The organism is Agrobacterium genomosp. 2 str. CFBP 5494, assembly GCF_900013495.1.
Taxonomy (GTDB): domain Bacteria; phylum Pseudomonadota; class Alphaproteobacteria; order Rhizobiales; family Rhizobiaceae; genus Agrobacterium; species Agrobacterium pusense.
This window is the reverse complement of sequence record NZ_LT009719.1, coordinates 513345-571015: the sequence shown is the minus strand read 5'-3', so window position 1 is coordinate 571015 and position 57671 is coordinate 513345. Positions and strand designations below refer to the sequence as shown.

48 protein-coding genes, 3 pseudogenes and 1 riboswitch (1 of these 52 only partly in view) are annotated in these 57671 nt (G+C 60.5%); of the genes and pseudogenes, 41 read left to right on the top strand and 10 right to left on the bottom strand.

Features of this window, described 5'->3' with window-relative positions; genetic code table 11:
* Window positions 1-11 precede the first annotated feature (11 nt).
* The 7 genes and pseudogenes from AGR2A_RS17455 to AGR2A_RS17425 all read left to right on the top strand — a co-directional run bounded on the left by AGR2A_RS17455 (window position 12) and on the right by AGR2A_RS17425 (window position 8141).
* Window positions 12-1865 (top strand): ABC transporter permease, encoded by a 1854-nt coding sequence (locus tag AGR2A_RS17455; RefSeq protein WP_072493626.1) that lies wholly within the window; start codon window positions 12-14, stop codon window positions 1863-1865.
* Window positions 1865-2999: pseudogene (locus AGR2A_RS17450) on the top strand (ABC transporter ATP-binding protein). Before AGR2A_RS17455 ends, AGR2A_RS17450 begins: the two are co-directional and overlap by 1 nt.
* Before the next feature lie 33 nt (window positions 3000-3032).
* Window positions 3033-4156: pseudogene (locus AGR2A_RS17445) on the top strand (ABC transporter substrate-binding protein).
* A 23-nt stretch (window positions 4157-4179) separates the two neighbouring features.
* A complete protein-coding gene (locus tag AGR2A_RS17440; protein WP_072493684.1) occupies window positions 4180-5319 on the top strand; it encodes an ABC transporter substrate-binding protein in 1140 nt (379 codons plus the stop codon).
* A gap of 83 nt (window positions 5320-5402) precedes the next feature.
* Complete coding sequence (locus tag AGR2A_RS17435; protein ID WP_162696201.1) at window positions 5403-6491, top strand: ABC transporter substrate-binding protein; 1089 nt, start codon at window positions 5403-5405, stop codon at window positions 6489-6491.
* A 61-nt stretch (window positions 6492-6552) separates the two neighbouring features.
* Complete coding sequence (locus tag AGR2A_RS17430; protein WP_162708873.1) at window positions 6553-7482, top strand: inositol monophosphatase family protein; 930 nt, start codon at window positions 6553-6555, stop codon at window positions 7480-7482.
* Window positions 7483-7514: 32 nt separating this feature from the next.
* Window positions 7515-8141, top strand: a complete 627-nt coding sequence (locus AGR2A_RS17425) for a dual specificity protein phosphatase family protein (protein WP_022563563.1) — start codon at window positions 7515-7517, stop codon at window positions 8139-8141.
* 115 nt (window positions 8142-8256) lie between these two features.
* Here the strand turns inward: AGR2A_RS17425 and AGR2A_RS17420 are convergent, their stop codons facing one another.
* The 6 genes from AGR2A_RS17420 to argE form a co-directional block, all read right to left on the bottom strand.
* The gene (locus tag AGR2A_RS17420; RefSeq protein WP_072493682.1) at window positions 8257-9714 is read right to left on the bottom strand and encodes an NAD-dependent succinate-semialdehyde dehydrogenase; all 1458 of its coding nucleotides are present in this window, start codon (window positions 9712-9714) and stop codon (window positions 8257-8259) included.
* 15 nt (window positions 9715-9729) lie between these two features.
* Complete coding sequence (locus AGR2A_RS17415) at window positions 9730-10773, bottom strand: tartrate dehydrogenase (RefSeq protein WP_072493623.1); 1044 nt, start codon at window positions 10771-10773, stop codon at window positions 9730-9732.
* 13 nt (window positions 10774-10786) lie between these two features.
* Window positions 10787-12250, bottom strand: coding sequence for an aldehyde dehydrogenase family protein (locus AGR2A_RS17410; protein WP_072493622.1), 1464 nt, complete (start codon window positions 12248-12250; stop codon window positions 10787-10789).
* A 192-nt stretch (window positions 12251-12442) separates the two neighbouring features.
* Window positions 12443-12799, bottom strand: a complete 357-nt coding sequence (locus AGR2A_RS17405) for a cupin domain-containing protein (protein ID WP_022563567.1) — start codon at window positions 12797-12799, stop codon at window positions 12443-12445.
* 30 nt (window positions 12800-12829) lie between these two features.
* Window positions 12830-13753: a 2-hydroxyacid dehydrogenase gene (locus tag AGR2A_RS17400; protein WP_037091023.1), complete on the bottom strand. Its 924-nt coding sequence runs from the start codon at window positions 13751-13753 to the stop codon at window positions 12830-12832.
* Window positions 13754-13774: 21 nt separating this feature from the next.
* On the bottom strand, window positions 13775-14899 hold the full coding sequence (argE, locus tag AGR2A_RS17395; protein ID WP_035208573.1) for an acetylornithine deacetylase: 1125 nt from the start codon (window positions 14897-14899) through the stop codon (window positions 13775-13777).
* A 224-nt stretch (window positions 14900-15123) separates the two neighbouring features.
* Between argE and AGR2A_RS17390 the strand changes: the two genes are divergently transcribed.
* The 5 genes from AGR2A_RS17390 to AGR2A_RS17370 all read left to right on the top strand — a co-directional run bounded on the left by AGR2A_RS17390 (window position 15124) and on the right by AGR2A_RS17370 (window position 19820).
* Complete coding sequence (locus AGR2A_RS17390; RefSeq protein WP_072493621.1) at window positions 15124-16002, top strand: GNAT family N-acetyltransferase; 879 nt, start codon at window positions 15124-15126, stop codon at window positions 16000-16002.
* A gap of 125 nt (window positions 16003-16127) precedes the next feature.
* Window positions 16128-16361: riboswitch (cobalamin riboswitch) on the top strand.
* Between the two features lie 159 nt (window positions 16362-16520).
* On the top strand, window positions 16521-17552 hold the full coding sequence (locus AGR2A_RS17385) for an ABC transporter substrate-binding protein (RefSeq protein ID WP_037091027.1): 1032 nt from the start codon (window positions 16521-16523) through the stop codon (window positions 17550-17552).
* Window positions 17549-18577, top strand: a complete 1029-nt coding sequence (locus AGR2A_RS17380) for a FecCD family ABC transporter permease (RefSeq protein WP_037091029.1) — start codon at window positions 17549-17551, stop codon at window positions 18575-18577. The genes AGR2A_RS17385 and AGR2A_RS17380 overlap by 4 nt, the downstream gene beginning before the upstream one ends.
* A complete protein-coding gene (locus AGR2A_RS17375; protein ID WP_072493620.1) occupies window positions 18574-19371 on the top strand; it encodes an ABC transporter ATP-binding protein in 798 nt (265 codons plus the stop codon). The genes AGR2A_RS17380 and AGR2A_RS17375 overlap by 4 nt, the downstream gene beginning before the upstream one ends.
* The gene (locus tag AGR2A_RS17370; protein ID WP_006698648.1) at window positions 19368-19820 is read left to right on the top strand and encodes a pseudoazurin; all 453 of its coding nucleotides are present in this window, start codon (window positions 19368-19370) and stop codon (window positions 19818-19820) included. The genes AGR2A_RS17375 and AGR2A_RS17370 overlap by 4 nt, the downstream gene beginning before the upstream one ends.
* A 146-nt stretch (window positions 19821-19966) precedes the next feature.
* Here the strand turns inward: AGR2A_RS17370 and AGR2A_RS17365 are convergent, their stop codons facing one another.
* Entirely contained in the window at window positions 19967-20791 is an 825-nt protein-coding gene (locus tag AGR2A_RS17365) for a class I SAM-dependent methyltransferase (RefSeq protein WP_072493619.1), read from the bottom strand.
* A gap of 113 nt (window positions 20792-20904) precedes the next feature.
* On the opposite strand from AGR2A_RS17365, the gene AGR2A_RS17360 reads away from it, so the two are divergent.
* The 7 genes and pseudogenes from AGR2A_RS17360 to AGR2A_RS17330 all read left to right on the top strand — a co-directional run bounded on the left by AGR2A_RS17360 (window position 20905) and on the right by AGR2A_RS17330 (window position 28534).
* Complete coding sequence (locus AGR2A_RS17360) at window positions 20905-22038, top strand: ABC transporter substrate-binding protein (RefSeq protein ID WP_072493618.1); 1134 nt, start codon at window positions 20905-20907, stop codon at window positions 22036-22038.
* Between the two features lie 99 nt (window positions 22039-22137).
* Entirely contained in the window at window positions 22138-23277 is a 1140-nt protein-coding gene (locus tag AGR2A_RS17355; protein WP_072493681.1) for an ABC transporter substrate-binding protein, read from the top strand.
* Window positions 23274-24341 (top strand): FecCD family ABC transporter permease, encoded by a 1068-nt coding sequence (locus AGR2A_RS17350; RefSeq protein WP_034498339.1) that lies wholly within the window; start codon window positions 23274-23276, stop codon window positions 24339-24341. The genes AGR2A_RS17355 and AGR2A_RS17350 overlap by 4 nt, the downstream gene beginning before the upstream one ends.
* Window positions 24335-25087, top strand: coding sequence for an ABC transporter ATP-binding protein (locus AGR2A_RS17345; protein ID WP_004438328.1), 753 nt, complete (start codon window positions 24335-24337; stop codon window positions 25085-25087). The genes AGR2A_RS17350 and AGR2A_RS17345 overlap by 7 nt, the downstream gene beginning before the upstream one ends.
* 86 nt (window positions 25088-25173) lie before the next feature.
* A pseudogene (locus AGR2A_RS17340) lies at window positions 25174-25372 on the top strand (hypothetical protein); the annotation flags it as partial.
* A 14-nt stretch (window positions 25373-25386) separates the two neighbouring features.
* Window positions 25387-27234 carry a type I secretion system permease/ATPase gene (locus AGR2A_RS17335; protein ID WP_072493617.1) on the top strand — a complete coding sequence of 616 codons (1848 nt, stop codon included), beginning with the start codon at window positions 25387-25389 and terminating at the stop codon, window positions 27232-27234.
* Entirely contained in the window at window positions 27221-28534 is a 1314-nt protein-coding gene (locus AGR2A_RS17330) for an HlyD family type I secretion periplasmic adaptor subunit (protein ID WP_072493616.1), read from the top strand. The genes AGR2A_RS17335 and AGR2A_RS17330 overlap by 14 nt, the downstream gene beginning before the upstream one ends.
* Before the next feature lie 24 nt (window positions 28535-28558).
* On the opposite strand, the gene AGR2A_RS17325 is transcribed toward AGR2A_RS17330, so the two are convergent.
* The gene (locus AGR2A_RS17325) at window positions 28559-29479 is read right to left on the bottom strand and encodes an SMP-30/gluconolactonase/LRE family protein (protein ID WP_072493615.1); all 921 of its coding nucleotides are present in this window, start codon (window positions 29477-29479) and stop codon (window positions 28559-28561) included.
* 33 nt (window positions 29480-29512) lie between these two features.
* A complete protein-coding gene (locus tag AGR2A_RS17320; RefSeq protein WP_034498325.1) occupies window positions 29513-30226 on the bottom strand; it encodes a GntR family transcriptional regulator in 714 nt (237 codons plus the stop codon).
* Window positions 30227-30329: 103 nt separating this feature from the next.
* On the opposite strand from AGR2A_RS17320, the gene AGR2A_RS17315 reads away from it, so the two are divergent.
* From AGR2A_RS17315 to AGR2A_RS17270, 10 genes are read left to right on the top strand one after another with little or no spacing between them, the layout of a single operon-like run.
* Window positions 30330-31382: a Gfo/Idh/MocA family protein gene (locus AGR2A_RS17315; protein ID WP_072493614.1), complete on the top strand. Its 1053-nt coding sequence runs from the start codon at window positions 30330-30332 to the stop codon at window positions 31380-31382.
* Window positions 31375-32391, top strand: a complete 1017-nt coding sequence (locus tag AGR2A_RS17310) for a Gfo/Idh/MocA family protein (RefSeq protein ID WP_034498321.1) — start codon at window positions 31375-31377, stop codon at window positions 32389-32391. The genes AGR2A_RS17315 and AGR2A_RS17310 overlap by 8 nt, the downstream gene beginning before the upstream one ends.
* Entirely contained in the window at window positions 32388-33461 is a 1074-nt protein-coding gene (locus AGR2A_RS17305; RefSeq protein ID WP_072493613.1) for a Gfo/Idh/MocA family protein, read from the top strand. The genes AGR2A_RS17310 and AGR2A_RS17305 overlap by 4 nt, the downstream gene beginning before the upstream one ends.
* 22 nt (window positions 33462-33483) lie before the next feature.
* Window positions 33484-34755 (top strand): ABC transporter substrate-binding protein, encoded by a 1272-nt coding sequence (locus tag AGR2A_RS17300; protein WP_004438356.1) that lies wholly within the window; start codon window positions 33484-33486, stop codon window positions 34753-34755.
* 57 nt (window positions 34756-34812) lie between these two features.
* Window positions 34813-35781 (top strand): carbohydrate ABC transporter permease, encoded by a 969-nt coding sequence (locus AGR2A_RS17295; RefSeq protein ID WP_004438359.1) that lies wholly within the window; start codon window positions 34813-34815, stop codon window positions 35779-35781.
* Window positions 35774-36817, top strand: coding sequence for a carbohydrate ABC transporter permease (locus AGR2A_RS17290; RefSeq protein WP_037091040.1), 1044 nt, complete (start codon window positions 35774-35776; stop codon window positions 36815-36817). The genes AGR2A_RS17295 and AGR2A_RS17290 overlap by 8 nt, the downstream gene beginning before the upstream one ends.
* A gap of 22 nt (window positions 36818-36839) precedes the next feature.
* Window positions 36840-37919, top strand: coding sequence for an ABC transporter ATP-binding protein (locus AGR2A_RS17285; RefSeq protein ID WP_072493612.1), 1080 nt, complete (start codon window positions 36840-36842; stop codon window positions 37917-37919).
* A 37-nt stretch (window positions 37920-37956) separates the two neighbouring features.
* The gene (gene araD / locus AGR2A_RS17280) at window positions 37957-39681 is read left to right on the top strand and encodes an L-arabinonate dehydratase (RefSeq protein ID WP_034498313.1); all 1725 of its coding nucleotides are present in this window, start codon (window positions 37957-37959) and stop codon (window positions 39679-39681) included.
* A 10-nt stretch (window positions 39682-39691) separates the two neighbouring features.
* The gene (locus AGR2A_RS17275; RefSeq protein ID WP_072493611.1) at window positions 39692-40489 is read left to right on the top strand and encodes an NAD-dependent epimerase/dehydratase family protein; all 798 of its coding nucleotides are present in this window, start codon (window positions 39692-39694) and stop codon (window positions 40487-40489) included.
* 34 nt (window positions 40490-40523) lie between these two features.
* Window positions 40524-41234: a ribonuclease activity regulator RraA gene (locus AGR2A_RS17270; protein WP_003506768.1), complete on the top strand. Its 711-nt coding sequence runs from the start codon at window positions 40524-40526 to the stop codon at window positions 41232-41234.
* Between the two features lie 3 nt (window positions 41235-41237).
* Here the strand turns inward: AGR2A_RS17270 and AGR2A_RS17265 are convergent, their stop codons facing one another.
* Complete coding sequence (locus tag AGR2A_RS17265; protein WP_072493610.1) at window positions 41238-43589, bottom strand: helix-turn-helix transcriptional regulator; 2352 nt, start codon at window positions 43587-43589, stop codon at window positions 41238-41240.
* A 135-nt stretch (window positions 43590-43724) separates the two neighbouring features.
* On the opposite strand from AGR2A_RS17265, the gene AGR2A_RS17260 reads away from it, so the two are divergent.
* The 12 genes from AGR2A_RS17260 to AGR2A_RS17205 all read left to right on the top strand — a co-directional run.
* Window positions 43725-44753 (top strand): ABC transporter permease, encoded by a 1029-nt coding sequence (locus AGR2A_RS17260; RefSeq protein WP_072493609.1) that lies wholly within the window; start codon window positions 43725-43727, stop codon window positions 44751-44753.
* Window positions 44753-45634 (top strand): ABC transporter permease, encoded by an 882-nt coding sequence (locus AGR2A_RS17255; protein WP_072493608.1) that lies wholly within the window; start codon window positions 44753-44755, stop codon window positions 45632-45634. Before AGR2A_RS17260 ends, AGR2A_RS17255 begins: the two co-directional genes overlap by 1 nt.
* A gap of 4 nt (window positions 45635-45638) precedes the next feature.
* Window positions 45639-47285 carry a nickel ABC transporter ATP-binding protein NikE gene (gene nikE, locus AGR2A_RS17250; protein ID WP_072493607.1) on the top strand — a complete coding sequence of 549 codons (1647 nt, stop codon included), beginning with the start codon at window positions 45639-45641 and terminating at the stop codon, window positions 47283-47285.
* A gap of 17 nt (window positions 47286-47302) precedes the next feature.
* Window positions 47303-48859: a hydantoinase/oxoprolinase N-terminal domain-containing protein gene (locus tag AGR2A_RS17245; protein WP_072493680.1), complete on the top strand. Its 1557-nt coding sequence runs from the start codon at window positions 47303-47305 to the stop codon at window positions 48857-48859.
* A complete protein-coding gene (locus tag AGR2A_RS17240; protein WP_004438394.1) occupies window positions 48852-49985 on the top strand; it encodes a DUF917 domain-containing protein in 1134 nt (377 codons plus the stop codon). The genes AGR2A_RS17245 and AGR2A_RS17240 overlap by 8 nt, the downstream gene beginning before the upstream one ends.
* Before the next feature lie 43 nt (window positions 49986-50028).
* On the top strand, window positions 50029-51624 hold the full coding sequence (locus tag AGR2A_RS17235; RefSeq protein ID WP_072493606.1) for an ABC transporter substrate-binding protein: 1596 nt from the start codon (window positions 50029-50031) through the stop codon (window positions 51622-51624).
* 116 nt (window positions 51625-51740) lie between these two features.
* Window positions 51741-52817 (top strand): DUF917 domain-containing protein, encoded by a 1077-nt coding sequence (locus AGR2A_RS17230; RefSeq protein ID WP_006698622.1) that lies wholly within the window; start codon window positions 51741-51743, stop codon window positions 52815-52817.
* Complete coding sequence (locus AGR2A_RS17225; RefSeq protein WP_072493605.1) at window positions 52814-54352, top strand: hydantoinase/oxoprolinase N-terminal domain-containing protein; 1539 nt, start codon at window positions 52814-52816, stop codon at window positions 54350-54352. Before AGR2A_RS17230 ends, AGR2A_RS17225 begins: the two co-directional genes overlap by 4 nt.
* Before the next feature lie 44 nt (window positions 54353-54396).
* The gene (locus AGR2A_RS17220; protein ID WP_037091053.1) at window positions 54397-55341 is read left to right on the top strand and encodes an isoaspartyl peptidase/L-asparaginase family protein; all 945 of its coding nucleotides are present in this window, start codon (window positions 54397-54399) and stop codon (window positions 55339-55341) included.
* 104 nt (window positions 55342-55445) lie between these two features.
* The gene (locus AGR2A_RS17215; RefSeq protein WP_004438405.1) at window positions 55446-56351 is read left to right on the top strand and encodes a LysR family transcriptional regulator; all 906 of its coding nucleotides are present in this window, start codon (window positions 55446-55448) and stop codon (window positions 56349-56351) included.
* Window positions 56352-56529: 178 nt separating this feature from the next.
* A complete protein-coding gene (locus AGR2A_RS17210) occupies window positions 56530-57474 on the top strand; it encodes an ABC transporter permease (RefSeq protein WP_004438407.1) in 945 nt (314 codons plus the stop codon).
* Window positions 57471-57671, top strand: partial view of an ABC transporter permease gene (locus AGR2A_RS17205; RefSeq protein ID WP_072493604.1) — the 5' portion only. Its footprint extends 618 nt past the window's final position; 201 of the gene's 819 nt are visible here — the first part of the coding sequence; the start codon lies at window positions 57471-57473; the stop codon falls past the right edge of the window. The genes AGR2A_RS17210 and AGR2A_RS17205 overlap by 4 nt, the downstream gene beginning before the upstream one ends.

Genomic DNA, 57671 nt, shown 5'->3' with positions numbered 1-57671 from the left:
GGGGAGAGAGAATGGCTCTTTTAAGCGAATCGACGAAGGCGGAGGCGCTGGGAAGTCCCCCGACGAACGCGCCTTCGGCATGGCAGGCCTGGCGGTATCGTCTCAAGGTCGCACTCAGGGAGCCTACGACGCTGATCGGCGTTCTGACGGCTCTGCTTTTCACCTATCTGATCGTCGTTCCGATCATTTCGATCATTCTCGATGCCGTCCGCGTCCAGTTCGGCCACGAACGGCGCCTCGGCAAGGATGTCGGCGATCTCACGCTTTATTATCTCGACAGGGCGTTTTTTTCGCCCGTCGCATCGGATCTTTTCTGGCGTCCGCTCTTCAATACGTTGACCGTCGCATTCGGGGCGATTGCGCTTTCGCTCGTCATCGGCACCGTTCTTGCCTGGCTTATCAGCAGAACGGACATGTTCGGCCGCCGCTGGTTCGCCACGGCCTTGATCGTGCCCTATATGCTGCCGGCCTGGACCTTCGCGCTCGCCTGGACGACGTTGTTTAAAAATCGCACCGTTGGCGGCCAGCCCGGCTGGTTCGAGGCGATAGGCCTCACGCCGCCGGACTGGGTGGCTTACGGGCGTTTCCCGATCACCATCATCCTTGCCCTGCATTACACGCCTTTCGTCATCCTGCTGTTCGGCTCGGCGCTTCGCCGCTTCGACTCGCAGCTCGAAGATTCCGCCCGCATTCTCGGTGCCCATCGTTATCAGGTCGCCCTGCAGGTCATCCTGCCGCTGATGCGCCCGGCGCTATTGTCCTCGATGGTGCTGATCTTTGCGAAATGCCTTGGCGAGTTCGGCGTGCCCTATGTTCTCGGGCTGCCCGTGAAGTTCGAGGTTCTCTCCACATCGCTGTTCCGCAGCATTGCGTCGCGCCAGACGGGCGTTGCCGGTGTCGTCGCGGCCTCGATCATGCTCATCGGCATCATCACGCTCATGATCGACGCCCGCCTCGTTCGCGAAGCCCGCCGTTTCGTGACCATTGGTTCGAAAGGCTCGATGAACAGGCAGAGCCGTCTCGGCAAGATGCGGCTTCCGGCGACGGGCTTCGCGGCTGCCATCTTCGTCCTCAGTGTCGGCCTGCCGCTTCTGACCCTGGCGCTCTCGACGGTCATGAAAATGCCGGCCCGCTTCACGTTCGACAACTTCACCCTCGATTACTGGATTGGCAGCAACCTCAACACCGTCGCCTTGCAGACCGGCGTGCTCCTGAGCCCCGACCTATGGGCTGCCGCAAAAAACACGATGATGATCGTCGGGCTTGCCTCGCTCACATCGGGCATTCTTGGCCTGCTCGTTGGTTATGTCGTCATCCGCACGCCGGTGCGTGCCCTGTCCGTCTACCTGCGACAGGTGACGTTCCTGCCCTATCTCGTGCCCGGCATTGCCTTTGCCGCCGCCTATCTGTCGCTCTTTGCCGTTCCGCGCGGGCCGATGCCGGCGCTCTATGGTACGGTGACGATCCTCATCCTGGCGCTGATCGCTGACCAGATGCCCTATGCTTCGCGAGCCGGCATTTCCGCCATGACGCAGCTTGGAAAGGACCCGGAAGAGGCTGCCCAGATCGCCGGTGCAGGCTGGTTCCGCCGCATGATCTCGATCGTCATCCCGATCCAGAAAGGATCGCTGGTGACCGGGGTTCTCCTGCCCTTCATTTCGGGCATCAAGGGTCTCAGCCTCTTCGTGATCCTCGCCGTGCCGAGCACGGATGTTCTGACCACCTATTCGCTGCGGCTGGTCGACTACCACTACACGCAGGCTGCCAACGCCGTGGTGCTGATCATCGCCGCCATTGCCTATTTCGGCACGCTGTTGGCCCAGAAGCTGACCCGTACAAATCTTGCAGAAGGACTTGGAAGCTGATGCCTACCATCAACCTGCGCGGTGCGCAGAAAAACTACGGCGTGAATTCCGCGAATGCGGTTTCCGATCTCGATCTCGAAATCCGCGACGGCGAGTTCATGTGCCTGCTCGGGCCTTCCGGCTGCGGCAAGACCACCACGCTTCGCATGATAGCTGGCCTCGAAAACCTCTCGGGCGGAGAGATCCGCGTCGGCGACCGGGTGATCGATTCCGTGACCGAAGGCATTTTCGTGCCGCCGGAAAAAATGTGAAATGGGCCTTGTTTTCCAGAGCTACGCGCTATGGCCGCATCTGACCATCGAGCGCAATACCGATTTCGGCCTGCGCCTGCGCAAGCTGCCGAAAGCCGAGCGTGAAGCCCGTGTCGAGCGCGTCATGCAGGCGCTCGACATCGCCAAATATCGCGACCGCTATCCGTCGCAGCTTTCCGGTGGTCAGCAGCAGCGTGTGGCGCTTGCCCGCATGCTCGCCGTCAATCCGGGCGTTCTGCTTCTCGATGAGCCGCTCTCCAATCTGGATGCCCGGCTGCGGCTTGAAATGCGCGCCGAGCTGAAGCGGCTGCACAAGGAATTCAAGACGACCATCGTCTTCGTGACGCATGACCAGTGGGAAGCCATGACGCTTGCCACCACCATTGCCGTCATGAACGAAGGCACGCTGCAGCAGATGGGCATGCCGAACGATATCTACGACCGTCCTGCCAATCGTTTCGTCGCCGAATTCGTCGGCAGCCCGCCGATCAACATACTGACTTTCGGCCAGCCCGGGGTGTCGGACATAGCGGACAGGGCGGAAGCCTATTTCGCAACCCGTTATCCGCAACTGCGCGGCATTGCCTCGATCGGCATGCGGCCGGAAGCCATGGGCTATGTGATGAAGTCCGAGGATGTGCCGCAAGGCAGCTTCGCCGGCGAGATGACGGTGACCGGCGTGCTGCCGACCGGCGGCAGCTGGATTCTCGAACTCAGAAGCGAGAACCACACGCTTTTCCTGACCACCCACTCCCTGCCGCGTATCGACAGCGGCGACCGCGTGTTCTTTCACGTGCCGCCTGAAGCCCTTCACGCCTTCGATGCCAGGGGGCAGAGGATCACCGAGGCGGACGCCGTTCTGCGCCACAGCACCTACAACTGAAAACGCCGCCGAGACGGCTGAAGGAGAAGCAGGATGAAGCGGACAATAGCGGGCCTGAGCCGGCTCTTATGCGCAACGGCGATTGCCGCAACGCTTGGCGGCGTGGCGAAAGCGGGAGAGCCTTTCGACCTCAATGCCCTGATCGAGGCGGCGAAAAAGGAAAAACCGATCACCGTCTATGACAGCACGGGAAAGATCGTTGAAATGGCGAAGAACTTCGCCGCGAAATACGGTGTCGGCGCTGAGGGCGCGAAGGTGAAGGCCTCCGCCCAGCTGGAGATGATCATCCGCGAGGCGCGCGCCAACAATATTCAGGGCGACGTCTCGATCATCAGCGATGCGCCGGCCGCGATGGCGCAGCTTATTCCGCTCGGTTTTGTCGAAAGCTGGCTGCCGCCGGATATGGCCGGCAATATTCCGCCGGAGTATCAGGACCCGCTGACCGTCGTCACCAGCGCCAATGTCTGGGCTTATAATAGCGAACTCTTCGACAAATGCCCGTTTCCAATATCTGGGAACTGACCGACCCGAAGTGGAAGGGGAAGGTGGCGATGCAGGATCCGCTCGGCAAGGCATCCTATGTCGACTGGTTCAACCAGATGGCCAGCCACGGCGACGGTGAAGTGAAAGCGGCCTATAAGGCGCTTTACGGCAAGGACCTCGAAACCGGGGAAAAGAGCGCGACGGCAGCCTGGGTGAAGGCGCTTGCCGCCAATGCTCCGCTTCTGACCGACGCCGATGCGGCTGCTGCCGAAGCCGTTGGTGCTCCCGGTCAGAAAGAACCCTTCATGGGCCTCATCAGCTCGGCCAAGTTCCGCGACAATGCCGAGAAGGGCACGAAACTCGGCCTCTGCAAGGAGCTGAAACCCTGGGTCGGCTGGCTCTATCCGGGCGTTGGGCTGATCACCAAGGGCACGAACAGCCCGAATGCGGCGAAGCTTTTCATTCACTACATCATGACTGCCGAAGGCATCGCGCCGCAGGCGATCGACGGCAAGATGTCGACCAACAGGGAGGTAAGTCTGCCCGCCGACGAGCCATCGGGTATTGGCGCCGTCCTCGATAACATCCTGCCCTACAGCATGGCGACCAGTCTTGAAGACTGGGATGCGCGTGAAACCTGGCAGGACTTCTGGCGTGTGAACTACAAAAAATAATGGGGGGTCAACTCGTGACGATCATGGCTAGGAATAATAATGGCAACGAGCGCAGGCGGCGGGGGACCGCCTCCGCACTTTGCCTCGGCGTCTCGCTGGCACTTGGCGGGGCCGCGCATGCGCAGGAAGCCTTCAATCTCGATGAGCTCATCGCTGCCGCGAAGAAGGAAAAGCCGATTACGGTTTATGCGGTTACCGGTAAGATCGTGGATACCGCGCAGGCGTTTACGGCCAAGTATGGCGTGCAGGTCAGCGGCAAGAAGGTGAACGAGGCGACGCAGGTCGAGTTGATGATCCGCGAACATCGGGCTGGCAATGTCGTCGGCGATGTGAGCGTGGCCACGGATGTTGCCTCCGCCATGGGCGAGCTTCTGCCGGCAGGTATCGCTACCAGCTGGACGCCGCCTGATATCGAAGGCGATATTCCGCAGAAGCTGCGGGATCCGCTCGTGGTCGTCTCAGACCCGCATGTCTGGACCTACAATACCGAGAAATACGACACATGCCCGGTCACCAACATCTGGCAGCTAACGGAGTCGCGTTGGAAGGGCAAGCTTGCCATGCTCGATCTATTCGACAAACCGCTTTATGCCGACTGGTTCAACCAAATCGAAACCCACCACGATGCCGATGTCGCCAAAGCCTACGAGGACCTCTACGGCAAGAAGCTGGAAACGGGCGAAAAAAGCGCAACGGCTGCCTGGGTGAAAGCCTTTGCCGAAAATGCGCCGCTCTTGACGGATTCCAGTTCGGTGGCGGACGCTGCCGGTGCTCCGGGACAGACCGATCCCTTCTTCGTCATCACCTCGGTCGCGAAGTATCGTGACAATGAAGCCAAGGGGCTGAAGCTCGGTCTTTGCAGCGGTGTAAAGCCATTTTCCGGATTCCTCTATCCCGGTTTCGGCCTGATTGCCGGGCAAACGAAAAGCCCGAATGCCGCGAAACTCTTCCTGCATTATCTGATGACGGAAGAAGGCATCGCGCCTCAGACCGCTGACGGCAAGCTTTCCGGCAATATGAAAATCGCCCTGCCGGCGGATGAGCCTTCGAGGGTCGCCGATCATCTCGATGAGCTGATGGCTTTCGACGCCGCAACGGCGGCCGACGATCTCGACAAGCGCGAAGGCTGGCAGGATTTCTGGCGTGTGAATTACAAAAAATAAACGGAAGGCGGGGTGCAAACCCGCCTGTCTTTTCCTTGGGAGGGGAAACGATGCGAAAAATGAAATTGAGGGCTGCCTCGGCCATGGCCGCAGGTGCAATGATTATAGGCGCTTCCGCTCTGCCCGCCGCGGCTGAAGAGCCATTCGATCTCGATGCCGTCCTTGCGGCGGCAAAGCAGGAGAAGCCGATCAACATCTATGACAGCACCGGCAAGATCGTTGAGATGGCGGATAAATTCAGCGCCAAATACGGGCTGAAGGCGACGGGCGTAAAGGTCTCCGCCAATAGCCAGCTGGAGATGATCATCCGCGAAAGCCAGTCGAACAATGTGCAGGGGGATGTGGTGTTGATTACCGATGCGCCCTCTGCACTTGCCCAGCTTCTGCCGGCGGGTTTTGTGGAAAATTACCTGCCGGGCGACATGACCTCGAAAATTCCGGCGCAGTTTCAAAACCCACTGGCCATTTCCACCAACGCCAACGTCTGGGCGTATAATACCGAAGCCTATGACAAATGCCCCGTGACGAATATCTGGGAACTGACCGAGCCGAAATGGAAAGGCAAGGTCGCCATGGTCGATCCGCTCAGCAAGAGCACCTATACCGACTGGTTCAACCAGCTTGAAGCCCACGGTAATGAAAAGATAGCGGCGGCCTATAAGGCTCATTTCGGCAGGGAGACGGAGGAAAAGAGTGCGGCAGCTGCGTGGATAAAGGCGCTGGCTGCGAATGGCCCGCTCGCCACCGATGGCGACGACCCTGTTGCGGAAGCGGTTGGCGCGCCCGGCCAGAACCAGCCCTTCTTCGGCCTACTAAGTTCAGCCAAATTTCGCGACAATGCTGACAAGGGCTACAAGCTCGGCCTCTGCACCGACCTCGATCCCTGGGCCGGCTGGACCTATATCAAGCTCGGCCTGATGGCCTCCAAGACCAAAAGCCCGAACACGGCCAAGCTCTTTATCCACTATATCCTGACGGAAGAGGGCATCGCCCCGCAGATGAAGGACGGTAAGCTGCCGACCAATACCGACATCAAGATGCCGGATGATGAGCCTTCTGGGCTGATGAAGGTTGCCGATCGGCTGATGGGATACAATTCTGCTACGGGTCTCGATGATTTCGATCGGCGCGAGGAGTGGCAGGATTTCTGGCGCGTCAACTACACGAAGTAATCCCGGCTGGCGCGGTCCTGGCCGCGCCGCCTCCTCCTTTTTGCGAATGAACGGAATGGACATGCCGATGCAGACCTCATTGAGCGAACGAAATCCTGGAGATGAGGGCGCTTTTTCCCGCTCCGGGCGGTTGATGAAAATCGCCGAAACAGCGGCGCGTGCCGTGCGCGATCCTCTGCTTGCGGCATTCCGATCGGATATGACGGTGGACTACAAGGTCGATCTCCACGATATCGTGACTATCCACGACAAGCGCGCCGAGGCCGCCATTCGCACCATCATTCTCGAACGGGAACCCAACTCGGCCATCATGGGTGAGGAGGGCGGCCAGATCGGTAGCGGTGAGGTGCAATGGTATGTCGACCCCATCGACGGCACGGCAAATTTCGCCCGCGGCCTTGCCTTCTGGTGCGTGTCCATTGCCGCCGTTATCGACGGGAAGGTTGTTGCCGGCGTGGTTTATGACCCTGTCGCGGAGCAGATGTTTTCGGCCGATGTCCAGGCGTCTTATCTGAACGGCGAAAGGCTGCGCTCGCGTAGCGTCTCGGACGAGACACGGGCGACGCTCATCACCGGCTATCCCGTCTCGCGCGATTTCCGGCTGGATGGGCGGGAAGCGGCGCTGGCCAATTTCGGTACTCTTACTGAGACCTTTTCTACATTGCGCCGGCCCGGCAGCGCTGCGCTCAGCATTGCTCACGTCGCGGCGGGCTGGACGGATGCGGCCGCTGGTTTCGGCGTCAACGCCTGGGATGTGGCAGCCGCCATCCTCATTCTCAAAAATGCCGGCGGCGCCTATGAACCTCTCACTCTTGGAAAGGTGGCGGAAGGCGCCGCCGAATTCCTTTGTCCGGGTTATATAGCCACGGGTGAGGGGGCCAACTACCCGACATTGCAGCGGGTGGCACGAGCCATATCCGCAAGCCGCAGCGCCAAGACGTCGGTGCAACACGGGCCAACCGCCGCAGAAACTGAAAAAGCAAAGATATGACGGCTGCCGTACCGGTGCCGGGGAGACATGACATGCCGCAACCGCAACAGACCATAGCCCGAGAGCAGGAGAGCGGCGAACTGCCGAAGCTCAGCCGCATCTATGAACGGCATCCGCTTTATGGTGTCGATCTCTTCATTTCGGGCAAAGAGGGTGCGAGCGACCTCAATCTTCTGCGTCAGAACGGCATTACCACCGTCGTCAATTGCGCCGTCAATCTGGACTTCAATTTCGTGGAACAGTCCGATGTGGTTTCAGATCATGAAGGCAGCGTCTATGGGCCGGGCGAAATCCGATATTACAAGATCGGTCTGATCGACGGGGCCGGAAATCCTGATACCCAAATGGTGGCAGCCCATTATATTCTGCGGGCGGCGCTGGAGCAGATTCTGCCGGAAAAACCATCTTACCCCCGCCGGGAGCGCGGCAATGTGCTCATCAATTGCCGGGGCGGTCGTTCCCGCTCTGTCGCCGTCGTCGCGCTCTTCCTCCATCTTACACTGCCAGCGGAGTTTCCGGCCCTGGGCGACGCGATAAGCTTCGTTCGTCTGAAACGAGAACTGCCGGAAAATGAGTGGTATAAGGCTCCGAAACCCGTCCTGGCCGAAGCCGCCCGCCGGGCTGCCGGCTGGATCGCGATGATCGACGCGGCCCACTGAAGAAGGCGCTCATTCGGGCCGCGCTTCCCATTCCGCACAGGCATCTCGTTTTTTGTCGATCTGCAAAAAAGAAGGGTCGCTGGGCGACCCTTTAGTCGGGGATGGGAAAGAAGTATCAGGCAAGTCCGCCGATATGGAACGTCTTTATTTCCAGATATTCTTCGATGCCGACCTGCGCGCCTTCGCGGCCAAGGCCGGATTGCTTGACGCCGCCAAAAGGGGCGACCTCGGTGGAAATCGCGCCGGTGTTGAGGCCCACCATTCCGAATTCCAGCGCTTCACCCACGCGCCAGGCGCGTCTGAGGCTTTCAGTGTAGAAGTAGGCCGCAAGCCCAAACGGGGTGCCGTTGGCGATGGCGATCGCCTCTTCTTCCGTCTCAAAACGGAAGAGGGGAGCGACCGGGCCGAAGGTCTCTTCGCTTGCCAGACGCATGCCGGTCGTTGCGCCGATCAGCACAATGGGGGCGGTGTATTGCGGACCTTCCGGTAGAGGGCGGGGTCTGGTGATGATCTTCGCACCTTTGGCCACGGCATCTTCCACATGGGCGCGGATCTTCGCTATGGCCGGCTCATTGATCATTGGGCCGACGGACACACCGGCCTCCGTGCCGGGACCGACCCGCATGGCATCAACGCGATCCGCCAGTTTTTTTGCAAAGGCGTCATAAACGCCTGCCTGAACGAGAATGCGGTTGGCGCAGACGCAGGTCTGCCCACCATTGCGGAACTTCGAAACGAGCGCGCCTTCCACGGCCAGATCGAGATCGGCATCGTCGAAAACGATAAAGGGCGCGTTGCCGCCCAGTTCCAGCGAGAGCCGCTTTACACTGTCGGCAGCGCCTCGCATCAGGATTGAGCCAACGCGGGTTGAGCCCGTGAAGGAAATTTTCCGCACCGTCTCATTCGCCATGATTTCGTTGCCGATATCGGTCGGCATGCCGGTCACGATGTTGATGACACCACCGGGAATACCGGCCCGTTCGGCGAGAACACCGAGCGCCAGTGCCGAATAGGGCGTGAATTCGGAAGGCTTGATGACGACGGTGCAGCCGGCGGCAAGTGCGGGTGCAACCTTGCGCGTGATCATCGCGTTCGGAAAGTTCCACGGGGTGACGATGCCGCAGACGCCGACCGGTTCTTTCAGCACCACAATGCGCCGGTCCGGTGTCGGTGAAGGGATGGTGCTGCCGCCAATACGGCGAGCTTCTTCCGCGAACCATTTGACGAAGGATGCGCCATAGCGGATTTCTCCCTTCGCCTCCTCAAGCGGCTTGCCCTGTTCCGTGGTCAGGATCAGCGCAAGATCGTCCATATGCTCGATCATCAGGGCGAACCATTTTTCGAGAAGGGCCGCCCGCTCGGCATGGGTCTTTTTTCTCCAGGGGCCGAAGGCCGCATCGGCGGCCTCCACCGCCGCCCGGGTTTCCCCTCCGCCCATATCCGGCACGCTGCCGATGACTGCCTGCGTTGCCGGGTCGATCACGTCGACCGCCTTGCCCGATGCCGCTGCCTTCCATGCGCCGCCGATCAGGCCGGCCTGGCGAAAGAGATCCCTATCCTTCAAACCTTGCATCATCTGTCTCCGAAATCAGTCGAGCGCTGCGAGAACTGCAGCCGTTATGGCGTCCGTCTCATCCCTGCCCGGCACGGTGCCGATACCCCGGCCGGTCGTCGTTTCCAGTGCGGCCATAATCCGAGCCGCGGCATTCTTTTCCCCGAGATGCTCGAGCATCATCGCTCCCGACCAGATGGCGGCTATTGGGTTCGCGATGCCGAGATGGGCGATGTCAGGCGCTGAACCGTGCACCGGCTCGAACATGGAGGGCGCGCTGCGGTCGGGATTGATATTGGCGGAGGCGGCAAATCCGAGACCGCCCTGAATGGCCGCGCCCAGATCGGTCAGAATATCGCCGAAGAGATTGGAGGCGACGACGACATCGAGGCTTTCCGGCGCCATCACCATGCGCGCCGCCATGGCGTCGATGTGGTAGCTGGAAACCTCGACACCGGGATATTCGGCGGCGAGCCTGTGCGTTACCTCATCCCAGAACACCATCGAATATTTCTGGGCATTCGACTTGGTGATGGAGGCCAGCTTGCCGCGACGTTTCTGCGCCTGTTCAAAGCCGAAACGCAGGATGCGCTCCACGCCCGTCCGGGTGAAGATCGAGGTTTCCACGGCCACCTCATCGTCCGTGCCCTGATGCACCCGGCCACCGGCGCCGGAATATTCGCCCTCGGTATTTTCGCGAATGCAGAGGATATCGAATCGATCCGCCTTCAACGGACCTTCGACACCGGGAAGCAATCGGTGCGGTCGGATATTGGCATATTGCACGAAGGCCTTGCGGATCGGCAGCAGCAGGCCGTGCAGAGATACCGAATCCGGAACTTCGGCCGGCCAGCCTACGGCCCCGAGGAGTATGGCGTCGAAACCGCGCAGGGTCTCAATACCGTCCTTGGGCATCATCGCGCCGGTTTCCCGATAGAAGGCGCAGGACCAGGGGAACTCCGTTCCTTCAAGCGCAAAACCGGAGGTTCTGGCGGCGGCGTTGAGTACCTGCCATGCGGCATGAGTGACGCTCTTGCCGATGCCGTCGCCGGGAATGAGTGCGATGCGATGCGTTTTCAAGAAATTTCCCCTGTCACAGTCCAATTAGGACGCTCTTGCTCTTGCGGTTGGCGAGATAGGCTTCCCGTCCGAGATCCTTGCCGATGCCGGAACGTTTGTAGCCGCCGGTAGGCAGAATGTGGTCGCGCGAGCGGCCGTAACGGTTGACCCAGATCGTACCCGCCTGGATGGCGCGGGACAGGCGCATGACGCGTGAGACGTCACGGCTGAAAAGACCCGCCGCCAGACCGTAGGTCGGATGATCGGAAAGCGAAAGAGCCTCTTCTTCCGTGCGGAAGGTCTGCAGCGTCAGCACCGGCCCGAAGATTTCCTCGGTCACGGCGGGGGAGGTCTGGTCGACATTGGCGATCAGTGTTGGCTGGTAGAAATAGCCGGGGCCGTCCATGATCGCGCCGCCGGTGAGGCATTGGCCGCCATGGGAGACCGCCGCCTGCACGATACCGTCGATGCGCTTGCGCTGCACCTCGGAGATAATAGGCGAATATTGCGTTGCCTCGTCCCAGGTGGGCCCGGGCTTCACCGCCTTCATGCGGGCGATGATCGCGGCGGAGAGGGCATCTGCCGCACTGTCCTCCACGAGGATGCGCGAGCCGGCCACACAGGCCTGCCCGGCATTGGAGAGAATATTGGCGGCGATGGCCGTCGCCGCCTTTTCGATATCCGCATCGGCGAAGACAATCTGTGGGCTCTTGCCACCAAGTTCCAGCGTCATGGGCTTGATCCCTGTACGGGCGATATTGGCCATGATGGCGGCTCCCGCGGCGGTGGAGCCGGTGAAGCTCACCTTGGAAATCTCGGGATGGCCGGTGATGGCGTTGCCCGTGACGGGACCGTCGCCCAGCACGATGTTAATGAGGCCGGCGGGTAACCCGGCCTTGATCGCCAGCTGCGCCATGAAAATACTGGAGAAGGGTGTCATCTCCGAAGGTTTCAGCACCACGGCATTGCCTGCCGCAAGCGCCGGGCCAAGCTTCCAGCCAGCCATGGAGACCGGAAAATTCCACGGTGTAATCGCACCCACCACGCCATAGGGCTCCGTCATGATCATGCCGAGGCTCGTGTCGTCGGTCGGCACCAGATCGCCGCCTTCCTTGTCGGCGAATTCGGCGAAGAAGCGGATTTGCTCGGCGGTCACGGCGATATCGCCGGCGATCAGTTGGCCGACCGGCCGGGTCGAGGACAGCGCCTCGATCTTTGCCAGCGTCTCGGCTTCCTGCTCTATCAGGTCAGCCCAGCGTTGCAGGACCCGGGTGCGCTCGCGCGGGCGCACCCCGCCCCAGTTGCTGCTTTTCAGTGCGGCCTTGGCCGTTTGCACCGCTTCATCCACCAGGGCTGCATCCGCCTTCGGGCACCCGGCATATGGGGCCCCGTCCGATGGGCGGTGCATGTCGATACCGTTTTCAGCGGTGACGAGCCTGCTGCCGATGAAGTGGCCGATTGGCAGGGACAGGCTGTCTGGATCGAAGCTGAGCGTCATGGGAAATCCCCTTTGAATATGCCCTCAAAGCTAATTCCTGTCGGCAAGCGAAATCGACCGACTGCAGCCGTGGCAGTGAACGAAAATCCCGTTTTACCGTTGCCAGACAGCGCAATCTTTGGTGCGTGCTGCCTGTGGTCTCTCGCCGGTTCCCGTTGTCGCGGGCAACCTGGAAAACCCGCGAGATACGCCTCATCCGTTCACTGTGACGTAGATTTTGCGCACCGTCTCAATGGTCCTCCAGACGCCGACGAAACCGGGTTTCATTACGAAACTGTCGCCCGCCGTATAACGCTGCGGTTCGCCGCCATCAGGGGTGATTTCGATGACGCCGGCCAGAATATGGCAGAACTCGAAGGTCTCACCTTTGATGGAACGGCTTTCCCCCGGTGTCGCTTCCCAAATGCCTGTCTTCACGGTTCCGTCGCGAGCTTCGTCAAGCGCCCAGGTCTTGAACGACGGGTCGCCTGCAATGAGGCGTTCTGGCAGCGCCTTGGAGGCCTTGGGCTCGAAATCGGGGTTGGTATCGATGGGCTTGAGAAGCGGCATGGATTTTCCTTTCTGAAACAGGCGTGATGATCAATATCCGCGGCGGCGGTCGACAAGGCCGAGCGGTTGAAGACCGGACTCGTGGCGTTTGATGTTTTCGACAACGGTGCGTGCCGCGGAATGGGGTTGAGTGACGCTGGCGATATGCGGCGTCAGGAGAATTTTGGAGTGGGTCCAGAAAGAATGGTCTTCGGGCAACGGTTCGGGATCCGTAACGTCGACCACCGCACCCGAGAGCCGGCCTTTATCGAGCGCATCGAGGAGTGCGCCGTGATCGAGCTGTCTGCCACGTCCGGCGTGAACAAGTCCCGCGCCATCGGGTAAAAGGCTCAGGCGCTGGGCGTTGAGAAGTCCGGTGGTCTCGTCCGTCAGCGGCAGCAGGCAGATGAGGATGTCGCTGGTGGAGAGTATGGCTTTCAGCCCGTCATCGCCATGGTGACAGGTGACGCCATCGATCTCGCGCGGCGACCGGCTCCAGCCGGCGAGCGGAAAGCCGAAAGTTCTTAACCGCTCCAGCGCTGCGACGCCCAGCATGCCGAGGCCAAGGACGCCAATCCGGCAGTCTTCTGCCTGTCGTTGCGGCAGCGCCTTCCACAACTGCTGCCGCTGCTGTTTCAGATAGGCGGGGAGATTGCGGTGAAGGGCGAGCACGCCGAGGCAGATATATTCCTGCATCATGCGGATGATCCCCTCATCCACCATGCGTACGACTTTCACCGTCTGCGGGACCGTATCGATGTGAAACTGGTCCACACCGGCCCCGATCGAAAAGAGGATTTCGAGGTTACGATAACGCGCTATATCCTCCGGCACCGTCCAGGTGATGAGGTAACGGACTGCATCGGGATCGACCTTGGAGGCATCCATTGCGAAGGGGAGATCCGGCAATTCGTCAGCCAGGGCCTGCCGGAAGATTTCGCCGCGTCTGGCGTCGGAGTTAAAGAGAAATGTCATCTGATCCGTGGTCTCGAGGGTTCATGCCGTGCAGCGCCGGCCGAGCATTTCCAGCATCGACTGGCAGGCGGAAAGTTCGCCCGCTGTTATGAATTCGTCCGGTTTATGGGCGCGGCCGATATCGCCGGGGCCGCAGATGATGGCGTCGATGCCCGCAGCCTGAAAGAGCCCGGCCTCCGTGCCATAGCTGACGGCCGCGAGACCGGGAGTGCCGGTCAGTTCCTCCAAAAGCGAGGCAAGCGGGGCCTCGGCGAGAAGCGACAGCGCCGGATAGGCGCTCATCGGCAGCCATTCGATATCGACACCTGTCGCGGTGAGCGCCTCCACGCTACGTCGTACCGGCTCCAGCAGGTCGATTGGCGAGACACCTGAAATAGCCCTTGCCTCCAGTTCGATGGCGCAATGATCGGGAATGATGTTGATCGCCTGTCCGCCGTTGACGGTACCGATCTGCAGGGAAGAGTAGGGCGGCTCGAAGGTCTTCTCTAAAGGACCCCGGGTCAACGCGTCTGCCGCCTCCACCGCCGTCGCGATGATGCCTGCCATCAGATGAATGGCGTTCACTCCCTGATCGGGCCGTGAAGAATGGCCTGACCTGCCACGGATGCTGACCCGCGCCGCGGCTTTTCCCTTGTGGGCACGCACGGAACGCAAATTGCTGGGCTCGCCGATAATGGCGCCCGCCGGTGGCGCGCACAGTTCCGGCAGGCGCGCGATGAGATGGGGAACACCGCGGCAACCTGCCTCCTCGTCGTAGGAAAAGGCGATATGCACGGGGCGCTGAAGCGTCATGCGCGAATAGGCAGGGGCTGCGGCGAGGACGGTTGCCAGAAAACCTTTCATGTCGGTCGTCCCGCGTCCGTAAAGCCTGTCGTTTTCCGTTCTCAGCCGGAAAGGATCGGAAGACCATTCCGGTTCTCCGGCGGGTACCACATCCATGTGCCCGGACAGAATGTAACCGGCCCGATCGGCTGGTCCGAAGGTGGCGAAGAGATTGGCGCGGTCTCCCTCCGGCCCCGGAATCACGGATACTCTTGCGCCATGGCTTTCCAAATATTCGGCAATCCATCCGGCAATGTCGCCATTGGCCGTTCCCACCACTGACGGAAAGGCGACGAGACGCTCAAGGATTTCGATTGCGTTCATGGTCGTCCCCGTTGGCCCGTTATGATGGCCGCATTGCTCATTGCAAAAGCTTAGAACGGCCGAAGGCGTTTATCTGCTGAAAAGCGAGGTATTTCGGTAGATTGTTGTGTCCTTCCAGTGCTTTCAGAAAATTCGTGCTGGCATGGCTCGTTATCCTCGGACGTCATGGCTTGGACGCCGGGAACGCTGGTTCCCCGCGCTGGAGGGAGTGAGAGCCGTTTGCGATGGAGCTGCTCAAAGTCGATAGTTTCGAGTTGCGGACCGTGGATATTGCCGATGTGGAGGCAGATCGTCTGCACGCCCTCTCCATGGCGGTCGGATGGCGCTATCACGCCAATGAATGGTGTTTCCTGAGGCAATGCGGTGTCGGTCTCGCTGCGCTGGACGAGATCGACCGTGTTGTCGCGACAGCGATGCTCTTTCCCTATGATCAGGGTTTCGCGACACTCGGCATGGTCATCGTATCGCCACGTCTGCAGGGGCGTGGCGTGGCGCCCTGGCTGGTGCGGCAGCTTCTGGGGAAATACCCGGCAACCGTCTTGCGGCTGAACGCCACCGACGTTTCACGTCGTCTTTTTGCAGGGCTAGGCTTTTCCGGAGATGCGGAAAAGGTGCAGCTGTTTCGGGGCAGGGCGCGCTCCCCCGTGCAGACACCGGGGCTTGGCAGAAAGCAACGGATCGAGCCCCTCTCGGAAGATCATTTGTCGGCGGTCGTGACGATTGACCGGGTGGCTTTGGGCGTATCGAGGCGGGGCGTGCTGCAACGTCTTCTGCGCGACAATACTGGCTATGGCCTTTTCGAGGTCGATCGTCTGGTGGCTTTCGCGCTGCGCCGGGCGGCCGGGCGAGGTCACATCGTCGGTCCGGTCGTCGCAGTTGAGGAGAAAGATGCGGTCGCGCTGGTGAGCCGGCATTTTGCCGATCTGGACGATCAGCTCGTCCGTCTGGATGCCGTGCAAGACCAGCGCGTATTGACCGATTTTCTGACGCAATCCGGCCTGGTCGTGATCGAAACTCTTACCACCATGTCGAAACAGACGCCGCAGCCTGCGGGTTCGGGTCCGGCGAGGATTTTCGCCCTTGCGGGTCCATCGCTGTGCTGAAGCGCAGTTTTGAACCGCCTCAATTCGACTGATTATGTGGTGGTCCTTTTTCGGGCGTCGCCCGACGCGATGCGTTCCGCTGCGCTAGAAACATGCTTTGATGATTGACGCACTGCCCCTTGACCCTTATGTGAGAAAGCGACGGTTCCTGCAGCCGAAAGGCGAAGGGATTAATAGGGAACACGGTGCGGGTGATGATTATCGCCCAATGCCGTGGCTGCCCCCGCAACTGTAAGCGGATTGCCGCTCATCCTCGTGACGCCGATGGCGTCATGCCACTGCATTCTCCGGAATGCGGGAAGGCAGATGAAAGGCGCAAATCCGTGAGTCAGGAGACCTGCCGTCAAAATATAAACCATCGTTACGGGCGGGGAAGCCCGGAAGAGGAGATTGTAATGTTATTTCATAACATTTGGTTTGCGTCCTGTTACCGTTCTCCGTACAAGACGTTCCGTGGTTGCTGCGCGTTCTGACGCCGCTGCTCTGGAACAAGCGATTTCATTTCGATTGGAGAACACATGTTTCATTCTGGACGCCTGCCGGTCCGCGCCGGCTTTCTCGCTGCTGCGCTTGCAGTTCTGCCCGCCGCCACCGCCAATGCTGCGGAAACGGTATATCCTTTGACAATCAAAAGCTGCGGTCACGACATCACCTTCAAGCAGCCGCCCGCCCGCGCCGTCTCCGTCGGCCAGAGCACGACTGAGGTTCTTTATCTGCTCGGGCTGGCCGACAAGGTCGTTGGCACGGCCCTGTGGATCGGCCCGGTCCTTGCGGGCTATGAGCAGGCCAATTCCAGGGTGGAGCGTCTGGCCGACAATGATCCAAGCTTCGAGGCCGTCGTCGGAAAGAGGCCGGACCTCGTCACAACGCAGTTCCAGTGGCAGATCGGCCCCGAGGGCGTTGTCGGTACGCCAGCGCAATTCGCCGAACTCGGCATTCCTGTTTACACCTCGCCGGCAGATTGCGTGGGCAAGGACAATTCCGGGGGCGGCGACGGCGTGCGCAAGACCGGCTTCACAATGGATTTGATCTATCAGGAAATCCGCGACCTCGCGCAGATTTTCAACGTCCAGGATCGCGGCGAAGAAGTGGTCAATGATCTCAAAAAACGGGAAGATGCTGCCCGCGCGAAGATTGCTTCCGCAAACGGCAAGCTTTCCGCCGTGTTCTGGTTCTCCAGCGCGGAACTGGATATCGATCCCTATGTGGCGGGCCGCAATGGCGCGCCCGGCTACATCATGTCGGCGCTCGGCCTGAAGAATGTGATCGAGAGCGACGAAGAATGGCCAACGGTCGGTTGGGAAACCATCGCCAAGACCAATCCTTCGGTGATTGTGGCCGGAAAGATGGACCGCCGCCGTTTCCCGGCTGACGACATCGCCGTCAAGCAGAAATTCCTCGCCACCGATCCCGTGGCCAGCATCATGCCAGCTGTGAAGGAAGGTCACGTCTTCGAGATGGATGCTCAGGCGATGAACCCGACCATCCGGACGATCGAAGGCATTGAAACGCTGGCTGAGGCAATTTCGGCTGCCGGTCTCGCCAAGTGAGCGGGTTTTCAATCCATCTCGGCAGAGGAGGGCTGGTTTTTGCCGCGCTCGCCCTGCTGCTAGGCGCGCTGATGGCCGGGGCGGCCATCGGCGAAACCGCCATTCCATTCGATGTGGTGGCGAAAACCATCGCCAACCGGGTGTTTGACGCCGGTTATCCGCTGGAACCGCTGGATGAGGGAATTGTGTGGAGCTATCGTCTCAGCCGCGCCGTCGTGGCCGCCTGCTGCGGGGCTTCACTGGCGCTTGCCGGCGCGGTTCTGCAATCGCTGCTGCGCAACCCGCTTGCCGACCCCTATATCCTCGGTATTTCCGCGGGCGCCTCCACCGGAGCGGTGGGCGTGGCCCTTCTCGGCTTTGGGGCGGGCTTTCTGACAATGCCGGCGGGGGCACTGATCGGTGCCTTCGTCGCATTCTCGCTTGTCAGTCTTCTGGCGGTGCGTGCAGGGCACGGCAACAGTGCCATCATCCTGGCCGGGGTGGCTGGTTCGCAACTGTTCAATGCCATGACGTCCTTTATCGTCACCAAATCCGCCAATGCCGAACAGGCGCGCGGTATCATGTTCTGGCTGCTGGGGAACCTCTCGGGTGTGCGCTGGCCGGATGTGTGGCTGGCCCTGCCGGTCAGTGTTGCCGGTCTTGCGGTTTGCCTCTGGCACGCCCGGGCGCTTGATGCTTTCGCCTTCGGCGGGCAGGCGGCTGCCTCGCTCGGCATTCCGGTGCGGCGGACCTATGCAGTACTGATCTCGGTTTCGGCGATCATGACGGCGGTGATGGTCTCGCTGGTCGGGTCCATCGGCTTTGTCGGCCTCGTCATTCCCCACGCGGCACGCATCTTCGTCGGCGTCCGCCATGGGCTGCTGCTGCCGGTGACAGCATTGACCGGTGCAGTATTCATGATCATCGCCGATATTCTCTCCCGCATTGTCATTCCCGGGCAGGTGCTGCCCATCGGCGTTATCACCGCGCTCGTCGGCGCGCCCGCCTTCGCCTTCATCCTCGGACAGAAGAGGGGACGTTCGTGAAGCTATCCGCTCATGACCTGAAATTTCGCGCAGGCAATATCGACATCGTACGCGGTGTCTCGCTCGATGTCGGCTCCGGAGAGTTTCTCGGCATAATCGGCCCGAATGGGTCCGGTAAAAGCACGCTGCTCTCCATGCTGGCCGGCATCCGCAAGCCGCGCCACGGTCACGTCATGCTCGGCGGCGATCCGCTCGCCTCCCTCGGACGGCGTGAACTCGCTCGCCGGCTGGCTTTTGTGGAGCAGCAGGCCGAAACCACCGAGCGCATCACGGCACGACAGGCGGTGGAATTGGGGCGCACGCCCTATCTCGGTCCACTTTCGGCGTGGTCTGCGCATGACGACGCGATCGTCGAGGCCGCGCTCGATAATGTCGACATGGCCGACAAGGCGGAGCGCAGCTGGCACCACCTTTCCGGTGGTGAGCGCCAGCGACTGCATATCGCCCGCGCATTGGCGCAGGAGCCCGATATTCTGCTGCTGGACGAGCCTACCAATCACCTCGACATCGGCCACCAGATCGGCTTGCTCGATCTGGTGCGCCGGCAGGGATTGACCGTTGTGGCGGCCCTTCATGATCTCAATCACGCCGCCATGTTCTGCGACCGCATCGCCATTATGCATCGCGGTGAGATGATCGCCATCGGCGCGCCGCGCGAAGTCCTGACGCCGGCAACGATAGCGTCCGTCTTCGGAGTGGAATGCGTTGTGACGGTTGATGGAAGCGGCCTTTCGCACATTCGTTTTCTGCCGGCCCACGGACGGGCCGATCATGCAAGAAAGGTCATGGCATGATGAAATTGCTTAGGCTTGCAAGAGTTGCAGGCGTTGCCGTGCTCATGGGGTCGGGTTTATCCGCACATGCCTCGGCAGAAACCTTCGAGGTGAAAATGCTGAACAGGGGCGAGAAGGGCCCAATGGTGTTCGAGCCCGATTTTCTGGAGATCACCGCCGGTGATCGCGTGCGCTTCGTGCCGACCCACAAGAGTCACAATGCCGCGACCGTTGAGGGGATGGTTCCTGAAGGTGTGGAAGGTTTCAAAAGCCGGATCAATGATGAATTCGAGACCGGTTTCGACAAGCCGGGTTTCTACGGTATCAAATGTTCACCGCATTATGGCATGGGCATGGTCATGCTGATCAAGGTCGGCGATGCGACCCTGCCGCAGAGCTACCGGACGGTCGATATGCCAGCTCGGGCAAAACCGCGCTTCGAGGAACTTTTCGAGCGCGCGGAAAAATGAGGTGCCGGTCAATCCGTGCAACAGGGTCGGGAATGATCCGCCCCCCCCAGTCACCGTTGCGGATTGGTCATCAGAAGACCGTCTTCTACGGTCAGGGACTTGACGCTCTGGATCTCACAATCTGGCCTGAGGACACAGACGGAGCCTCAGGTTTTGCCTGTGATGCCCGGCTTCACCGCGCAGACTGCATAACGATGCTGCAGTCCCCGGAGTATACCTTTCAGCAGGCTGAAATTTTTCGCCTGGGCGCGGTGAATGGCCTGGAGTTCCTGATCGATTGCAACAGGTTGGAAACCCGTCTGTCGCAGAAGCGCTGCAACTTCGCCGGCTCTCGCACCGTTTGAAAAATAGACACGCGACAGGATGCTGGTGAAGGTGTTTTCCGGATCCGCTGGCTTGTGCGGCTGATCCTGTTTGACCAATCCCAAGCCTTCGAGACCTGCCGCAAGTTTCTTTACCAGTTTTTCGCGCCAGCTGGTATTCACGAAATCGCCATCCACGATCAGCAGGCGTCCACCCGGTTTCAGCACTCGGAACCACTCCGCGAAACTTGCCCGTGGATCGACCAGCGTCCAGACCAGATGGCGGGTGATGATGACATCGGCGCTCTCATCCGGCTCCATCGTGTTTTCGGCATCGCCGACGAAGAAACGGATACTACGCCCACGGCTTTTTGCTTTTTCACGGGCAAGCGCCAGCATTGTTTCGGACCAGTCCATGCCGGTAACCTGAAATCCCAGATCGTCCATGAGGTGAGAGATGACGCCGGTGCCGCTGGCAAGATCGAGCGCGCTGCGCCCCTCACCCGGACCAAGATGTTTCAAGATCAGCGCGTGCCACGCCTCTCGCTCCTCTTCGGAGAAAATTTCATGGCCGGGGGACAGGTCGAAAGTCGCGGCGCGGCCGGACCAGTAGGCTTTGATTTCGTCTCTCAGGCTGTCGTTTTTGCCATATTCTATGGTGTCGATCATTGGTCTTCAGCTCATGTACCGGTCAGTTAAGAATGGCTCTAAAACATAAATGTTGACTAGTACAGTCAGAAAATAATACAGCCGCGCCAGTTAATACTGGAGAGCAATATCCGATGCGCATCTCAGCCAAATCTGCGGCATTTGCCCTTGGCCTTCTCGTATCTGCGGCATGGCCGGCATTGGCCGAAAAGGTCACCGTCAAGGATGTGACCGGCCGGGATGTCGAAGTCAACGTTCCCGTTTCGCACGTCATTCTCGGCGAAGGCCGGCAAATTTACTTCCTGGCGGCGCTCGACAAGGAAAACCCTTTCCAGCACGTGGTTGGCTGGCGTGACGATCTGTCGAAAGCCGATCCGGAAACCTACGACGCCTATCTCGCCAAATATCCCGATATCGCCAAGCTGCCGACTTTCGGCGGCATGAAGGACGGCACCTTCGATGTCGAGCAGGCCGTTGCCCTGAAGCCCGACGTCATTCTGATGAACATCGACGCGAAGACGGCGACCGAAGAGGCAGGTTACATCGAAAAGCTCGCAAAGGTCGGCATTCCGCTGGTCTATGTCGACTTCCGCGAAAAGCCGATGGAAAACACCGAGCCGAGCATGCGTCTGATGGGCAAGCTGATCGGCAAGGAAAAAATCGCGGAAGACTTCATCACGTTCCGGGCGGAATCCATCGCGAAGGTAACGGACACGCTTGAAAAGGCAAATCCGAAGAAACCTGTTGTGTTCATGGAGCGTGCCGGCGGTTACTCCGACGATTGCTGCATGTCTTTCGGCAACGAGAATTTTGGCAAGATGGTGGAGCTGGCGGGCGGCATCAACATGGCCAAGGCTATTATTCCGGGCACCTTCGGCACCGTCAATCCTGAGCAGATCATCGCTTCCAACCCGGAGCAGATCATCATCACCGGCGGCAACTGGAACGGTTATGTTCCCGGTGGCAACTGGGTCGGCGTCGGTTACGGCGCGGATGTGAAGGAGGCCCGTCGCAAGCTGGAAAACCTGACCAAACGCCCGGCTTTCACAGGCGTCCAGGCCGTGAAGGATGGCAATGTCCACGCCATCTGGCACCAGTTCTATAACAATCCCTATCAGTTCGTGGCTATTCAGGAAATCGCCAAGTGGCTGCACCCTGATCTCTTCAAGGATCTCGATCCCGAAGCCACGTTCAAGGAACTTCACGCCCGCTTCCTGCCGCTTGACTACAAGCCCGGCTACTTCGTTTCGCTGAAGGATGCGAAATAAGACAGGGACGGTGAAGGAGGAGCGCCGGTCCACTCGATGGATGAAGCCGCAGCCACGCGGCTTCATCGTTTTTGTTTTGAACTTGATGAGGACCTTCTCATGCGGCTCAACGCCCTCAGGCATCTTGCGATGCTGGCCTTCTCCCTTCTAGCCGTCGCGGCTCATGCGGGGGAGATCACCGATGTCACCGGACGCAAGATCGAGCTGGACCTGCCGGCCAAGCGTGTCATCGTTGGCGAGGCGCGCCAGGTTCACGTCATCGCGGCGCTGAAGGGCGACCAGACTTTCGATACTATTGTTGGCTGGCGTGACGACCTGCTCAAGAAGGACCCGGACAGCTACGCCGCCTACGTCGAGCGTTTCCCCGAGATCGAGAAACTGCCGCGCTTCGGTTACGTGCCACAGGGGGATTTCAGCCTCGAGTCGGCCATCACGCTTTCGCCTGATGTCATCACACTCAATCTCGAAGCGGAGAAATCAGCCAAGGAAAGCGGTTTCGAAGAAAAAGCCGAAGCTGCCGGTATCAAGGTCGTCTATCTCGATTTTCGCATCGATCCCGAAAAGAACAGTGAGGCCTCGGTCGAAATCCTCGGCAAACTCTTCGGTGCTGAAGAGCGCGCGAAGGACTTCATCGCCTATCGCCGTGCCGAAATCGCCCGTGTGACCGACCGGCTCGCCAGCGTCAGGGACTTGAAGCGCCCTAACGTCTTCATTGAGCGTTCGCCCGGCATTTCTGGTGAAAACAACTGCTGCCGCACTTTTGGCCCGGCCAATTTCGGTGCCATGGTCGATCTCGCCGGTGGTCGCAATATTGCGGATGGCATCATCAAGACGACCTTTGGCGACCTCAATCCCGAACAACTCGTCGTTGCCGATCCCGAGCACGTGATTGTCACAGGTTCGAACTGGGCGGCTGAATCCGACATCAATCAGTTCGTTCCCGTAGGACGCGGTGCGGATATGGCTCTTTCCCGTGAGCGACTGGCCAACCTGATGAAGCGCACGCCGTTTCCGGAACTGACGGCCGTCAAGCAAGGCAACGTGCACGCCGTCTGGCACCAGTTCTATGGCGCGCCTTACGAGTTTTTCCCGATCCAGCAATTCGCCAAGTGGTTTCACCCGGACCTCTTCGCCGATCTCGATCCGGAAAAGAATTTCGAGGAGTTTCACCGGAAATTCCTTCCCGTCACCTACAAGCCCGGCTATTTCGCCTCGCTCGAAAAAGGTTTGAACCAATGAGTTCGCTGAATGAAAGCGCCGTTGGCGTCAGCGGGCGCGATCAATATCGCGCCCTTGCCGCGCGCAGGATCGTCATCCTCTTCGGGCTTTTCATCGCCCTGTGTTTCAGCATGGCCGCAGACATGGCGCTCGGTCCGGCTCGCTACACCCTCTCCGAAGTGCTTGCGACCATCGCCGATCCGGCCGCGGTGGGAAACCAGCTGCGTGTGGTCATCTGGGACATCCGCATGCCGATCGCGCTGATGGCGGTCACCGTCGGCGCGTCGCTTTCGGTGGCGGGCGCTCAGATGCAGACCATCCTGTCGAACCCGCTCGCCAGTCCGTTCACGCTCGGTATCTCGGCCGCCGCAAGCTTCGGTGCGGCGCTGGCGCTCGTCGGCGGGGTGGCGATCTTTCCGGGCGCCGTGCACTACATGGTGCCGATCAATGCCTTCATCATGGCAATGGTTGCGGCCCTTTTCATCCATTTCGCGTCGACCCTTCGCGGTGTGACGGTTGAAACGATCGTGCTGCTTGGCATCGCACTGGTCTTTACCTTCAATGCGGCGCTGTCGCTGCTCGAATACCTCGCTTCCGAACAGGCGCTTGCCGCCGTCGTCTTCTGGACCATGGGCAGCCTGACGAAGGCGACCTGGGACAAGGTCTATGTCACCGCCGCCATTCTTCTCGTTACCGTGCCGATGTTCATGCGCAACGCCTGGGCGCTGACGGCGCTCAGGCTTGGCGATGACAAGGCGGCCAGCATGGGCATCAATGTGCGCCGTCTGCGGCTGCAGACGATGCTGACGGTCAGCCTGCTGGCCGCCATTCCGGTTTCTTTCGTCGGCACAATCGGTTTTGTCGGGCTGGTGGGGCCGCACATCGCCCGCATGCTGGTGGGTGAAGATCAGCGCTTCTTCCTGCCGGGTTCGGTGATCTGCGGAGCATTGCTGTTGTCTGCAACCTCGGTCATCAGCAAGATACTCATTCCCGGCGCTGTTCTGCCGATCGGCGTCATCACGGCGCTGGTGGGCGTACCTTTCTTTTTCGCGCTTATTTTCGGTAACAGGAGACGCGCATGGTAGCCCTCGCATTGAAGGATGTTGGCGCCGCCTATGGGCGCACCACGGTTCTCTCCAAGGTGGGCATAGATACGCTCGAAAGCGGTAGCGTGACGGCGGTGATCGGCCCGAATGCCGCCGGCAAGTCGACGCTTTTCAAGCGCATCGCCAGCCTGATCTCCGGTCCGGGGCTGGTGGAACTTTCCGATACCGCCCGTGGAGACCGCGCCATCTGCTACATGCCGCAGGACACCGGCGCAAACGCGGTGCTGACGGTCTATGAATCCGTTCTGCTTTCCGCCAAGCAGGGCGGCGGCTGGCGCGTTCAGGATCATGAGCTGTTCGAGATCGACGCCATTCTCAAGGCGCTGAAAATCCATGACCTTGCCTTCCGCGGGCTTGGCGAATTGTCAGGCGGCCAGCGCCAGCTGGTCTCGCTGGCACAGGCGCTTGCCCGCAAGCCGGAGGTGCTGCTGATGGATGAGCCGACTTCCGCACTCGATCTCCACCGGCAGATCGAGGTTCTGGGCTTCGTCACCGAACTCGCGCAGAAGACAGGCATGATCGTTCTTATTGCTCTGCATGATCTCAACCACGCGCTGCGCTATTGCGAGAAGACGATGGTGATCGCACAGGGCGAAATGGTGGTGAGCGGCAGCACGGAAGCGGTGATAACATCCGACATGCTGCGCGAAATCTATCGCATCGATGCACGTATCGAACCCTGCTCGCAGGGCAGGCCGATGGTCATCGTCGACGGGGCAATCTGACGATGGAAGAACCCGGCTGCAAAAATTGCCGGGTTCCCTGGTAACTCGGGCCATGGGCCCGCGTCGGCGCACTAATTCTCGATGATGAGGATGGTACGGACAAGCTCGATGTATCCGCCTGGGGCGCAACATCGGTGGACGATTTGTTGTGGTATGATGATAATGGAAATGCCGTTATCCTCTCGGCCAGACACGTCCGTCTCCGTCACGCTGAACGGGGTCGATGTCAATGTACTCGACGCATCGGACTTCATTTTCGCCAGCGCATCGGCGCTTGCCGCGTAAAGGAAAAACCGGCTGTGGGCTTTCAAAACCAGCAGCAGACACCGCCGCAGTCCCTCACTGCGGCGGTCGTTTCGCCCCTCAAAACTACGTTTTTCGGCCTCACGCTCGTCAGCGGTGTCGTCAACGTATTGGCGCTGACGTCGCCGCTTTTCATGTTGCAGATCTATGACCGGGTACTGGCAAGCGGCAGTCTGCCGACCCTGGTCGGGCTCGGGCTTCTTGCTCTCGGGCTTTATGGTTTCCAGTGCCTGCTCGATATCATCCGTGCCCGTGTCCTGATCCGTATCGGCGAAGACTTCGACTTGCGCTACTGCCGCAGAGTGCATGACGCCGTGGTGCGCCTGCCGCTCGTCAACCGCATGCCGGGTGACGGCCTTCAGCCGCTGCGTGATCTCGACAATGTACGCGGCTTTTTATCCGGCACGGGTCCGACTGCCTTTTTCGACCTGCCGTGGATGCCGCTTTATCTCGGCATATGTTTCCTGTTCCATTTCTGGATCGGTGTAACGGCGCTTGGCGGCGCTGTGCTGCTGGTCTCGCTCACAATTTTCACCAATATCTTTTCTCAAAAACCAATCCGCGACACCATGGTGGAAAACATGGTCCGCAACCGGCAGCTGGAGGCCTCCCGCCGCAACGCAGAGGTGGTGCAGGCCATGGGGCTTGGTGGCCGGCTCGGTAAACGCTGGCAAAATTCCAACGAGGCCTATCTCGCCGCCAATCGCAGGGCGGGCGATGTAGCAGGCGGCCTCGGCAATATCGCAAAATCGCTTCGGGCCGTTCTACAATCGGCAATTCTTGCTGTCGGCGCTTGGCTCGTCATCGAGCAGGAAGCCTCCGGCGGCGTGATGATCGCCAGTTCGATCATGATGGGCCGGGCACTGGCGCCTGTCGATCTCGCCATTTCCAACTGGAGGTCCTTCGTGGCCGCCCGGCAGAGCTGGGCACGGCTGAGAGAGCTTTTTTCGCAAATGCCGGCCGATGCCGCTGCCATGGCCCTGCCGAAGCCAGAGAAGGAATTACGGGTCGAGAATGTCACCATCGTTCCGCCGGGCGGAAAAAAGCCCATCGTTGCTGGGCTCGGTTTCGTCGTGACAGCGGGAGACGCGCTCGGCGTCATCGGTCCGTCAGGTTCGGGCAAATCGACGCTATCGCGCATTCTCACCGGCGCGTGGATGCCTGCCGCCGGCAAGGTGCGGCTCGATGGCGCAAGCTTCGATCAGTGGGACCGGGAAGCGCTTGGCCGCCACATCGGTTATCTGCCGCAGGGCGTGGAACTTTTTGAAGGCACCATCGGGGAGAATATCGCCCGTTTCGCGGACAACCCAGATCCCGAAGCCATCATCGCTGCAGCTAGGGCTGCCGGCGCACATGAGCTGATCCTGCGTTTCGAAAAGGGGTATGACAGCGATATAGGCGAGGCGGGTTCAGCTCTCTCGGCCGGGCAGCGCCAGCGCATCGGTATGGCCCGCGCTCTTTATGGCAATCCCTTTATCGTGGTGCTGGATGAACCCAACGCCAATCTTGACGCGGAAGGCGAGGCGGCAGTGGTCCGGTCGATTGCCTCCGTCAAGGCGCGCGGTGGTATTGCCGTTGTCGTCGCCCATCGGCCAAGTGCCATCGGTGCGGTGGATTTCATCCTGATGATGGAAGAGGGAAGGATGAAGGCCTTTGGCCCGCGCGACGAGGTGCTGTCCAAGGTGCTGCGTGTTCCGCAGGGGCAGGGCGGCAAAGGTTTCACCGCATCCGCGCAAACGGTCTCACCGCTGCGCGTCGTGGCCAATACCCAGGCCCGGCCCGCCGGGCCGGAAGACGGCCGTGAAGAGAACAGCCGGAAGGGAGAGACGGATGTCAAAGATTGATCAGCGCAGCAGCGTTTCCCGCTCCATCCGCAAGCATCTCTTTGCGGGACTCGCCGCAAGCATTGCGCTTCTGGCCGGTGTCGGGGGCTGGGCCGCGACGACCCGTCTTGCCGGTGCAGTCGTCGCCTCCGGTCATCTGGTTGTGGATTCGTACACGAAAAAGGTCCAGCATCCGAGCGGCGGTGTCGTCGGTGAAATTCTTGTGAATGAGGGCGAGAGGGTGAAGGCCGGCGATGTGGTCATGCGTCTCGATGCGACGCAGACCCGTGCCAATCTCGCCATCGTGACCAAGCGCCTGGACGAACTGACTGCACGGATGGCCCGACTGGAAGCCGAGCGGGACGATTTGCTTGAACTCGCCTTTCCGCGGACTCTGATCGCGCGCATGGATGACCCGAATGTCGCTTCTGCCATGCGCAGTGAAGCGAAGCTGTTCGAATTCCGCAAGTCCTATCGCGAGGGCAGGAAAGCGCAGCTGTCCGAGCGCATCACCCAGTTCGAACATGAGATCGAAGGTCTGAAGGCGCAGGAAGTGGCCTATGATAACGGGCTTGCGGTGTTGCAGGCTGAAATTGCCTCGCAGAAATCCCTGCGCGAACAGGGCGTCGTCTCCGTGCAGCGGCTGAACAGCCTGCAGACTCAGGCCGCGACATTCGGCGGGGAGCGCGGCGAAAAAATCGCCTATCAGGCACAGACTGCGGGGCGCATCACCGAAACCAAGCTGCAGATCCTTCAGATCGATCAGGAATTGCGGACCGAGGTCGGGAGGGAACTGCGCGAAATACAGGCCCAGATGGGCGAATTCGTCGAGCGCAAGGTTGCCGCCGAAGATCAATTGAAACGCATTGATATCGTCGCGCCGCAATCGGGCACGGTGCATGAAATGGCTGTGCATACGGTGGGGGGCGTCGTAACGCCGGCCGATCCGATCATGCTGATCGTACCTGACGGAGATGACCTTGCGCTCGAGGTGCAGATCCTGCCGAAAGATATCGACCAGCTTCAGGTGGGGCAAAAGGCCATGCTGCGCATGACCGCCTTCAACCAGCGCGTCACGCCGGAGCTGGAAGGTCATGTCAGCCGCATTGCGGCGGATATCACGACAGATCAGCGCACCGGGCTCTCCTATTATCTGGCACGGATTTCCGTCCCGGTTACCGAGCGGAAGAAGCTGAACAATGCGCCGCTGATGCCGGGCATGCCCGCCGAGGCCTTTATCCAGACCAGCGAAAGAACGGCGCTGTCCTACATCGCCAAACCGCTGACGGACCAGATCAGCCGCGCCTTCCGGGAGGACTAGGAATCCGAACCCGACCTGAGGGCGTTATCCACCTTCGCCAAAACGGAAGCCGGCGAACCCTCTCGTTTGCGTCGGGATAGCCCAGACGCCGCCCGAAAATGGCGCTTTCTCAAGCCGGTCTTCGGACATGTTGTGGCGGTGTGATGTCAGGAAAAGGATGCTGAAATCAGGCCCTCCGAAGCAGGGCATCGTGGGGTGAGGGACAGGAGCCGCGATCACGTTCGTCAGCTTGCCATCGGGCGAGAAAATGTTCAACACGCCAGCGGAAACGCCCGCGCTGTAATAGTTGCCGCTGCTATCGAGACAGCCGCCATCGGGTCTTCCTGTTTCTTCGGTCATCCGGGCCACCTGTACGCCCTCATCGAAGGTGCCGTTCAGGCGGTCGAATTTTCGCCGGCGTATCCATTTCTGGACGGAATCGCTTTGCCACATAATCGAGCCGTCGGAAGAAAAAGCGAGGCCGTTCGGGCATGTCAGCCCGCTCTGCATGCGCTCGGCGCTTTTTTCGGTGATCCGCCAAAGCTCGCCATGGGGCTCCATGTCCGAAAGCGGCACATTGTGCATTGTTCCCACCCAGAAAGCGCGGTCGGGGCCGATCCGTCCGTCATTCAGCCGGCAGGGGATGCCTTCGGGTGCCGGAATGGAATGGAGGAGACGCGTTTTGCCGCTGTCCGGATCGAGGATGACGATGTCCATGCCACAAGTGACGATGAGTTCGCCGTTCTGGCAAAGGCCGAGACTTGAAACCGTCCTGGGGAACGGCCATTCTTGATAGACGCCGGGCTCAAGACCTGCGCACCGCACGGTCTTTCCGAGAATATCGCACCAGAAAAGCACCTGTCGCCGCTCGTCCCAGACAGGGGATTCCGCCAGTGTACTCATCGTGTCGCACAGAAGTTTCGTTTGCGACATGGCAAGCGCTTGTCCGGGATTTGCCGTATTCATGATGTTCGAACCGTTGAAAAAGATGCCGCAGAATTACTCGAAATAGTCCTGGTGGTTCTCGAAGACTTGCGAAAGAATGCCGAGGACACGTCTCAGATGTTTGCGCAAATTATCGGTCGCGCGGGCTTCGTCTCCTGCCCTGATTGCGTCATATACCGCCTCATGTTCGGAAAGCAGGCGTGCCATATGCGCTTCGTCGGTTATGGCGAGTGCCCGCAGTCGATCCAGCCCCGCCTTCTCGCGGATCAGCAGGGATTCCAGTCTTTCAAGCCCCGTCGCGGCGGCAAGCGCGCTGTGGAATTGGTCGTCATGAACGCGGAAAGCCTTTCTGTCTCCATTGCGCATTGCTGCCCGCTGGCCGTTCAGGGCGTGTTCGATCTCCTGTTCCGCTTCCGCTGTCAGGCCGATCTGGCACAGCCTGCACACTGCCGCCACCTCAAGTGCCTCGCGGATGAATTGCGCGCTGCGGATGTTCTTTTCCGATAATCTCGAAACATAGGTGCCGCGGCTTGGCAGCGTCACGATCAAACCATCGTCGCGCAGACGGCTCAGCGCCTCCCGCACCGGGGTTCGGCTGGAATTGAACGACTGTCCGATTTCGTTTTCCGAGACTGCCTGACCGGGAAAAAGCTCCCGCGAAAGGATGGCGGATTTCAGCGCGGAATAAATCTGGTCCACGACCGGACGGTTAAGGTCCAGTCGCTCCATTGTCGGCACGGTGCCGCCTGTCACGGGAATCTTCGGCATATACCCTCCAGCGTTCTCATAACCGGTATACCGGAACACAAGTCTGTTGACAACCGGCATACCGGTATGCAAATGATTGCGCATTGGGAAGGAGGCTCCCGAAATGCAAAATATCAAGACCTGCGTCATCGTTGGTGCCGGAATGGTAGCGAAGACGCATGTGCTTGCCTGCGCGGCAAGCCCTGAAAAAATTCACCTGAAAGGCATAGTCGATGGTGGCTCCGGCCGCGCCAAGGCGCTGGCCGCCGAAGCCTCGAAAAACACCGGATATGAAGTTGCGGTTTATTCCTCAGTCGAGGAGGCGGCGCGCGATACGGATGTCGATTTCGCCATCATCGCAACACCGCCAAATGCCCGTATTGATATCGTCGGGAAACTGGCGAAAGCCGGCAAGCACATCCTGATGGAGAAGCCCGTCGCTCGCAATACGCAGGAAGCAGACGGTCTTGTTGCCCTTTGTCGCGAGGCAGGTGTTACTCTCGGCATCATCTTCCAGCACCGCATGCGGGCTGCATCGCAAAAAGCCCGTGAGCTCGTTGATGGCGGCACGCTCGGCGCACTAGGCCTCTGCGAAATCTCCGTGCCCTGGTGGCGGGCGCAATCCTATTACGACGAACCGGGTCGCGGCACGCTGGCGCGCGATGGCGGCGGCGTTCTGATCTCCCAGGCAATTCATACGATCGATCTGGCATTGAGCCTGACGGGGCCAGTGGCCCGTGTTCAGGCCATGGCTGCGACGACGCGGTTCCATCGCATGGAAACCGAAGATTATGTTTCTGCCGGACTGCGCTTCAAGAACGGTGCCGTTGGCTCGCTGGTGGCAAGCACCGCAAGTTTCCCCGGCGCTGCGGAATCGATCCTGCTGCACTTCGACAATGCCAGCCTGCGGCTCGCTTCGGGTCTGTTGCATCTCGACTGGCGCGATGGCCGGCAGGAGACTTTTGGCGGCGCGGCCGCTGGCACGGGCGGCGGCGCCGACCCCATGGCTTTCACGCATGGATGGCATCAGGGCGTCTTCGATGATTTCGCAGACGCCATCTCTTCAGGACGCGCGCCGGTCGTCACCGGTGAAGCGGCTCTTTTGTCTCACAGATTGATCGACGCGATCATCAACTCGGCCGACACCGGCAAGGAAGTGGAACTGCAGGATGAGTAAAGCAATCAAGTTCGTCGCTCTCGGGATTGAGCACCGGCACATTTTCGGCATGGCCCAGAACCTGCTGGATGCCGGCGCCGAATTTGCCGGCTGGTGGACGGAAGGCGAGCCCGATGTCGTGGAAGGCTTCGTCAAGCGCTTCCCGGATGTGCCGCGCGCAGCATCGAAAGAGGCGCTGCTGGCTGACGGCACCGTCGATCTCGTCGTGATCGCCGATATTCCCTCCAAGCGCGCCGATCTCGCGATTGCCGCCATGGAAGCCGGCAAGGATGTCATGTCCGACAAGCCCGGTTGCACCACATTCGAACAGCTCGACCGCCTGCGCCAGACGGTGGCAAAGACCAAGCGCATCTGGACCGTGGATTTCTCCGAGCGCTTCGAAGTGCCAAGCGTGACCAAGGCTGCTGAACTCGTTGCCCAGGGCGCCATCGGCCGCGTCATCCAGACTGTCGGCCTCGGCCCGCACCGCCTGAACCGCCAGATTCGCCCGAAGTGGTTCTTCGAGCGCGAAGCCTACGGTGGTATCATCACCGACATTGCCAGCCACCAGATCGACCAGTTCATGTTCTTCACCGGCTCGACCGAGGTTGAGATCGTGTCCGCCACCGTTGCCAATTACGCCAACCCGCACGATCCGGGTCTTCAGGATTTCGGCGAGGTCGTGCTGCGCGGCGACAAGGGTCACGGCTATATCCGCGTCGACTGGTATACACCGGATGCGTTGCCGACGTGGGGTGACGGCCGTCTGACCATCCTTGGCACCGAGGGTTACATCGAGCTGCGTAAATATGTTGACGTCGGCAACACCGAAGGCACTGATCGCCTCGTTCTCGTGAATGGCGACCGCTGCGAGTATATTGATGCTTCCGGTGCTGGCCTGCCCTATTTCGCCCGTATCTGCGACGATATCCGCAACCGCACCGAAACGGCAATGACGCAGGAACACGTCTTCAAGGTCTGCGACCTCTCGCTTCAGGCGCAGGCCAAGGCTGAGGGAGCCTCGAAATGATTGGTGTTGCCATCATCGGCGCCGGCATCGGCGCCCAACATCTGACCGGTTATCGGGCGCTGCCAAAGCGCTTCGTCGTCAAGGCGATCTGCGATCTCGATCTGGAGCGCGCCCACTCCGTCGCCGGCGATGATACCTCCATTCGTCTGACCACCGATCTCGATGAGGTTCTGGCCGATGAGAGCATCCAGCTGATCGACGTCTGCCTGCCGCCGCACCTGCATTTTCCGGTGACGCTGAAGGCGCATGCGGCGGGCAAGGACGTCGTCTGCGAAAAGCCGTTGGTTCGCTCTCTGGAAGAAGCCAATGCGCTGATCGACTCCGTCAAGAAGACCGGTCGCGGCGTGTTTCCCGTCTTCCAGTACCGCTTCGGACAGGCGATGCGGCAGATGCGCGCGCTCATCGATGCCGGTCTTGCCGGCAAGGCCTTCGTCGCGAGCTCGGAAGTCCATTGGAACCGTGGCGCGAGCTATTACGACATTCCCTGGCGCGGCACCTGGAAGGGTGAATGCGGCGGTGCAATCCTCGGTCATGCCATTCATGCCCATGATCTTCTCTGCCACGTCCTCGGTCCGGTCGAGGAAGTTTTCGCCATGGCCGATACGCGGGTCAACAAAATCGAAACCGAAGATTGCGCAGCACTCAGCTTCCGCATGAAAAGCGGTGCGCTCGCGACTAGCTCGGTCACGCTCGGCGCGGCCGAAGACACCTCGCGCCTTCGTTTCTGCTTCGAGGGCTTCACGGCGGAGAGCGGCACCTTGCCGTATCGTCCGGCGGAAGACACCTGGCGTTTTATCGCCCGCGCCCCGACGACACAGGATCAGATCGACGCCGTTCTGGCGACCGTAGCGGATGGCGAAAACGGCTTTGCCGGTTTTGTCGAAGCCATTGCCGACGCGATGGAAGGACGCGGCGGCAAGGAAGTGACGGTTCATGACGGCTTGCAGTCAATCGAACTCGTGACAGCCATCTACCGGTCCGTCCGGGAAGGAAAGCCGGTTCGTCTGTCCGACGCCGCCGAAGGTGAGTGGATCAAGGGCTGGGCTCCGAGCGCATCCGCAAAAGCATAATCATCTAACGGGAGGAAACCAGATGACCAGAAAATACAGCATGGCATTGGCGCTCGCCATTGGCGCGGCGTCCTTTGCCGGTGCCGCGCAGGCGGCCCAGGAAGTGCGCTTCACCTGCGCTTATGACGGTAACGGCTGCGAAATCCTGAAGGATATTCTCGCACGTTACGAAAAGCAGCATCCCGATGTGAAGATCGTCACCGATGTCGTGCCCTACAAGGCGCTGCTGGAAGGTCTGCCCGTGCAGCTCGCCGGCGGCAGCGGTCCTGACTTCGCAACCGTGACCGATCTTGGCGGTCTCAACCGCTATTATCTCGATCTGACGCCCTATGTGGACGCGAAATATTGGGAAGACAATTTCTCCAACGTGCTGAAATGGTACCGCAGCGGCCCTGACGACAAGGGCATCTACGGCATGCACACGCAGCTCACCATCACCGGCGCCTTCATCAATCGCACCCTGTTCGATCAGGCAAACGTCGCCGTTCCCGGCAAGGATGCAACGCTGGATGACTGGGCAAAGGCCGCCAATGCCGTAGCCAAGGCAACCGGCACGCCTTACCCGATGGCGATCGACCGTTCCGGCCACCGCATCGCCGGCCCGGCCATTTCTTACGGCGCGAAGATTTTCGACGCTGACGGGAAGCCGATCCTCGTCGATGAAGGCTTCACCACGTTCGTGAAGAAGTTCGTGGAGTGGAACAAGGACGGCACCATGGCGCGTGACGTCTGGGCCGGACAGGGCGGCAATACCTACCGCGACGCCGCGCAGGAATTCATCAACGGCCAGCTGGTCTATTATTATTCCGGCAGCTGGCAGACAGCGCGCTTCGACAGCCAGGTGGGCGATGCCTTTGACTGGGAAGTCGTGCCGCAGCCCTGCGGTGGCGCAGCCTGCACCGGCATGCCCGGCGGCACCGGCATCGTCGGTTTCAAGCAGACCAAAAACCCGAAGATCGTTGCCGACATCCTGAACTTCCTTGCTCAGGACGAGAACTATCTGGACTTTACGGTGCGCACCCGCAACGTTCCGGCCAACAAGTCGGTGGCTGACAAGGGCGTGACCTATACCGGTGCGACGCCTGCGACGCAGAAGGCCATGAATGCCTGGCTCGACCAGATCCCCGGTCTCAGCCCGATTGCCTACGCCTACCAGGGCTACAAGAACAACCGCGCCATGTTCAACATCTCAGTCCAGCGCATCACGCAGGCTATCGTCGGTGAAAGCACCGTTGATGAGGCCATGGCCCGTGCGAAGACGGACCTTGAGGAAGCGTTGAAACAGGCGAAGTGATCCATCGCCTTCCGGCGCGGCGCATGCCGCGCCGCGCCGGATCGAAGGAGGACCCTCATGTATAAATTTCTTGCGCCCGTCATGGGCATTGTCGAACTGCCCTTTTCCTTCCTGCAGAAGGTTCTTGGCCACAGGCGGATTGCGTGGGTGTTTCTGACGCCCAACCTGATCCTCTTTGCGGTCTTTGCCTTCCTGCCGATCCTGCTGAACATGGCCTATTCCGTGACCGGCAGCGAACACATATTGCTATCCGAGCGCCCTTCGGTGGGCGGCGAAAACTTTTCGGTCCTTCTTTCCTGTCAGAATTATCTCGACCCCAATTCCTGTGCGCGCGATCTCTTCTGGCGTTCCGTCTGGAACACGCTGTTCTTCGTCGTGCTGCAGGTGGGTTTCATGGTCGGCTTTTCGCTGATCACGGCCATCGTGCTCAACCGCGATATCCGGGCGCGCGGCTTTTTCCGTGCGGTGTTCTTCTTCCCTGTTTTGCTGTCGCCTGTCGTCGTGGCCTTGATCTGGAAGTGGATACTCCAGCGTTTCGGCGTTCTCAATGCGGCGATGGAAGGCCTGGGCCTCGGTTCGGTGGACTGGCTGCTCGAGGCCAATCTTGCCTTCGGCTGGTCGGTCTTCCTGTCGGTCTGGGCGCATATGGGTTTTTACACGCTCATTCTCCTCGCCGGCCTTCAGGCGATCCCGCGCGATGTCTACGAGGCGGCGCAGCTGGACAAGGCAAGCCCATGGCGCATCTTCCGGCGCATCACCCTGCCGCTGCTTGCGCCCACCATGCTCGTCGTTCTCGTCCTGTCGGTCATCAAGGGCGTGCAGACTTTCGATGAAGTCTTTGCCTTTACCGGCGGTGGCCCGGGTTCGGCGACGACCTTCATCATTCAATTCATCTATCAGACCGGCTTTGCCGGGACGCCCCGGAATTTCGGACTTGCGGCTGCCGCTTCGCTGCTGCTCGCCGTGGTGCTCGTGGTGCTGACCGCCCTGCAATTCCGGGCAAACAGGAGCAAGGTCGATGGCTAGGATTGGCGCATTTCTGACCCGTACCCGCGGCCGTAACGGCAAGCTGCATTGGACCGACTGGCTGTCCTACGCCTATCTCGGCGTGGCCGTGCTGATGATGTTCGGTCCTGTCGTTTGGCTGGTGCTCTCGTCGTTCAAGACGGAAGCCGATCTCCAGCGCTTTCCGCCACGGCTGCTGCCCTATAGCCAGGAAACCGTGGTGGTTGACGGGCAGCCAAATCCGCTGCCGGCCTATGTCGACAAGGATGGCCGCAAGCTCGGCATGATCAGGCGTATCGGCCTCGTGGCGCAGGTGGTTGATCCCGCCAAGCCGGCGGAAGTGCTGAAGATGCAGTTCAACGAGCTGAAGCCGGCTGAAAAGGTGGCGCTCGCGACGGAAAACTACACCGAGCTTTTCCAGCGCTTCAATTTCCCGCTCTATTTCTGGAACTCGACCTTCATCACGGTCACCTCGACCATCATCATGCTGATCGTCAATTCCATGGCGGCCTTCGCGCTCTCGAAATATCAGTTCAAGGGCAGGGGCGCCGTGCTGGCGCTGGTGGTCGGTACGCTTATGATCCCGCAGACCGTCGTGCTTGTGCCGTTGTTTCTCATCACCAGCCAGCTCGGTTTGATCAACAGTCTCTGGGGCGTCATCATTCCCGGTGCGGCGACACCCACGGGCGTCTTCCTGCTGCGGCAATACATGCTGACGATACCGGACGAGATCCTCGATGCGGCGCGCATGGACAAGGCCAGCGAGTGGAAAATCTACTGGCGCATCATCCTGCCGCTCTCGGCACCCGCGCTCGCGGTTCTCGCGATCCTTGCGATCATGTGGCGCTGGAACGACTTCCTCTGGCCGCTGATCGTGCTGACCCGCAACGACAACTTCACCCTGCAGCTGGCACTTAACTCCTTCCAGGGCGAGATGACGACGGAATGGAGCAATCTTCTGGCCATGACGGTGCTGACACTCGCCCCGATCGCGCTGGTCTTCATGTTCCTGCAAAAATATATCGCCACCGGCATTGCGTCCACGGGCGGCAAATAATCCTCAGGGAGGAAATACGACAATGGCAAGTATAGAGCTTCGTCAGGTCAAAAAAACATATGGCGCCCTCGATGTGATCAAAGGCGTTGATCTCGATATCAAGCACGGCGAATTCTGCGTGTTCGTCGGCCCTTCCGGCTGTGGCAAGTCCACCCTGCTGCGCATGATCTCCGGCCTTGAAGAGTTGAGCGGCGGCGATATCGTCATCGGCGGTGATGTGGTCAATACGGTGCCGGCTGCGGACCGCGGCCTTGCGATGGTGTTCCAGTCCTACGCGCTTTATCCGCATATGACAGTGCGCGAAAACCTCTCTTTCGGGCTTGAGAATATCGGCACGCCAAAGAAGGAGATCGCCGAGAAGATCGCGCAGGTTGCCAAGATGCTGCAGATCGACCAGCTTCTGGAGCGTCGCCCCAAGGACCTGTCGGGCGGTCAGCGCCAGCGCGTCGCCATCGGCCGCGCCGTGGTGCGGGAACCTCGCGTGTTCCTCTTCGACGAACCGCTTTCCAACCTTGATGCGGAACTGCGCGTCGATATGCGCGGTGAGATTTCCAGTCTGCATCGGCGGCTCGGCAACACCATGATCTACGTCACGCATGATCAGGTGGAAGCCATGACCATGGCCGACAAGATCGCCGTTTTGCGGGCTGGTAAACTCGAACAATTTGGCGTGCCGCTCGACCTTTACAACCGCCCGGCCAATCTCTTCGTGGCAGGCTTTATCGGCTCTCCGAAAATGAACTTTTTCGCAGGCGAAGTGTCTTCGGACGCGACACCTGCGCTTAAAATCGCGACGGGCGAGACTATCCCGCTGCCACAGACCGGCTTTGCCTATAAGCCCGGCCAGAAGGTGACGCTCGGCGTACGCCCGAACCATGTGGAGCCGGGCGAGGGCGGCGCGTTGACCATGTCGGTGCGCACGGCGGAACAGCTGGGCGGCGAGTCCTATCTCTACGGTAATCTCGGTGACGGCACTCCTGTAACGCTGCATCTTTCCGGCCAGACCTCGACATCGGCGGGCGAAGTCATCCGCCTGTCGGCGCCACTTCAACACGTCCACCTTTTCGACACGACGAGCGGGCTGACGCTCCGGCAGGACTGACAGCCTTAGGCACCACCCGCAACGTAGGACCAATGACATGACCGATAAAAAACTCCGCTCCGACCGCTGGTTCGCTCCCGACGACCTGCGCAGCTTCGGCCACCGCTCGCGCATGATGCAGCTGGGGTATGCGGAGGAGGATTTTATCGGCAAACCCGTCATCGGCATCCTCAACACCTGGTCGGAGCTCAACACCTGTCATTCGCACTTTCCAGAGCGCGTGCAGGATGTGAAACGCGGCGTGTTGCAGGCTGGCGGCTTCCCCGTCGAAATGCCGTCGCTTTCCGTGGATGAGAGCTTCACCAAGCCGACATCGATGCTTTATCGCAACATGCTGGCGATGGAGACGGAAGAAATGATCCGCTCGCATCCGCTGGATGGTGTGGTGCTGATGGGCGGTTGCGACAAGACGACGCCGGGCCTCGTCATGGGTGCGATCTCGGCCGGTGTGCCGATGATCTATCTGCCCGCCGGCCCGATGCTGAGCGGAAATTATGCCGGCAAGGTGCTGGGCTCGGGTTCGGACGCCTGGAAATATTGGGATGAGCGCCGCGCAGGCAATGTTACGGACGAGGAATGGCGTGGCGTGCAGGGCGGCATTGCCCGTTCTGCCGGTGTGTGCATGACGATGGGCACGGCCTCGACCATGACGGCCATTGCCGACGCGCTCGGCATCACCCTGCCGGGTGCCTCCTCCATTCCGGCAGTCGATTCCGAACATCAGCGCATGTCCGCGGCCTGTGGTCGCCGCATTGTCGAGATGGTGTCGGAAGATCTGACCCCTAACCTTATTCTGACGGCGGCAGCGTTCCGCAATGCCGCCATCGTCGCCATGGCGACGGGTTGTTCCACCAATGCCGTCGTCCACCTCATCGCCATGGCGCGCCGCGCCGGCGTGCCGATGACGCTGGATGAGCTGGACGAACTTGGCCGCGTTACACCGCTCATCGCCAATGTCCGCCCCTCCGGCAAGAACTATCTGATGCAGGACTTCTTTTACGCCGGTGGCCTGAGGGCGCTGATGAAGCAGCTGGAAAGTCGTCTCGACTGTTCCGTGCTGACCGTGACTGGCCGCAGCATGGGCGAAAACCTTGAGGGTGCAAAGGTCTACAACGACGACGTCATCCGCTCGCTGGACAATCCCGTCTATGCGGAAGGCTCTCTTGCCGTGCTGCGCGGCAATCTCTGCCCTGACGGTGCCGTCATAAAGCCCGCCGCCTGCGACCCCAAACTCCATATACATCAGGGTCCGGCGCTGGTGTTTGACAGCTACCCTGAAATGAAAGCCGCCATCGACGATGAAAATCTCGATGTGACGCCCGATCATGTGCTGGTGCTGCGCAATGCCGGTCCGCTCGGCGGCCCCGGCTTCCCGGAATGGGGCATGCTGCCCATTCCAAAGGCGCTGATCAAAAAAGGGCACCGCGATATGCTGCGCATCTCAGACGCCCGCATGTCCGGCACGTCCTACGGTGCCTGCGTACTGCATGTCGCACCGGAAAGCTTCGTTGGCGGTCCCTTGGCGCTCCTGAAAACGGGCGATATCGTCCGCCTCGACCTGCCGCAGCGTCGTCTCGACATGCTGGTCAGCGAAGAGGAAATCGCTCAGCGCCGGGCGGCATGGCAAGCGCCTGCGCCGCGTTATGAACGTGGGTACGGCTATCTCTTCTCCAAGCACGTGACGCAGGCCGACCAGGGTTGCGACTTCGACTTCCTGCAGACGGATTTTGGCCGTTCCGCCGGCGAGCCCGATATTTTCTAAGAGGCCCATCATGTTGAAGCGATTGCTCATCACCGGTGCCGGCGGCAAGCTGGGCAGCATGTTGCGCGGGCGGCTTGGCCATGTTGCCGAAACCATCCGTCTTTCTGATGTGGTTGATCTCGGTTCGCCAGCGCCTCACGAAGAGTTCGTCCACTGCGCGCTGGAGGATGAGCAGGCAGTTTACGATCTGGTCAAGGATTGCGACGGCATCGTCCATCTCGGCGGAGTTTCCGTAGAAAGGGCGTTTGATCCCATCGAGGCTGCCAATCTGCGTGGTGTCTACAATCTCTACGAGGCGGCGAGGGCGCACGGCAAACCTCGCATCCTGTTCGCGTCCAGCAACCACACGATCGGCTATTACCCGCAGGGGCAGCAGCTTGGTCCGGAGACACCCTTTCAGCCGGATGGCCTTTACGGCGTCTCGAAGATTTTTGGCGAGGCAATGGCAAGCCTCTACCATTCCAAATTCGGACAGGAGACGGCTATCGTGCGTATCGGCTCCTGTGACGAGAAACCCACGAACTGGCGCATGTTGTCGACCTGGCTCAGCTACGGTGACTTCGTGTCTCTGATCGAGGCCACCTTCCGCGTGCCGAAACTCGGATGCCCGGTTATCTGGGGCGTTTCGGCCAATGACGAGAGCTGGTGGGATAATTCCCATGTCGATTTTCTCGGCTGGCAGCGGCGCGACAATGCCGCGCGTTACCGGGCCGAAATCGAGCGCGACGTCCCGCGCCCCGGCCCCGAGGCAGCGATCGCAAAATATCAGGGTGGCGTCTTCATCGACGAGCCCATTCACAGGACTTGAAACACATCCATCCGGCCATTGCGAGGAAACAGACATGAACAATGAAACGCGCGAAAAACTGATGACGATTTCCGTCGCCACGCTAGCGACAGCGCTTTACAAGCGCGGCCTGCGAAACCAGGTCATTCAGGGCGTTCGCCCGCTGGGCTACAAGGGCAAGAACATGGTGGGCCCGGCCTTTACCCTGCGCTACATGCCGGCCCGCGAGGATCGCAACCAGCTCGTAGAATTCCGCAATCCCGCCCATCCGCAGCGTGTTGCCATCGAAACCTGCCCGCCGGGCCACGTGCTTGTCATGGACAGCCGCAAGGACGCCTCTGCCGCCTCGGCCGGCGATATTCTGGTGACGCGTCTGATGGTTCGCGGTGGTGCGGGCATCGTTTCCGATGGCGGTTTCCGGGATGCGGCCACCATTGCCGAACTGGACATTCCGGCCTACCACACCCGCCCTTCGAGCCCCACCAATCTGACCAAACACGAGGCCATCGAGATCAACGGCCCCATCGGCTGCGGCGATGCACCGGTGTTTCCCGGCGACATCATCGTGGGTGACGCCGATTGCGTCATCGTCATCCCCGCCGGCATTGCCGATGAAGTGGCGACGGAAGCGGTTGAAATGACAGCCTATGAGGATTTCGTGGTAGAGCAGGTCAAGGCCGGCCAGACGATCATCGGCCTTTACCCCTGCACCAAGGAAGAGCACCAGACGGCCTTTGCCGAATGGCGCAAGAAGAATAACCGCTGAGCCTCATAACCAGCCCAGTGCTTTCGCCGCGCGGATCGCCTCCGCGCGGCGTTTGCAATCCAGCTTGCGGAACAGGTTGCCAAGGTGAAACTTCACCGTCACTTCCGAGATGTTGAGCGTCTGAGCAATCTTCTTGTTCGACATGCCGCTGGCCAATAGCTGCAGCATCTGTGCTTCCCGTTGAGAAAGGCCGCCATGCAGCGCCCGGGCCTGCGGTGAGTTCACCGAGGCGGCGAAAATAGACAGCGCGGTGCGGACATCGGATGAGGTTTCGATGAAACTGCGGATGCGGCGATTGTTGAGAAGCGGCGAAAGGAAGACGCGTTCTTCCGACAGCACACCGTTGCAGCCAAGGCGGGTCGCCGATTCAAGCGCGGTGAGTATATGCGCGCGGGCGGCGGCGTTGTCACGGCGCTGGTGCGCGGCATAGCTCTGCCAGATTCTCAATGCGACCTTCTCGCGATTGGTGACCTTTGGATTGGCGATCATCGCATCGATTTGCCGGGAGAGATAGGCGCGGGGTGTGAACAGATGCACCGCATCGCGCAGCCAGGCCATGACATAGGCGATTTCATCACGACGTGTCAGGCGGGAGAGGTCTTCGTGGGCGCTCTCCACCCAGTTACGGCCCATGGGCATGCGAACTGCTGAAAGCGTCGCTGCGGCATCTGCCCAACGGTTGGCGTTCTGATAGGCGATGGCCGTTCTGATCTCCATCATCGCATGAAACTGCAACCCCTCCGACAGATGAATCCAGAGTCCGTCCAGAAAACCCGGGCGAACGGTCATCGGAAAATGGTCGATCAGCACCTGCGAGGCGTAATGCAGTGCAAACTGCATCAGACTCGGCCAGATTTCGGCGGCGGCGAAATGATCAAAATCATGTTCGACGAAATGCAGCAGGTCGCGCGGTTTTCCGGCCTCATAGGCAAGGCAGGCTTCCGCCAGTCGCAGCATCCGGAACTCCTGCATGGCATCATGCGGCACCTGTTCCAGCCGTGCGCGCGCCTCCTGCGCCGCCCGGCGCGCCAGAAGCACATCGCCGCTCATCAGCCGCAGCACGATCTGGTGCAGATGGATGAAGAATTCGAGCAGAGGCTGCCCGCCCATCTTGCGCAGATAGATAAGCGCGCGGGCGGCGGCCGCCTCTGCCTCGCGGAAATTGCGACGGCGGATTTCGAATTCAAGCAGCGCATTGTAATAGGCCGCCCATTTCCCGTGATCGTCCATGGGGTAATCCGCCATGAACTCGCCAAGCCGCGTTATCACCGCGTCATTGGGCGTCAGGTCCTCGGCGATCATCAGGTTCAGCCGGAAGGTGCGGGCTGCGAAGGAAAACCGCGAGCCGCGGGCTAGCACCTTCAGCGGGTCAAGGTAATCCGAGCCGAGGCTTTTGCCGAGCAGATGGCGCACGCGCTGCAATTCGCCCTGTTTCAGCAAGGCGCGGGTAACCGCGAAAAGGACGGTTTCATTGGAGGTGATCATATCCTGCGAAAACCGCATGATGATTTCGCGAAACCTGTCGACGCTGCTTCGGTAGATCAGTTCCCGCCCATGGGCGCGTTCGAGGATTTGCGCGGCATGGGTCTCGTAACCGCGATCGAGCAGCATCGCCATGGCTGCGAGCGAATGCCCTGCCTTTTCGAAGGCCGAGGCGACCTCCACCACGGCGCTGCCGGCCTGCAAGGTGGCGAGGCGTTCTCTTGCCGCGACCGTTAGGAGCCGTATCAGTGTGTGGTGATTGTCGGGTTTTCCCGTCAGAAAGGGCGGCAGAAGCATGGCCCAGTCAGCATCTGGGGCGGCGGAAGGGTTTTCGAGCCAGAAGGAAAGTTCGACGGTCTGGGCGGGCGTGAGATGGGGCAGATAGCTTTCGCGCAGATAGTCGGCGCATAACGTGTCATCCGGCAGGCGCGCCAGCGAAAGAAAGGCCGGCCATCCCGCGTAATCCTCGAGCGCCAGCCGTCGTTGCCCGGGTGGAAGGTCGTCCGCCTCATCTGACCGCAAGGCGAGTTCTTCCGGTCCTATGGTGAGCGAGCCGTGATGCAGGATGTGACGCGCCATGCCGCTGATCCTCTGGTCCGGCCGGCAGGCGATGACGACGAAACGCACCGACTCCAGAATGGGGGCTGGCATGCGTACCGCCCTTGCAAAAACTGGAATGTCCCACAGCAGGTTGCCATTGACCGCGTTATCGCTTTGCGGCTGGTGCGTGCGGCATATCTGAGCTCCGAGCTCCTTTGCCAGCGTCTCCAGCAATACGCTTTTTCCCGCACCCGCCGGTGCGCGCAGAAACACCACGCCCGCGGTTTCGCTGGCAATGCGATTGCAGAGGTGGGGCCGGGGCAGAAGCATCATGGGAAAGGGATAGGATATCGGTTTCAAAAAACCTATACTCATTCTTTAAAAAACTATACCTTTCAGCGATTGTTCGAATGGCCATGTGGTGAAAACTTGTGCTCAGGCAACCGATGCACAAGGAACGTTCCACCGATGCAGCAACATCCGCTGGTCGCGATTTTGAACAGGCTCGGCACCTTCGTGCTGGTCATGATCGCCCTGTCCATCATGATTTTCGTGCTGGCCCGCGTGGTGCCGGGAGATCCCGCCCGCATGGCGCTGGGGCCGGCTGCAACGCAAGACCAGGTGGATGCGTTGCGCGGGCAGATGGGCCTCGACAAGCCGCTCGCCGTTCAATATCTCGATTATATCGGCAATGCATTGCATGGTGATCTGGGCTTCTCGCTGGTTTCGCAGCGCCCCGTTACAACCGATCTGGCGCAGACTGTTCCCGCGACCGTCGAGCTGGTGCTGGTCGCGGTCATCTTCATGTTCCTCGTCGCCATCCCGCTCGGCGTCATCACGGCGCATTATCGCGACCGGCCGCTGGATCATATCGGTCGCATCCTGTCGCTTACCGGGGTCACGATCCCAAGCTTTCTCTTCGCCATCACGCTGCAATTGCTGGCAGCGCGCTTTCTCTCCGGCTGGCCGATCATCGGCAGGCTCGATCATTCGCTTGGCTGGCAGGGCGGCCCCACCGGTTTCATCCTTGTCGACGGCATGCTGGCCGGACGTTTCGACGTCGTGCTCGATGCGTTGAAGCATCTCGCGCTTCCGGCCTTTGCGCTTTCCATGGCCGGCATCGGCCAGATCACCCGCATCACGCGCTCCTCTATGATCGAGAACCAGCGCAAGGACCATGTGCTGACCCTGCAAAGCTTCGGCGTGCCGGAGCGGGTCATCATCTTCCGTTACCTGCTGAAGCTCTCTTCCATCGCGCCGCTGACGATCATGGGTCTCGAATTCGCGTCGCTGATCGGCAATGCCTTCGTGATCGAGATGGTCTTCGCCTGGGGTGGTTTTGCTTCCTACGGGCTCAACGCCATCCTGCAGAAAGACCTCAACGCCGTGACCGCCGTGGTGCTGGTGGCCGGTCTGTTCTTCATCGTTGCGAACCTGATCGTGGATGTCCTGATCTCGATCATCGACCCGCGTCTGCGCCGCAAGGAGGCTCGCTGATGGCCGATATGAAAATGCTCGAACCCACTGATCGGGGCTTAAGCGCCGGTTACATGATGTGGTATCGCTTCAGCCGCAATCCGGCGGCGGTCATCGGCTCGTTGATCCTTCTGTCGGTGCTGGTACTGGCGGTCTTCGCACCCTGGCTTACGCCCTATCCGAAACATATCGGCGCGGTTGTCGATTTCCGCGCCCGCCATATGCCGCCGGATCTGGAACACTGGTTCGGCACCGACAAGGCCGGTCGCGATATCTTTTCCCGCACCATCTTCGGGCTCCGCGTCTCGCTGCTTCTCGTCATCGGCGTGCTCGGCATTTCCGTTCCGGTCGGAACTGTGCTTGGCCTGATCGCCGGTTATTTCGGCGGCTGGACCGAAAAACTCATCAGCGGCCTGACGAATGTGATGCTGGCCATGCCGCCGCTAGTCATGGCGCTCGCGGTCTCCAACCTGCTGGAACCGACACTGATGAACGCCATGATCGCGATCACGCTGCTGTGGTGGACCTGGCATGCGCGGCTGATCTATTCGGTATCGAAGTCCATCGCTTCGGAAGATTACATCGAGGCGGCACGTCTTGCCGGTGGAGGCCCGTTACACATCCTCTTCCGCGAAATACTGCCCAACTGCGTTTCGGTCATTTCGGTCAAGACGACGCTCGATGCCGCCTTCGTCATTCTGTTCGGCGCGACGCTGAGCTTCCTGGGTTTCGGCGTCAAGCCGCCGACGCCTGACCTTGGATCGATGGTCGCCGACGGGCGCCAGTTCATGCCGGATTTCTGGTGGGAAGTGCTCTGCCCCGGCGCGGCCGTGCTTTACGTGACGCTGGGTTTCAATCTGCTGGGCGACGGCCTGCGCGACATGTTCGACGTGGAAAGCTAAGGCCATGACTGAACCGCTTCTCAAGGTCGAAAACCTCAACGTCACCTTCACCAATTACGGCCGCACCCGGCAGGTGCTGCGCGATGTCGCCTTCACGGTTGCCGCCGGCGAACGCGTGGCGTTGATCGGCGAAACCGGGTCGGGCAAATCCGTCACGGCCAAGGCTATCATCGGCACTTTGCCAAAAAACGCCGCGATCACATCAGGTGCCATCTTCATCGATGGCCGGGATGTGCTGTCCATGCCACGCAGGGAGCGTGAGGCCCTGAAGGGGACCGCCTTTTCACTGATCATGCAGGACCCACTCTCCTCCTTCAATCCGGTCTTCAAGATCGGCACACATCTCGATGATGTCATGCGCTTCGCCGACAAGCGCGATGGAATCAACTCGTCCAAGGCCGAGCGTCGCAACCGCATAGCTGCCGTTCTGCGCCGGGTGCAGCTTGCCGACACCGAGCGGGTGATGAACGCCTATCCGTCCGAACTTTCGGGCGGCATGCGCCAGCGCGTGTTGATCGGGCTTGCCCTGCTGCATCAGCCGAAGCTCCTGATCGCGGACGAGCCGGGCACGGCACTTGATGTGACGACGCAGGATGAAATCCTCAATCTCATCAACCAGCTGGTCGCCGAAGAAAACATGGCGCTCTTGATGATCACCCACAATCTCGGCGTCGTACGCAAGGTGGCGGATCGGGTCGTGGTCATGCATCACGGCGATATCGTCGAGACCGGACCCTGCACGCAAATCCTCCATAGCCCTGCCAAGGATTATACGCGCTCGCTTCTCGATGCCGTGCCTCCGCTTTATGGCCCGCGCGTCACCGATCTGGCGCAGAGCACGCGTTCGCCCATCGTCACCATCGAAGGGCTGAACAAGATTTATGGTCGGCGCAACGGTTATCACGCCGTGCGGGATGTGAATCTGACGCTCAAGGAAGGCGAGGTATTCGGCCTGGCCGGTGAATCCGGCTCCGGCAAAACTTCCGTCGCCCGTATGATCATGGGCCTTTCGCGCCCGACCTCCGGCAATCTTGTCATTGACGCTCCCGCGCCTGCGCGCGGCAAGCGATTGACGCAGATCGTCTATCAAAACCCGGGCACCTCGCTTAATCCGAAGCGCACGGTGAAACAGACGCTTGCCCTGCCGCTGAAATCCATCGGCATGGATAGGCAGGCGCGGGAAAACCGCATGCAGGAACTGATGGGGCTGGTGCGGCTGCCGCAATCCTATCTCGGCAAATATCCGCATGAGCTGTCCGGCGGCCAGAAGCAGCGTGTGGCGATTGCCCGGGCGTTGGCGGCCGAGCCGAAAATTCTCATCCTCGATGAGCCAACGGCCGCACTCGATGTCTCCGTGCAGAAGACGGTTATCGACCTTCTGCTGCAGCTGCGTGAGGAGCTTGGCCTGACCTATCTGATGATCTCGCACGACCTGTCGCTGATGCGCAATTTCTGTTCGCGCATCGCCATCATGCTGCGGGGCGAGATTGTCGAAGAGGGCGTGACGTCGGCGGTCTTTGCCGAACCGGCCCATCCCTATACCCGCGCCCTGATCGCGGTCATCCCCGTCGTCACCGACGACGAAGAACGTCTCAAACCCACGGTGACCGAGGAAGAGCGCATGCGCTTCCTCGTCAGAACGACCGATTGATGAAAGAGGAGCCTGACGTGTATCGCGTTGGAATTGACGTCGGCGGCACGAATACCGATGCCGTTGTGTTGCAGGATAAGACCGTTCTGGCGGGGGTGAAGGCCTCCACGACAGAGGATGTGACGTCAGGCGTCATCGAAGCCCTTGAAAAGGTCATCGAGGCATCGGGCATAGACAGGGCGCGCATCGGTGCCGTGATGATCGGCACCACACATTTCACCAATGCGGTGATCGAGCGCCGGCATATGGACGAGGTTGCAGCCATCCGGCTCGGCCTGCCGTCCGGTGCCGGCCTGCCGCCCATGGTCGACTGGCCGGATGATCTCAAGGAAATCGTCGGCAACCACGGTTATCAGGTGCGTGGCGGTTACGAATTCGACGGTCGTGAAATCTCACCGCTCGATGAGGACGAAATCGTCCGTATCGGTGCGGATATTCGCGCCAAGGGCCTGAAGGCCGCTGCCGTCACCTGCGTTTTCAGCGGCATCAATGATGCGATGGAACTTCGGGCGAAGGAAATCCTGCAGGAGCGCTGCCCCGGCCTGCCGGTGGTGATGTCCAAGGATATCGGCCGCCATGGCCTGCTTGCACGCGAAAGTGCGGCAATCATGAATGCCAGCCTGCTGTCGCTTGCCGACCGCACGGTTGCGGCTTTCGGCGAAGCGCTGAAGGCTGCGGGCATCACCTGCCCGTTCTATATCACCCAGAACGACGGTACGCTGATGGCGGCTGATGTAGTGCGCGGTTTCCCCGTGCTTACCTTCGCTTCCGGTCCGACGAACTCCATGCGCGGTGCGGCCTTCCTCACCGGTCTCAAGGATGCCGTGGTCGTGGATGTAGGCGGCACCACGTCGGACGTCGGCTCGCTGTCCCACGGTTTCCCGCGTCAGGCCTCGACCACGGTGGATATTGGCGGCGTCCGCACCAATTTCCGCATGCCCGACGTCTTTTCCATCGGTCTCGGCGGCGGTTCGCTTGTGGTCAATGGCGATCACGGCCTGACCGTCGGGCCGAAATCCGTCGGTTACCGCGTCCGCCGCGAGGCGCTCTGCTTCGGTGGCTCGACCCTGACAGCGACCGATATCGCGGTTGCCTCCGGCAAGGCGGATGTGGGCGAGAAAAAGCTGGTTTCCAGCCTCGACAAAAAGCTCGTGGATGCGGCCGTCAACAAGATCAACGACATGCTTGAAGCCTGCGTGGAGCGCAGCCGCATCTCATCGTCACCAGTGCCGGTTATCGCCGTTGGCGGCGGTTCCATCCTGATGCCGGATCGCATCGGTGATCTTGAGGTTATCCGGCCTGAGAATTTCGCGGTGGCCAATGCCGTTGGCGCGGCCATTGCGCAGATCAGCGGTGAGACCGACCGGGTCTTCTCACTCGTCGATGGACGCACGCGCGAGAGCGCACTGGCCGAGGCAGAAGCGGAGGCCCGCGAAAAGGCGGTTGCCGCCGGCGCGATTGCCGCGACGCTCGAAGTAATCGAGCGCGAGGATATGCCGCTGGCTTACCTGCCCGGCAACGCCACCCGCATTCATGTGAAAGTTGTTGGAGAAATGGGAGCCAATCATGGCTGAGACACGCAAGCTGAAATATGACGAGGCGGCATTGCGGACGCTGACGCGTGAAGATCTCGACGCACTGGAAATCGGCGCAGGCATTCTCGGCACGGGCGGCGGCGGCAATCCGTATCTCGGGAAGCTTCTGGCGCTGGAGGCCATGAAGGCCGGCTACGAGATGAAGATTCTCGCAACCGACGCCATCGAGCCGGACGCGCTCTGCATGTCCATCGGCGGTATCGGCGCGCCCGTCGTCGGCGTCGAGCGCATTCGCGAAGGCCGTGAAGGCCTGCGTTGCCTGCGGGCGATGGAAGAGCTGATCCGCACGCCAGTTGACGCCATCGTCTGCGAGGAAATCGGCGGTTCCAATTCCATGAACCCGCTGGTGACGGCGGCGCTGGGCGGCCTGCCGATCCTCGATTGCGACGGCATGGGCCGGGCATTCCCGGAAATGCAGATGACCACCTTCTCCATCTATGGCCATAGTTCCACGCCCTCGGTGATGTGCGATCTGCACGGTAATGCCGTCATCTTCAGCCATGCCGTTTCCGAGGTCTGGCACGAGCGCATGGCGCGCGCCTGCGTCGTCTCGCAGGGCGGCGGCGCGATGCTGGCGACCGCGCCGATGCAGGCGCACTACGTGCACCAGTATGGCATTCCGAAAACCTACACCAAGGCCATTGCCATCGGTGAGGCGGTGATCCGTGCCCGCAAGCAGCAGGAAGACCCTATTGCTGCAGTCTGCGCGCTCGAAGGCGGGCGGCGCATCTTCAACGGCAAGATCACCGATCTGAAGCGCCATCTTCGCGGCGGTTTCGCCGTCGGCGATCTTACGCTCTCCGGCTTCGACGATTGCGCCGGCCAGACGGCGGGCGTCGCCATCCAGAACGAATTCCTGCTGTTTTCCCGTGACGGCAAGGTGGAAGTGACGGTTCCCGATCTGATCGTCCTGCTCGATGTCGACACCGGTTATCCGATCACCACCGAAGTGCTGCGCTACGGCCAGCGCGTGGCCGTCATCGCCATTCCCTGTCACGACCTGCTGCGCAGCGCCCGCGCGCTTGAGGTCGTTGGCCCGGCGGCCTTCGGCTATCCGGACATTCCTTTCTCACCGCTGCCCGTTCCGGTCAGCAAGGCTGCCTAACCATAAGCGGGCCCGATGACCCGCAATAAAGAGGAGAACGATAATGAAAATGCCTGTAGTTTCTTCCCGTCTCGCCGCACTGGCGCTCGGCACGGCGCTCGCGTTGCCGGTCCTGTCTTCTGCGGCCCTTGCGGAAGACAAGGTGTCGGTCGCGGTCAACACCATGCAGATATTCAGCTCGCTCGACCCGGCGAAAGTGACTGACTACACCGGCTACATGGCCATCGTGAACATGTATGACGGACTTACCACGGTGAACGCCAAGGGCGAAATCGTGCCGCATCTGGCGAAATCCTGGGAGATTTCCGCGGACGGCCTGACCTACACCTTCCACCTGCGCGACGATGCGAAGTTCCAAGACGGTACGGCAGTGAAGGCGGCCGATCTTGCCTGGTCGATCCAGCGCCTGCTCGGTATCAACAAGGGCCCGTCGAACCTCATCGTCGGCGTGCTGAAGCCTGAAAACGTGACCGCACCTGACGATGCAACCCTGGTCATGAAGATCGACCGCCAGTTCTCGCCCTTCATGGCGGCGACGCCGCTGATGATGGCGATGAACAAGACGCTGATCGAAGCCAATGCCAAGCCCGAAGACAAATGGGGCGAGGCTTATGTTGGCGAACATTCCGCCGGTTCCGGCCCCTACAAGCTCGTCAGCTACAACCGCTCCGCCGACATGGTCATCGCCCGTAACGCCGATTATTTCCTCGGCTGGACCAAGGGCAAGCCGATCGATGAAGTACGCTTCGTGCAGACCAGCGACGACGCCACCGTCAAGGCGTTGGCGGAAAAGGGTGAGCTCGGCCTTTCCTCGCACGGGCTCGGCAACGACACCTATGAATCCATCGGCCGGATGAAGGGTTACAAGCTGATCCAGACCCGCACCGCCGGCGGTTTCGTCATCAAGCTCAACACCAAGGTCTATCCGACCGACGACGTCCACGTCCGCCGCGCCATCGCCTATGCGACTGACTACAAGACGATCCAGGAAGTGATCTATCCGGGCTTCGATATGAAGGGGCCGCTCTCTGACGCGTTCAAGGACGCGCATAATGGCGATATCCAGCCGGGCGTCTACGATCTGGAAAAAGCCAAGGAAGAGCTGGCGAAGTCGAAATATGCCGGCCAGAAGATCACGCTCGTCAACAGCTATGTCGCGTCGCTCGCCTTCGAGGCGGAAGTGGCGCTGCTGTTGCAGTCCAGCCTCGAGCAGATCGGCATCACGCTCGATATCAAGCCTGAGCCGTGGAACCGTATCGTCGAGCTTTCTTCCAAGCCCGAAACAACGCCGGCATCGACGCAGGTGAACATCTCGCCGACCTATCCGTCGCCGGATTCGATGTTCTACAACCAGTATCATTCCAAGGCATCCGGCACCTGGATGTCGATGGAATGGCTGCAGAACGCGGAAATCGACGGGCTGATCGACAAGGTTCGCGCCACCACTGATGTGAACGAGCAGAACGCTACCTACAAGGAGCTGCAGACGAAGATCGTTGATCTTCAGCCTGACGTCTGGGCGGTTGCGCCGAACCGCCGTTATGCGGCGAACAAGTGCCTTCAGGGTTACGAGTTCATCCCCATGCAGAGCTGGGACTTGAACTTCTCCAACTTCCATTGGGACTGCAAGGCCGAGTGATCTTTACCTCATGAAAACCGACCCCGCCCAGATGGCGGGGTTGGCAGGCTTGGAACTTCAAAGGGAAGGAGCATCGCCTGCGGCCGGAAAGGCTGCGGCATGCCCGAGGATGACGCATGATCCAGGAATTTTCCGAAGACGATATCGAACCTCTGGCCACCGGTGCCTGGATTCTGGGAACGGGGGGCGGCGGCAATCCCTATATCTCGACGCTCAATCTGCGGCGTCTCTATGCCGAGGGGCGACGGGTCAAGGTCATGGATCCCATGGCGCTTGCCGATGACGACATGGTTGCCGTCGTCTCCAAGATGGGTGCCCCGCTTGTCGGTCAGGAACGGCTGGGAGACCCCGTGCATCTTGCCCGCGCTGTCGAGGTCATGGAGGATTATCTCGGCAAGCCGTTCCGGGCGATCATGAGTGTGGAGATCGGCGGCTCCAACGCGCTCTCGTCTTTCCTCGCTGCCGCCGTCCTCGACCGGCCGGTCGTCAATGCCGACGCCATGGGACGCGCCTATCCCGAAGCGCAGATGACATCCTTCGCCATCGGCAACCTGCCGATGTTTCCGCTGTCGCTGGTCGATGTGCGCGACAATGAGGTGATCGTAACGCGGGCTGCCTCATGGAAATGGATGGAGCGTATCTCGCGTAAGGTCTGCACCGAAGTGGGCTCCACCGCCGCCACCTGCAAGGCGCCGCGCACCGGCAAGGAAGTGAAGGAGTGGGGCATTCATTACACCGTCACCAAGGCGACCGAACTCGGGCGCGCGGTGATGGAGGCGCGTGCGCGCCATGACGATCCCGTTCAGGCGGTTCTCGACCACGAGGGCGGCAAGCAGCTGTTTCGCGGCAAGGTGGTGGATGTGGCCCGCGAGACCACGGGTGGTTTCCTGCGCGGCAGCACGACCATTGAAGGCATCGATGCCGACCGTGGCTCGCGCATGGAGCTCGCATTCCAGAATGAGTGGGCCGTTGCCTTCCGCGATGGCCAGCCAGTCGCCATGACGCCGGACCTGCTTTGCCTTCTCGATACGGTTTCCGGCGGCGCCATCGGTACGGAATCGGTGCGTTACGGCCAGCGCGTGACGGTTGTCGCCCTGCCGGCACCCGAGCTTTTGACGACGCCTGCCGGCATCGCCGCCGTCGGCCCACGCGCCTTCGGTTATGACATTGACTTCAGATCGGTATTCCCATGAAACGCATCGGTATTGACGTTGGCGGCACCAATACGGATGCCGTTTTGATCGATGGAGACACCATTGTCGCCTCCATCAAGGTTCCGACCACGCAGGATGTCCTGTCGGGCGTAAAAGCAGCGCTCGCCCATGTGTCCGGCCATGTCGGCGCGACGGATCGACCGATCGACGCGGTGATGATCGGCACCACCCATTTCACCAATGCGGTGGTGGAGCGCGCCCGGCTGGAACGGGTTGCAGCCATCCGCATCGCTCTGCCGACCGGTTCTTCGCTGCCGCCCATGTGCGACTGGCCAAAAGATTTGTACGATGCTGTCGATCCGTTGATCTTCATGGTCCATGGTGGCCATGAATATGACGGCAGCCCGCTGGTGCCGATGATTCCCGATGAAATTCGGGAGGCGGCGATGAAAATCCGCGATGCGGGCATCACTTCCATCGCCATTTCGGCAACCTTCTCGCCGCTGACAACTGAATGCGAAGTGCGGGCGGCGGAAATCGTCCGTTCGGTCATTCCCGATGCACGCATCACGCTTTCCCATACGCTTGGCCGCATCGGGCTTCTGGAGCGGGAAAACGTCGCCCTGCTGAACGCGGCACTGCAAACCCTTGGCAAGACCACCGTTCAGGCATTTTCGGATGCGTTGCGCGAAGCAGGTGTGAAGGCGCCATTCTATCTGACCCAGAATGACGGCACGGTGGCGCTCGCGGATGTCGCCGCTGCCAACCCGGTGCACAGCTTCGCTTCCGGCCCGACGAACTCAATGCGGGGTGCTGCCTTCCTCACCGGGCTTAACGATGCCATGGTGGTGGATGTCGGTGGCACGACTTCCGATATCGGCTGCCTTGTCGGCGGTTTTCCGCGGGAAGCGAACAATATCGTCCATATTGGGGGGGTGCGCACGCTCTTCCGCATGCCCGATCTTCTGCCGATTGCGCTCGGCGGCGGCACCATCGTTGATCCTGAGACGGGCAAGATCGGTCCACGCTCGGTCGGTTATCGCATCCTGACGCAGGCCCGTGTTTTCGGCGGCCAGACACTCACGACCTCGGATATTGCCGTTGCTGCGGGGCTGATCGAGATGGGTGACCGCGACCGCGTCAAAGGCCTCGATCCGGCTTTCGTGCAGGCCACACTCCAACGCATCCGTGACATGGTGGCCGACAGTTTCGACCAGATGAAGACCTCGGCCGAAGATGTGCCGCTGGTTGCCGTCGGCGGCGGGGCGTTTTTGATTTCCGAGACGGTTCCGGGTGCGTCGGAAGTGCTGCGTGTGGAAAATGCCGGCGTTGCCAATGCGCTGGGCGCGGCGATGGCGCAGGTTTCCGGCGAGGTCGACCAGGTCTTTTCCGGCCTGAGCCGCGAGGAGGCCCTTGCGAAAGCAGAGACCGAGGCGCAGAACGCGGCGATTGCCTCTGGAGCGGAACGAGCGAGCCTGAAGACGCTTGAGGTGGAAGATATCCCGATTGCCTATCTGCCTGGCGGCGCGCGGCGGGTTCGCGTGCGGGTCATCGGCGATATCGCCTTTCATTGATGGTAAGAGGCCCTGCGGTTGGCGGGGCGACGAGGGGAGAGAACATGACGAAGATCGCACTGGCCATTCACGGTGGTTGCGGCGTTATGCCGGAAGACAGCATGACTTCAGAGGAGTGGACCGCTGCGCGCGATGATCTGGCAGCGGCGCTGCGTGCCGGTTATGGCGTATTGAAGGCTGGCGGAACCGCGCTTGAGGCGGTCGAGGCGGCGGTCGTTGTCATGGAGGACAGCCCGCATTTTAACGCAGGGCATGGTGCCGCACTGAACGAGAACGGCATCCACGAACTCGATGCCTCGATCATGGATGGTGCCACATTGGCAGCGGGCGCGATCAGCGCGTCCCGCGCCATTCGCAATCCGGTGAAAGCCGCCCGCGCACTGATGGCGGATAACCGTGCCGTCTATCTGACGGGGGAGGCGGCCGACCGCTTTGCAGAGGAAAAGGGGCTTGCGACCGAGCCGCAATCCTATTTCACGACTCAAAAGCGCCGTGAAGCACTGGCGGCGATGAAGCGCCATGCCGCCGCTGGCACGGAAGCGACGGAAAACGAGAAACACGGAACCGTGGGTGCGGTGGCGCTCGATGCGGCGGGCCATCTTGCCGCGGCCACCTCGACAGGTGGCTACACCAACAAGCCCGATGGCCGGGTGGGTGACAGCCCGGTGATCGGGGCAGGCACCTATGCACGGGATGGGGCCTGCGCGGTTTCCGGCACCGGCAAGGGCGAATTTTTCATCCGCTACGTCGTCGGTCACGAAGTCGCATCCCGCGTCGCCTATCTCGGGCAGGATCTGGAGACGGCTGCTGGCAATCTCGTCCATCAGGATCTGGCGCCCTACGATATTGGCGCGGGTCTTGTGGCTATCGATGCCGAAGGCGGGATTGCAGCGCCCTACAATACCCCCGGCATGTTCCGCGGTTGGGTCACCTCCACGGGTGATGCTTGCGTGGCCACCCATGACACCGTGTATTCGGTGGAACTGTAGGCAGTTGCCGCGTGCGGGATAAAAAACCGGTGACATGAAGCGTTATCGGCGGCAAAACGTCAGAACCGAAACCGGCTTGTCTCTTCATCCATGGTGCTGGCCTCATGAACATCAAGCAGCTCGAAGTTCTTCGTACGCTTCTTTCCACCGGCTCGACCATCGCCACGGCCAAGGCAATGGGGCTTAGCCAATCGGGTATCAGCCGGCTGCTGGCGCAGCTTGAGGCCGACCTGTCTCTGACGCTGTTTGCCCGCGACAAAGGGCGGCTCATTCCGACACCGGAGGCGGTGCTGCTTGCGCGGGATGCGGAAAACGTGCTGCTTGCGGTCGACCGCATGTCCGGTCATGCGGAAGATTTGCGGAATGGTGCGGCTGGTCCGGAAATCGTGCGCATCGGGCTGCCGAGCAGTATGTGGGAAAATTTCGCGCCCGCCATGCTGATCGACTATGTCCGGGATTTTCCCGGCGTTCGCATCGAGACTTTTTTCGAGACGACGACCGCCATCAACAAGCTTGTCGGCGAGCGGGTGATTGATCTCGGTTTCCTGCGGATGGAAGGTGAGATCGGGCCGGGCATCGACGTCGAGCGTGTCGCGACCGGCAAGAGTGTGTGCGTGGTCCGGGAGGATCATCCGCTGGCAGCGCTTGACGAAATTACCGTGAAGGACCTGCGCAACATTCCGCTCATCCTGATCGGCCGCCAGCGGCCAAATCGCATGGCGCTCGATCAGGTGTTCAAAAAGGCTGGCGTCAAACCGATGGTGAAGATCGAGACTCACACCAACAGTTCCGCCTGCGCCTATGTGGCGCACGGGTTGGGGGTAACGATCATCAGCAGTTTTTATGCCAACCTCTATCGGCACCTGCCCGTTGTCGCGAGGCCGTTCGTCCCGCAGGCGACGCAGGAGTTCGGTCTTGCCCGCGCCTCCGGGGCACCGCTCTCCATCGCTGCGCAGGCGCTGAGCGATGCCTTGAAGCGGGAAATTCAGCTCTCGCAAAAGATCGTCTGAAGCGGGATTTTGGGCGGAAGATGTCCTTGTCCTCATCGGGAGGACCGCGCCGTCATTCTGCATAGATGTATGACGTTTATGCATAATATTGCGTGATATTTCTCAATCCGTCATAGTCGCCAGCAATGAAACCGATAGAGGCGGGCTGTCATTACCTGCCATCAATCGTGGGGAACCGATGATAAGATTCATACTGAGCCGTCTTTTGATGGCGCTGCCGACGATCGCATTCGTGTCGATCACGGTGTTTGCGCTCATCCGCTTCATTCCCGGCGATCCGGCCGCCCTGATGCTGGGCGACATGGCGCAACCGGAACAGATCGAAGCCATGAGGACCGAGCTCGGCCTCGACAAGTCCATGCCGCAACAGTTCGTCATCTGGGCCGGCAATGTGGTGCAGGGCGATTTCGGTCGCTCCATCGTCAATGACGAGCCGGTGCTGCCGCTGGTCGTCTCGCGCTTTCTCGTCAGCGCCGAGATCGTCGTGGTTGCGGTGCTTCTCGCCAGCCTGATTGCGGTTCCGGCAGGCGTGATCGCCGCCTGGAAACAGAACAGCCTGACTGATCTCGCGCTGGTCGGAACGGCGACGCTGCTTCTGTCCATTCCCACGTTCTGGCTTGGCCTTCTGCTTCTTCTGTTTTTCGGCCTGAAACTCGGCTGGCTGCCGGTGCTCGGATATGTGTCGATCAGCGACAATCTCGTCGGCGGCATGCTTTATCTCGTCCTGCCCGTCATGACGCTGGTAATCCACGAAATGGGTGTTCTGATCCGCATGGCGCGCGCCTCGACGCTGGAGGTTCTGCGGCTTGATTACATCACCCACGCCCGCGCCAAGGGCCTTTCGGAAAGCGCCGTTCTCTGGCGGCACGCCTTCAAGAATGCCTTTGGCCCGACCTGGACAATGATCGGCCTCATCCTTGGTAATCTTCTCGGCGGCATCGCCGTCATCGAAACGGTGTTCACCATTCCGGGCCTCGGGCGGTTGATGGTCGACAGTATTTTTGCCCGCGACTATCCGGTCATTCAAGGCTGTCTGCTGTTCGTCTCGCTCTCCTATGTTCTGGTCAACCTGTTCGTCGACCTCCTCTATCCCCTCTTCGATCCGCGCGTGGTTGCCGAATGAAAAAGTTCACACTCAACGGGCTTATCGGCGGCTTTCTCATCGCCCTCCTGCTCATTACCGCCGCAACCGGCCTGTTCTGGACACCTTATGATCCAATGAAGCTCGGTTTCGCCTCGCGTCTGGCCGGTCCAAGCGCCAGCCATCTTCTCGGCACCGATGAATTCGGGCGCGATGTTTTGAGCCGCCTGATGGTCGGC

Coding starts and splice junctions, on each gene's coding strand:
- AGR2A_RS17455 (WP_072493626.1), top strand. CDS start 12: ATGGCTCTTTTAAGCGAATCGACGAAGGCGGAGGCGCTGGGAAGTCCC.
- AGR2A_RS17440 (WP_072493684.1), top strand. CDS start 4,180: ATGGCTAGGAATAATAATGGCAACGAGCGCAGGCGGCGGGGGACCGCC.
- AGR2A_RS17435 (WP_162696201.1), top strand. CDS start 5,403: ATGGCCGCAGGTGCAATGATTATAGGCGCTTCCGCTCTGCCCGCCGCG.
- AGR2A_RS17430 (WP_162708873.1), top strand. CDS start 6,553: ATGCCGATGCAGACCTCATTGAGCGAACGAAATCCTGGAGATGAGGGC.
- AGR2A_RS17425 (WP_022563563.1), top strand. CDS start 7,515: ATGCCGCAACCGCAACAGACCATAGCCCGAGAGCAGGAGAGCGGCGAA.
- AGR2A_RS17420 (WP_072493682.1), bottom strand. CDS start 9,714: ATGCAAGGTTTGAAGGATAGGGATCTCTTTCGCCAGGCCGGCCTGATC.
- AGR2A_RS17410 (WP_072493622.1), bottom strand. CDS start 12,250: ATGACGCTCAGCTTCGATCCAGACAGCCTGTCCCTGCCAATCGGCCAC.
- AGR2A_RS17405 (WP_022563567.1), bottom strand. CDS start 12,799: ATGCCGCTTCTCAAGCCCATCGATACCAACCCCGATTTCGAGCCCAAG.
- AGR2A_RS17400 (WP_037091023.1), bottom strand. CDS start 13,753: ATGACATTTCTCTTTAACTCCGACGCCAGACGCGGCGAAATCTTCCGG.
- argE (WP_035208573.1), bottom strand. CDS start 14,899: ATGAACGCAATCGAAATCCTTGAGCGTCTCGTCGCCTTTCCGTCAGTG.
- AGR2A_RS17390 (WP_072493621.1), top strand. CDS start 15,124: ATGGAGCTGCTCAAAGTCGATAGTTTCGAGTTGCGGACCGTGGATATT.
- AGR2A_RS17385 (WP_037091027.1), top strand. CDS start 16,521: ATGTTTCATTCTGGACGCCTGCCGGTCCGCGCCGGCTTTCTCGCTGCT.
- AGR2A_RS17370 (WP_006698648.1), top strand. CDS start 19,368: ATGATGAAATTGCTTAGGCTTGCAAGAGTTGCAGGCGTTGCCGTGCTC.
- AGR2A_RS17365 (WP_072493619.1), bottom strand. CDS start 20,791: ATGATCGACACCATAGAATATGGCAAAAACGACAGCCTGAGAGACGAA.
- AGR2A_RS17360 (WP_072493618.1), top strand. CDS start 20,905: ATGCGCATCTCAGCCAAATCTGCGGCATTTGCCCTTGGCCTTCTCGTA.
- AGR2A_RS17355 (WP_072493681.1), top strand. CDS start 22,138: ATGCGGCTCAACGCCCTCAGGCATCTTGCGATGCTGGCCTTCTCCCTT.
- AGR2A_RS17350 (WP_034498339.1), top strand. CDS start 23,274: ATGAGTTCGCTGAATGAAAGCGCCGTTGGCGTCAGCGGGCGCGATCAA.
- AGR2A_RS17345 (WP_004438328.1), top strand. CDS start 24,335: ATGGTAGCCCTCGCATTGAAGGATGTTGGCGCCGCCTATGGGCGCACC.
- AGR2A_RS17330 (WP_072493616.1), top strand. CDS start 27,221: ATGTCAAAGATTGATCAGCGCAGCAGCGTTTCCCGCTCCATCCGCAAG.
- AGR2A_RS17325 (WP_072493615.1), bottom strand. CDS start 29,479: ATGAATACGGCAAATCCCGGACAAGCGCTTGCCATGTCGCAAACGAAA.
- AGR2A_RS17320 (WP_034498325.1), bottom strand. CDS start 30,226: ATGCCGAAGATTCCCGTGACAGGCGGCACCGTGCCGACAATGGAGCGA.
- AGR2A_RS17315 (WP_072493614.1), top strand. CDS start 30,330: ATGCAAAATATCAAGACCTGCGTCATCGTTGGTGCCGGAATGGTAGCG.
- AGR2A_RS17310 (WP_034498321.1), top strand. CDS start 31,375: ATGAGTAAAGCAATCAAGTTCGTCGCTCTCGGGATTGAGCACCGGCAC.
- AGR2A_RS17305 (WP_072493613.1), top strand. CDS start 32,388: ATGATTGGTGTTGCCATCATCGGCGCCGGCATCGGCGCCCAACATCTG.
- AGR2A_RS17300 (WP_004438356.1), top strand. CDS start 33,484: ATGACCAGAAAATACAGCATGGCATTGGCGCTCGCCATTGGCGCGGCG.
- AGR2A_RS17295 (WP_004438359.1), top strand. CDS start 34,813: ATGTATAAATTTCTTGCGCCCGTCATGGGCATTGTCGAACTGCCCTTT.
- AGR2A_RS17290 (WP_037091040.1), top strand. CDS start 35,774: ATGGCTAGGATTGGCGCATTTCTGACCCGTACCCGCGGCCGTAACGGC.
- AGR2A_RS17285 (WP_072493612.1), top strand. CDS start 36,840: ATGGCAAGTATAGAGCTTCGTCAGGTCAAAAAAACATATGGCGCCCTC.
- araD (WP_034498313.1), top strand. CDS start 37,957: ATGACCGATAAAAAACTCCGCTCCGACCGCTGGTTCGCTCCCGACGAC.
- AGR2A_RS17275 (WP_072493611.1), top strand. CDS start 39,692: ATGTTGAAGCGATTGCTCATCACCGGTGCCGGCGGCAAGCTGGGCAGC.
- AGR2A_RS17270 (WP_003506768.1), top strand. CDS start 40,524: ATGAACAATGAAACGCGCGAAAAACTGATGACGATTTCCGTCGCCACG.
- AGR2A_RS17265 (WP_072493610.1), bottom strand. CDS start 43,589: ATGATGCTTCTGCCCCGGCCCCACCTCTGCAATCGCATTGCCAGCGAA.
- AGR2A_RS17260 (WP_072493609.1), top strand. CDS start 43,725: ATGCAGCAACATCCGCTGGTCGCGATTTTGAACAGGCTCGGCACCTTC.
- AGR2A_RS17255 (WP_072493608.1), top strand. CDS start 44,753: ATGGCCGATATGAAAATGCTCGAACCCACTGATCGGGGCTTAAGCGCC.
- nikE (WP_072493607.1), top strand. CDS start 45,639: ATGACTGAACCGCTTCTCAAGGTCGAAAACCTCAACGTCACCTTCACC.
- AGR2A_RS17240 (WP_004438394.1), top strand. CDS start 48,852: ATGGCTGAGACACGCAAGCTGAAATATGACGAGGCGGCATTGCGGACG.
- AGR2A_RS17235 (WP_072493606.1), top strand. CDS start 50,029: ATGAAAATGCCTGTAGTTTCTTCCCGTCTCGCCGCACTGGCGCTCGGC.
- AGR2A_RS17230 (WP_006698622.1), top strand. CDS start 51,741: ATGATCCAGGAATTTTCCGAAGACGATATCGAACCTCTGGCCACCGGT.
- AGR2A_RS17225 (WP_072493605.1), top strand. CDS start 52,814: ATGAAACGCATCGGTATTGACGTTGGCGGCACCAATACGGATGCCGTT.
- AGR2A_RS17220 (WP_037091053.1), top strand. CDS start 54,397: ATGACGAAGATCGCACTGGCCATTCACGGTGGTTGCGGCGTTATGCCG.
- AGR2A_RS17215 (WP_004438405.1), top strand. CDS start 55,446: ATGAACATCAAGCAGCTCGAAGTTCTTCGTACGCTTCTTTCCACCGGC.
- AGR2A_RS17210 (WP_004438407.1), top strand. CDS start 56,530: ATGATAAGATTCATACTGAGCCGTCTTTTGATGGCGCTGCCGACGATC.